This window comes from Streptomyces sp. NPDC085932, assembly GCF_044540525.1.
GTDB classification, from domain to species: Bacteria; Actinomycetota; Actinomycetes; order Streptomycetales; family Streptomycetaceae; genus Streptomyces; species Streptomyces levis.
In genome coordinates this window covers 1,472,289-1,517,659 of sequence record NZ_JBITSJ010000002.1, presented here as the reverse complement: position 1 = coordinate 1,517,659, position 45,371 = coordinate 1,472,289, and the positions used below count along the sequence as shown (strand labels likewise).

At 71.7% G+C, this 45,371-nt stretch carries 45 protein-coding genes, 1 rRNA gene and 1 pseudogene (1 of these 47 only partly in view); 23 read left to right on the top strand and 24 right to left on the bottom strand.

What is annotated here, in order from left to right; translation table 11 throughout:
- Positions 1-92: ribosomal RNA gene (locus tag ACIGAQ_RS16015) — 16S ribosomal RNA — on the bottom strand; the annotation flags it as partial.
- A gap of 529 nt (positions 93-621) precedes the next feature.
- Positions 622-1,263 (bottom strand): DNA-3-methyladenine glycosylase, encoded by a 642-nt coding sequence (locus ACIGAQ_RS16010; RefSeq protein WP_311689215.1) that lies wholly within the window; start codon positions 1,261-1,263, stop codon positions 622-624.
- 145 nt (positions 1,264-1,408) lie between these two features.
- Here ACIGAQ_RS16010 and ACIGAQ_RS16005 point away from each other — a divergent pair, with 145 nt between their 5' ends.
- From ACIGAQ_RS16005 to ACIGAQ_RS15995, 3 genes are all read left to right on the top strand, one after another.
- The gene (locus ACIGAQ_RS16005) at positions 1,409-2,191 is read left to right on the top strand and encodes a sporulation protein (protein ID WP_311689217.1); all 783 of its coding nucleotides are present in this window, start codon (positions 1,409-1,411) and stop codon (positions 2,189-2,191) included.
- 53 nt (positions 2,192-2,244) lie between these two features.
- Positions 2,245-2,784 (top strand): YbhB/YbcL family Raf kinase inhibitor-like protein, encoded by a 540-nt coding sequence (locus ACIGAQ_RS16000; RefSeq protein WP_399783090.1) that lies wholly within the window; start codon positions 2,245-2,247, stop codon positions 2,782-2,784.
- A gap of 211 nt (positions 2,785-2,995) precedes the next feature.
- Positions 2,996-3,502, top strand: a complete 507-nt coding sequence (locus ACIGAQ_RS15995) for an HNH endonuclease (protein WP_311689221.1) — start codon at positions 2,996-2,998, stop codon at positions 3,500-3,502.
- A gap of 82 nt (positions 3,503-3,584) precedes the next feature.
- On the opposite strand, the gene ACIGAQ_RS15990 is transcribed toward ACIGAQ_RS15995, so the two are convergent.
- From ACIGAQ_RS15990 to ACIGAQ_RS15980, 3 genes are all read right to left on the bottom strand, one after another.
- A complete protein-coding gene (locus ACIGAQ_RS15990) occupies positions 3,585-4,544 on the bottom strand; it encodes an SPFH domain-containing protein (protein WP_114251211.1) in 960 nt (319 codons plus the stop codon).
- Between the two features lie 132 nt (positions 4,545-4,676).
- Positions 4,677-5,108 carry an NfeD family protein gene (locus ACIGAQ_RS15985; protein ID WP_399783085.1) on the bottom strand — a complete coding sequence of 144 codons (432 nt, stop codon included), beginning with the start codon at positions 5,106-5,108 and terminating at the stop codon, positions 4,677-4,679.
- 94 nt (positions 5,109-5,202) lie between these two features.
- Positions 5,203-6,000 carry an ABC transporter ATP-binding protein gene (locus tag ACIGAQ_RS15980; RefSeq protein WP_094056514.1) on the bottom strand — a complete coding sequence of 266 codons (798 nt, stop codon included), beginning with the start codon at positions 5,998-6,000 and terminating at the stop codon, positions 5,203-5,205.
- A 161-nt stretch (positions 6,001-6,161) separates the two neighbouring features.
- On the opposite strand from ACIGAQ_RS15980, the gene ACIGAQ_RS15975 reads away from it, so the two are divergent.
- Entirely contained in the window at positions 6,162-6,947 is a 786-nt protein-coding gene (locus tag ACIGAQ_RS15975; RefSeq protein ID WP_362281910.1) for a hypothetical protein, read from the top strand.
- Between the two features lie 198 nt (positions 6,948-7,145).
- On the opposite strand, the gene ACIGAQ_RS15970 is transcribed toward ACIGAQ_RS15975, so the two are convergent.
- The 3 genes from ACIGAQ_RS15970 to ACIGAQ_RS15960 all read right to left on the bottom strand — a co-directional run bounded on the left by ACIGAQ_RS15970 (position 7,146) and on the right by ACIGAQ_RS15960 (position 9,324).
- On the bottom strand, positions 7,146-7,388 hold the full coding sequence (locus ACIGAQ_RS15970) for a chaplin (RefSeq protein WP_094056512.1): 243 nt from the start codon (positions 7,386-7,388) through the stop codon (positions 7,146-7,148).
- Between the two features lie 156 nt (positions 7,389-7,544).
- Complete coding sequence (locus ACIGAQ_RS15965) at positions 7,545-8,186, bottom strand: response regulator transcription factor (RefSeq protein ID WP_031118965.1); 642 nt, start codon at positions 8,184-8,186, stop codon at positions 7,545-7,547.
- Entirely contained in the window at positions 8,179-9,324 is a 1,146-nt protein-coding gene (locus tag ACIGAQ_RS15960) for a GAF domain-containing sensor histidine kinase (RefSeq protein ID WP_311689229.1), read from the bottom strand. Before ACIGAQ_RS15960 ends, ACIGAQ_RS15965 begins: the two co-directional genes overlap by 8 nt.
- Positions 9,325-9,600: 276 nt before the next feature.
- Here ACIGAQ_RS15960 and ACIGAQ_RS15955 point away from each other — a divergent pair, with 276 nt between their 5' ends.
- From ACIGAQ_RS15955 to ACIGAQ_RS15945, 3 genes are all read left to right on the top strand, one after another.
- Positions 9,601-10,299 carry an SDR family NAD(P)-dependent oxidoreductase gene (locus tag ACIGAQ_RS15955; protein WP_399783079.1) on the top strand — a complete coding sequence of 233 codons (699 nt, stop codon included), beginning with the start codon at positions 9,601-9,603 and terminating at the stop codon, positions 10,297-10,299.
- Positions 10,296-11,339, top strand: a complete 1,044-nt coding sequence (locus tag ACIGAQ_RS15950) for an S-adenosylmethionine:tRNA ribosyltransferase-isomerase (protein ID WP_399783076.1) — start codon at positions 10,296-10,298, stop codon at positions 11,337-11,339. The genes ACIGAQ_RS15955 and ACIGAQ_RS15950 overlap by 4 nt, the downstream gene beginning before the upstream one ends.
- Before the next feature lie 345 nt (positions 11,340-11,684).
- On the top strand, positions 11,685-12,401 hold the full coding sequence (locus ACIGAQ_RS15945) for a transglycosylase SLT domain-containing protein (protein WP_399783073.1): 717 nt from the start codon (positions 11,685-11,687) through the stop codon (positions 12,399-12,401).
- A gap of 92 nt (positions 12,402-12,493) precedes the next feature.
- On the opposite strand, the gene ACIGAQ_RS15940 is transcribed toward ACIGAQ_RS15945, so the two are convergent.
- On the bottom strand, positions 12,494-15,034 hold the full coding sequence (locus tag ACIGAQ_RS15940; protein ID WP_362281919.1) for an FHA domain-containing protein: 2,541 nt from the start codon (positions 15,032-15,034) through the stop codon (positions 12,494-12,496).
- A gap of 241 nt (positions 15,035-15,275) precedes the next feature.
- On the opposite strand from ACIGAQ_RS15940, the gene ACIGAQ_RS15935 reads away from it, so the two are divergent.
- Complete coding sequence (locus tag ACIGAQ_RS15935) at positions 15,276-17,501, top strand: streptophobe family protein (RefSeq protein WP_399783070.1); 2,226 nt, start codon at positions 15,276-15,278, stop codon at positions 17,499-17,501.
- Between the two features lie 204 nt (positions 17,502-17,705).
- Complete coding sequence (gene serB, locus ACIGAQ_RS15930; protein WP_311683911.1) at positions 17,706-18,944, top strand: phosphoserine phosphatase SerB; 1,239 nt, start codon at positions 17,706-17,708, stop codon at positions 18,942-18,944.
- Between the two features lie 216 nt (positions 18,945-19,160).
- On the opposite strand, the gene ACIGAQ_RS15925 is transcribed toward serB, so the two are convergent.
- From ACIGAQ_RS15925 to ACIGAQ_RS15910, 4 genes are all read right to left on the bottom strand, one after another.
- Entirely contained in the window at positions 19,161-19,679 is a 519-nt protein-coding gene (locus ACIGAQ_RS15925; RefSeq protein ID WP_311683910.1) for a histidine phosphatase family protein, read from the bottom strand.
- A 65-nt stretch (positions 19,680-19,744) separates the two neighbouring features.
- Positions 19,745-19,951: a hypothetical protein gene (locus tag ACIGAQ_RS15920; RefSeq protein ID WP_362281927.1), complete on the bottom strand. Its 207-nt coding sequence runs from the start codon at positions 19,949-19,951 to the stop codon at positions 19,745-19,747.
- 166 nt (positions 19,952-20,117) lie between these two features.
- The gene (locus tag ACIGAQ_RS15915; protein ID WP_094056502.1) at positions 20,118-20,234 is read right to left on the bottom strand and encodes an SGM_5486 family transporter-associated protein; all 117 of its coding nucleotides are present in this window, start codon (positions 20,232-20,234) and stop codon (positions 20,118-20,120) included.
- Between the two features lie 91 nt (positions 20,235-20,325).
- Entirely contained in the window at positions 20,326-21,747 is a 1,422-nt protein-coding gene (locus ACIGAQ_RS15910; protein ID WP_399783065.1) for a CynX/NimT family MFS transporter, read from the bottom strand.
- A gap of 80 nt (positions 21,748-21,827) precedes the next feature.
- Between ACIGAQ_RS15910 and ACIGAQ_RS15905 the strand changes: the two genes are divergently transcribed.
- On the top strand, positions 21,828-22,520 hold the full coding sequence (locus ACIGAQ_RS15905) for a FadR/GntR family transcriptional regulator (RefSeq protein WP_311683903.1): 693 nt from the start codon (positions 21,828-21,830) through the stop codon (positions 22,518-22,520).
- Here the strand turns inward: ACIGAQ_RS15905 and ACIGAQ_RS15900 are convergent.
- From ACIGAQ_RS15900 to fabG, 3 genes are all read right to left on the bottom strand, one after another.
- Complete coding sequence (locus ACIGAQ_RS15900) at positions 22,498-22,848, bottom strand: hypothetical protein (protein ID WP_399783061.1); 351 nt, start codon at positions 22,846-22,848, stop codon at positions 22,498-22,500. The genes ACIGAQ_RS15905 and ACIGAQ_RS15900 overlap by 23 nt on opposite strands.
- Positions 22,849-23,020: 172 nt before the next feature.
- The gene (gene fabI / locus ACIGAQ_RS15895; protein ID WP_094056498.1) at positions 23,021-23,788 is read right to left on the bottom strand and encodes an enoyl-ACP reductase FabI; all 768 of its coding nucleotides are present in this window, start codon (positions 23,786-23,788) and stop codon (positions 23,021-23,023) included.
- A gap of 5 nt (positions 23,789-23,793) precedes the next feature.
- Entirely contained in the window at positions 23,794-24,513 is a 720-nt protein-coding gene (gene fabG / locus ACIGAQ_RS15890) for a 3-oxoacyl-[acyl-carrier-protein] reductase (RefSeq protein ID WP_311683899.1), read from the bottom strand.
- Positions 24,514-24,794: 281 nt separating this feature from the next.
- Between fabG and ACIGAQ_RS15885 the strand changes: the two genes are divergently transcribed.
- Genes ACIGAQ_RS15885 through tyrS form a run of 3 tightly spaced genes read left to right on the top strand, consistent with a single transcriptional unit; the run spans position 24,795 to position 29,021 of the window.
- Positions 24,795-26,318, top strand: coding sequence for a TldD/PmbA family protein (locus ACIGAQ_RS15885; RefSeq protein ID WP_399783057.1), 1,524 nt, complete (start codon positions 24,795-24,797; stop codon positions 26,316-26,318).
- Positions 26,315-27,709, top strand: a complete 1,395-nt coding sequence (locus ACIGAQ_RS15880) for a metallopeptidase TldD-related protein (RefSeq protein WP_399783054.1) — start codon at positions 26,315-26,317, stop codon at positions 27,707-27,709. Before ACIGAQ_RS15885 ends, ACIGAQ_RS15880 begins: the two co-directional genes overlap by 4 nt.
- A 43-nt stretch (positions 27,710-27,752) precedes the next feature.
- Positions 27,753-29,021 (top strand): tyrosine--tRNA ligase, encoded by a 1,269-nt coding sequence (gene tyrS / locus ACIGAQ_RS15875; RefSeq protein ID WP_311683893.1) that lies wholly within the window; start codon positions 27,753-27,755, stop codon positions 29,019-29,021.
- Between the two features lie 61 nt (positions 29,022-29,082).
- On the opposite strand, the gene ACIGAQ_RS15870 is transcribed toward tyrS, so the two are convergent.
- Positions 29,083-29,355 carry a GlsB/YeaQ/YmgE family stress response membrane protein gene (locus ACIGAQ_RS15870; RefSeq protein WP_311683891.1) on the bottom strand — a complete coding sequence of 91 codons (273 nt, stop codon included), beginning with the start codon at positions 29,353-29,355 and terminating at the stop codon, positions 29,083-29,085.
- Positions 29,356-29,597: 242 nt separating this feature from the next.
- Between ACIGAQ_RS15870 and ACIGAQ_RS15865 the strand changes: the two genes are divergently transcribed.
- Together ACIGAQ_RS15865 and ACIGAQ_RS15860 are read left to right on the top strand one after the other, a co-directional pair.
- Complete coding sequence (locus tag ACIGAQ_RS15865; RefSeq protein ID WP_362281946.1) at positions 29,598-29,993, top strand: DUF3099 domain-containing protein; 396 nt, start codon at positions 29,598-29,600, stop codon at positions 29,991-29,993.
- Positions 29,994-30,220: 227 nt separating this feature from the next.
- Positions 30,221-30,433, top strand: coding sequence for a hypothetical protein (locus ACIGAQ_RS15860; protein ID WP_311683887.1), 213 nt, complete (start codon positions 30,221-30,223; stop codon positions 30,431-30,433).
- A gap of 17 nt (positions 30,434-30,450) precedes the next feature.
- Here the strand turns inward: ACIGAQ_RS15860 and moaA are convergent, their stop codons facing one another.
- The 3 genes from moaA to ACIGAQ_RS15845 form a co-directional block, all read right to left on the bottom strand.
- Positions 30,451-31,440, bottom strand: a complete 990-nt coding sequence (moaA, locus tag ACIGAQ_RS15855; RefSeq protein WP_399783049.1) for a GTP 3',8-cyclase MoaA — start codon at positions 31,438-31,440, stop codon at positions 30,451-30,453.
- Between the two features lie 171 nt (positions 31,441-31,611).
- Positions 31,612-33,237: a cation acetate symporter gene (locus tag ACIGAQ_RS15850; protein ID WP_311683883.1), complete on the bottom strand. Its 1,626-nt coding sequence runs from the start codon at positions 33,235-33,237 to the stop codon at positions 31,612-31,614.
- Positions 33,234-33,590 (bottom strand): DUF485 domain-containing protein, encoded by a 357-nt coding sequence (locus ACIGAQ_RS15845; RefSeq protein WP_311683881.1) that lies wholly within the window; start codon positions 33,588-33,590, stop codon positions 33,234-33,236. The genes ACIGAQ_RS15850 and ACIGAQ_RS15845 overlap by 4 nt, the downstream gene beginning before the upstream one ends.
- 253 nt (positions 33,591-33,843) lie before the next feature.
- Here ACIGAQ_RS15845 and ACIGAQ_RS15840 point away from each other — a divergent pair, with 253 nt between their 5' ends.
- The 3 genes from ACIGAQ_RS15840 to ACIGAQ_RS15830 all read left to right on the top strand — a co-directional run bounded on the left by ACIGAQ_RS15840 (position 33,844) and on the right by ACIGAQ_RS15830 (position 38,083).
- Complete coding sequence (locus ACIGAQ_RS15840; RefSeq protein WP_362281953.1) at positions 33,844-35,373, top strand: S8 family serine peptidase; 1,530 nt, start codon at positions 33,844-33,846, stop codon at positions 35,371-35,373.
- Positions 35,374-35,432: 59 nt separating this feature from the next.
- On the top strand, positions 35,433-36,953 hold the full coding sequence (locus tag ACIGAQ_RS15835) for a S8 family peptidase (protein WP_399783045.1): 1,521 nt from the start codon (positions 35,433-35,435) through the stop codon (positions 36,951-36,953).
- A gap of 125 nt (positions 36,954-37,078) precedes the next feature.
- Positions 37,079-38,083: a CopD family protein gene (locus tag ACIGAQ_RS15830; protein WP_399783042.1), complete on the top strand. Its 1,005-nt coding sequence runs from the start codon at positions 37,079-37,081 to the stop codon at positions 38,081-38,083.
- A gap of 27 nt (positions 38,084-38,110) precedes the next feature.
- Here ACIGAQ_RS15830 and ACIGAQ_RS15825 read toward each other — a convergent pair whose 3' ends face one another.
- Both ACIGAQ_RS15825 and ACIGAQ_RS15820 read right to left on the bottom strand, forming a co-directional pair.
- Positions 38,111-38,791 carry a lysoplasmalogenase gene (locus tag ACIGAQ_RS15825; protein ID WP_399783039.1) on the bottom strand — a complete coding sequence of 227 codons (681 nt, stop codon included), beginning with the start codon at positions 38,789-38,791 and terminating at the stop codon, positions 38,111-38,113.
- Positions 38,788-39,614: pseudogene (locus ACIGAQ_RS15820) on the bottom strand (sterol desaturase family protein). The gene ACIGAQ_RS15825 and the pseudogene ACIGAQ_RS15820 overlap by 4 nt, the downstream one beginning before the upstream one ends.
- A gap of 231 nt (positions 39,615-39,845) precedes the next feature.
- Here ACIGAQ_RS15820 and ACIGAQ_RS15815 point away from each other — a divergent pair.
- From ACIGAQ_RS15815 to ACIGAQ_RS15795, 5 genes are all read left to right on the top strand, one after another.
- Complete coding sequence (locus ACIGAQ_RS15815; RefSeq protein ID WP_362281962.1) at positions 39,846-40,838, top strand: DEDDh family exonuclease; 993 nt, start codon at positions 39,846-39,848, stop codon at positions 40,836-40,838.
- A gap of 101 nt (positions 40,839-40,939) precedes the next feature.
- Positions 40,940-41,173: a hypothetical protein gene (locus tag ACIGAQ_RS15810; protein ID WP_094056481.1), complete on the top strand. Its 234-nt coding sequence runs from the start codon at positions 40,940-40,942 to the stop codon at positions 41,171-41,173.
- Between the two features lie 49 nt (positions 41,174-41,222).
- The gene (locus tag ACIGAQ_RS15805) at positions 41,223-42,017 is read left to right on the top strand and encodes an SURF1 family protein (protein WP_399783035.1); all 795 of its coding nucleotides are present in this window, start codon (positions 41,223-41,225) and stop codon (positions 42,015-42,017) included.
- Between the two features lie 153 nt (positions 42,018-42,170).
- Complete coding sequence (locus ACIGAQ_RS15800) at positions 42,171-43,964, top strand: glycoside hydrolase family 15 protein (protein WP_311683865.1); 1,794 nt, start codon at positions 42,171-42,173, stop codon at positions 43,962-43,964.
- 4 nt (positions 43,965-43,968) lie between these two features.
- Positions 43,969-44,724, top strand: a complete 756-nt coding sequence (locus ACIGAQ_RS15795) for an SDR family oxidoreductase (protein ID WP_399783032.1) — start codon at positions 43,969-43,971, stop codon at positions 44,722-44,724.
- Between the two features lie 10 nt (positions 44,725-44,734).
- Here the strand turns inward: ACIGAQ_RS15795 and amaP are convergent, their stop codons facing one another.
- Positions 44,735-45,313, bottom strand: coding sequence for an alkaline shock response membrane anchor protein AmaP (gene amaP, locus ACIGAQ_RS15790; RefSeq protein WP_399783029.1), 579 nt, complete (start codon positions 45,311-45,313; stop codon positions 44,735-44,737).
- A 5-nt stretch (positions 45,314-45,318) separates the two neighbouring features.
- A protein-coding gene (locus ACIGAQ_RS15785; RefSeq protein ID WP_399783026.1) for a DUF6286 domain-containing protein crosses the window boundary here: on the bottom strand, positions 45,319-45,371 show its final stretch. The gene runs 682 nt beyond the window's last position; 53 of the gene's 735 nt are visible here — the last part of the coding sequence; the start codon falls outside the window, past its right edge; its stop codon occupies positions 45,319-45,321.

Sequence of the window (45,371 nt, the reverse complement as noted above, 5' to 3'; positions counted from 1 at the left end):
CTAATCCCCACCGAAGTGGTTCATCGTTCGACTTGCATGTGTTAAGCACGCCGCCAGCGTTCGTCCTGAGCCAGGATCAAACTCTCCGTGAATGTTTTCCCGTAATCGGGATGAACACCACGAGAGCGGAACAGTCAGGCGGAATAAGCCCGACCGTTCACAGCGTCCTCGCTGTGTTTTTTCAAAGGAACCTCGACCATCGGTTGACCCGATGGACGGGGTATCAACATATCTGGCGTTGACTTTTGGCACGCTGTTGAGTTCTCAAGGAACGGTCGCTTCCTTTGTACTCACCCTCTCGGGCTTTCCTCCGGGCGCTTCCCTTCGGTCTTGCGTTTCCGACTCTATCAGATCCTTTTCCGATCCGATTCCCTGTCGGTGGGAATTGCCTTCCGGCCCGGGCTTTCGCCCGTCGGCCTTTCGACATTCACTACGTTAGCGGATTCGCCGTCCAACTCATAATCGAGTCCTTCGACATCGAATTCAGGCATACGGACACGCCGAATTCGCCCCTGCTGAGGGGGAGTAGCTAGGTAGTGGTTTGGCCGCTTCCGGCTGCTGGCGAAACGCCGTACCCGGTTCAAGCGGCTCGGGCTACATTACGCATCCCGCCGGGGCGAGTCAACTTCGGCGGCGCCTCGGGACATGAGCCCGATACGGGCTGACGGTCGGGTCGTTGGCGACCCAGAAGCGCCAGGGGTGCACGGCACCCTCGCCGGAGACGCCGGTGCGAGGACCGTTGAGTACCTGGTCGGAGGGCACGGGGGTGCCGGTCAGCATGCGGAGGGGGGTGTCGCCGGAGGTACACGCGTCCGTGCCGTCGAGGGAGCGGTCCACGTTCAGGGCCGTGGCGAGACGGGCGGGGCCTTTGGCCAGTTCCTTGTCATTGCGGGCCGAGAGTCGACGGGTGCGGGCCAGCTCGGCGCCCTCGATGATCTCGCCCGCGCGCAGCAGGACCGCGCTCGCCTTCCCTTCGGGACCGCACACGAGGTTCATGCAGAACCACATGCCGTAGGTGAAGTAGACGTACACGTGTCCGGGCGGGCCGAACATCACCTCGTTGCGGGCGGTGCGACCGCGATAGGCGTGGGAGCCGGGGTCGTCCGCGCCGTCGTAGGCCTCGACCTCGGTGAGGCGGAGGGCGATCGGACCGTCCGGGGTGGTGCGGACCAGGATGCGGCCGAGGAGGTCGGGGGCGACATCGAGGACGGGCCGGTCGAAGAACTCCCTGGGCAGGGGCGTACGGTCGGGGGTCGCGATCATGCCGTCCGAGGGTACTGGAGACCCCTGGTGCCGTGGGGTGGCCACAGGGCGGCGGCCTTGCCAGGGTGAGGAAGTGGAACCGGCCACGGCCGGATCGCGTTAACAGGGATCAGGGATCCACCCGTAGTGGGCGAGAGGGAGAGACATGGCGTTCAAGAAGCTGCTCGCGAGCCTGGGGGCCGGCGGGGCTTCGGTCGAGACGGTGCTGCACGAGGTCAACGTCGTGCCGGGCGGTGTCGTCCAGGGTGAGGTGCGGATCCAGGGCGGGTCCGTGAACCAGCAGATCGAGGGGCTCTCGGTCGGGCTGCAGGCCAAGGTCGAGGTGGAGAGCGGCGACCAGGAGTACAAGCAGGACATCGAGTTCACGAAGTCGCGGCTGGGCGGTGCGTTCGAGCTGCAGGCGAACGCGGTGCACGCGGTGCAGTTCGGGCTGGAGATCCCGTGGGAGACCCCGATCACGATGATCGACGGTCAGGCGCTGCGCGGCATGAACATCGGGGTGTCCACGGAGCTGGAGATCGCGCGGGCGGTGGACTCCAGTGACCTGGACCCGGTCAACGTGCATCCGCTGCCGGCGCAGAAGGCGATCCTGGACGCCTTCATCCAGCTGGGCTTCCGGTTCAAGAACGCGGACATGGAGCGGGGTGTCATCCGGGGTACGCGGCAGAAGCTGCCGTTCTACCAGGAGATCGAGTTCTTCCCGCCGCAGCAGTACCGCGGGCTGCACCAGGTCGAGCTGAGCTTCGTGGCCGACGAGCGGGCCATGGACGTGGTGCTGGAGATGGACAAGAAGCCGGGGCTGTTCAGCGAGGGCAGCGACACCTTCCGGTCGTTCCAGGTCGGGCTCGACGACTACCGGGGCACGGACTGGACGGCGTACCTCAACCAGTGGCTCTCCGAGGTGGGCAGCAAGCGCAACTGGTTCTAGGAGAGGGCCTAGGCTCGGGACCGACTGCAGGAATTCGATCAGGAGGTACCGAGGTGACCGAGCTCAAGCGGCGGCCGCTCCCCCACGACTTCCACCCGCCCGTGCCCTCGTTCACGGTGACGAGTGAGGACGTCCAGGAAGGGGCGACGCTCAAGGACGCTCAGGTCTACGCGGCCGGCAACACCTCGCCGCAGCTGCGGTGGGAGGGCTTCCCGCCCGAGACCAAGAGCTTCGCCGTGACCTGCTACGACCCGGACGCGCCCACGGGCAGCGGGTTCTGGCACTGGGTGCTGTTCGACATCCCGGCTTCGGTGACGGAGCTGCCGGTGGGAGCGGGCAGCGGCAAGTTCGAGGGGCTGCCGGAGGGCGCGGTCCACGCGCGGAACGACTACGGCAGCCGGGACTTCGGCGGGGCCGCGCCGCCTGCCGGGGACGGGCCGCACCGGTACGTGTTCACCGTGTACGCCGTGGACCAGGAGAAGCTCGGCCCGGACGCGGACGCGTCGCCGGCCTTCGTGGGCTTCAACCTGCGGTTCCACACGATCGGCCGCGCTCAGCTGATCGGCGAGTACGAGGTGCCTGCCGAGGGCTGAGCCGGTCGCCCGCGCGATCCCGGAGTTCATGGAACGTTTGCCCGCTCCTGGTCTTGGAATTGATCAGGAGCGGGCATTTTTGTTGCCGGGGGTCGCGGGGGTCACCCCGCGTGGGAGCAGCAGATATTGCGTTGTCCATCTCGGCGTGCCCGGCCAGAGTTGATCCCAGCCCGCCAGGGGGTGGGCCGGTGCACACGGGAGGTGGGCTGGTATGCGGGACACGCTGGTACTCAACGCGAGCTTCGAGCCGCTGTCGACGGTGACGCTGAACCGAGCCGTCGTTCTGGTGCTTCAGGACAAGGCTGTCGTCGAACAGGCCCACCCCGAGCTGCGTATGCGGGGAGCCGCGGTCGACATACCGGCGCCCCGCGTGATCAGGCTCTGCCAGTACGTACGGGTGCCGTTCCGAAGACGAGCGCCGTGGTCGAGGCGGGGGGTGCTCGTGCGCGACCGGCACCGGTGCGCGTACTGCGGGAGGCGGGCGACGACCGTGGACCACGTGGTGCCGCGGTCGCAGGGTGGTCAGGACACGTGGCTGAACACGGTGGCCTCGTGTGCCGAGGACAATCACCGCAAGGCGAACCGGACGCCGGACGAGGCGGGGATGCCGCTGCTGCGGCAGCCGTTCGAGCCGACCCCGGCGGACGCGATGCTGCTGGCGCTGGGGCAGGACGACTTCGACGCGCTGCCGGAGTGGCTGGCCCAGCCCGCTGCCTAGCGGTCAGGTGCGAAGGGCCCGCTTCCTGGGAAGCGGGCCCTTCGCATGTGCCGGATGGTGTCCTGACGGTCGGTCGGGTCCGTCAGTCGATGGACGGCTTCTCGCGGCGCTCCTGGGCGGGGACCTGTGCTCCGCTCGCGCCGCCGTTGCCGCCCGAACCTCCGCCGATGCCGCCGAAGTTGCCCATCGCGCCGGAGAGGCCCTTGAGGGCGTCGCCGATCTCGCTGGGGACGATCCAGAGCTTGTTGGCGTCGCCCTCGGCGATCTTCGGGAGCATCTGGAGGTACTGGTAGGAGAGGAGCTTCTGGTCCGGGTCGCCGGCGTGGATGGCCTCGAAGACCGTGCGGACGGCCTGGGCCTCGCCCTCGGCGCGCAGGGCGGCGGCCTTGGCCTCACCTTCGGCGCGCAAGATCTGGGACTGCTTCTCACCTTCGGCGCGCAGGATCTCGGACTGCCGGACACCCTCGGCCTGGAGGATCGCGGCGCGCTTGTCACGGTCGGCGCGCATCTGCTTCTCCATCGAGTCCTGGATGGAGGTGGGCGGTTCGATCGCCTTGAGTTCGACGCGGTTGACGCGGATGCCCCACTTGCCGGTGGCCTCGTCGAGGACGCCGCGCAGGGCCGCGTTGATCTCCTCGCGGGAGGTCAGGGTCCGCTCCAGATCCATGCCGCCGATGATGTTGCGCAGTGTGGTGACGGTGAGCTGCTCGATCGCCTGGATGTAGCTGGCGACTTCGTAGGTGGCGGCCCGTGCGTCGGTCACCTGGTAGTAGATGACGGTGTCGATGTTGACGACCAGGTTGTCCTGGGTGATCACCGGTTGCGGCGGGAAGGGCACGACCTGCTCGCGCAGGTCGATGCGGTTGCGGATGGTGTCGATGAACGGGACGACGATGTTGAGCCCCGCGTTGAGCGTCCGCGTGTAGCGGCCGAAGCGCTCGACGATGGCCGCGCTGGCCTGTGGGATGACTTGGATCGTCTTGATCAGGGCGATGAAGACCAACACCACCAGAATGATCAGGACGATGATGACCGGTTCCATCGTCGTTCCCCGTGTCCCTTCTCCGCTTCGGCGCCTTCGGCAGATCTTATGGTTGTCGAAGATCTTGCTGGTCGAGTCTGACAGACCGTCGCGTAGCTGGCGAGGAGTTCGCTCCAGTTACGTCGTGCGAGGTCACATGACGATCGCGGTGGCTCCCTCGATGTCCACGACGTCCACTTCCTGGCCCACGTCGTAGGCGCGGTCGGTGTCGAGGGCGCGGGCCGACCAGACCTCTCCGGCGAGCTTGATCCGGCCGCCGGAGGCGTCGACGCGTTCCAGGACGACGGCTTGTCTGCCCTTCAACGCGTCCACGCCGGTGGCGAGTTGGGGCCGCTGGGAGCGGTGCCGGTTCGCGATGGGCCGTACGACGGCGATGCCCGCGGTCGAGATCACGGCGAAGACGACGACCTGGGCGACGGCTCCGCCGCCGAAGACGCCGGTGACCACCGCCGCGGCGATGGCTCCCACCGCGAGCATGCCCAGTTCCGGCATCGCGGTGATCACGAGCGCGATGCCGAGCGCCGTCGCGCCGATCAGCCACCACAGCCATGCGTCGATGTCCACGTGGTCATCGTAGGACCGGGGTGCCTGTCACCGACAGGGCGTCCAGCGGGTAAATGCCCTTCTTACCCTGGGATTTGTGCGGCGCGCGGGCGGTTCAGGACAGCGGGAGGCCCTGGGCGGTCCAGCGCTCGCCCACCTGTTCGACGACGAGCGGGAGGCCGAAGCAGAGGGAGAGGTTGCGGGAGGTCAGTTCGAGCTCCAGCGGGCCGGCGGCGAGGACCTTGCCCTGGCGGATCATGAGGACGTGGGTGAAGCCCGGCGGGATCTCCTCGACGTGGTGGGTGACCATGAGCATCGAGGGGGCGATGGGGTCGCGGGCGAGGCGGCCGAGGCGGCGGACGAGGTCCTCGCGGCCGCCGAGGTCGAGGCCGGCGGCGGGCTCGTCGAGCAGGAGCAGCTCGGGGTCGGTCATCAGGGCGCGGGCGATGAGGGTGCGCTTGCGCTCGCCCTCGGAGAGGGTGCCGAACTTGCGGTCCAGGTAGTCGCTCATGCCGAGGCGGTCGAGGAAGGCGCGGGCGCGCTGCTCGTCGATCTCCTCGTAGTCCTCGTGCCAGGTGGCGGTCATGCCGTACGCGGCGGTCAGGACCGTCTCCAGGACCGTCTGGCGCTTGGGGAGCTTCTCGGTCATGGCGATGCCGGCCATGCCGATGCGGGGGCGCAGTTCGAAGACGTCGGTGCCGGGGCGGCCGAGGGTCTCGCCGAGGATCGTGGTCGTGCCCGAGCTGGGGTAGAGGTAGGTGGAAGCGAGGTTGAGGAGGGTGGTCTTGCCGGCGCCGTTCGGGCCGAGGATGACCCAGCGCTCGCCCTCCTTGACCGACCAGGAGACCTGGTCCACCAGAGCCCGGCCCTCGCGGACCACGGATACGTCCTGAAGCTCCAGAACATCGCTCATGAGCGCGTTGTCTCCCCTTGCAGTGTGGCCGGTCTCGGCTGTCGCGTACGCCTGTGGCTCGGTCCGCCGCGCCGGTGGGCGCAGCCCTCCATGAAATCTACGCCACTGGTCGGCCCGGGCATTCCCTCGGTCCGGTCCTTGCGGGGTCCTAGGGTGGGAGCATGCTCACGGAACCGCGCGCCGGACGTCTCGCAGCTTGGGGAAATGCCCTTTTGGCCGGACTTGTCTCGCCGGATGACGCCGTGCTCGCCATCGTCGGCGAGGACGCGGTGCATCGGGTGGAGGGGCTGCCCGGCGAGCCGGGCCAGGTCGGGCTGACGCTCGCCCTGGGGCGGTTGCGCACGCTCGGGGTGACCGGCCTGCGGGTGGCGCTGCCTGCCCCGGGGCATCCGCTGGGACTGAGCGGGCCGCCGGAGTTCAACGCGCGGGCGCTGGAGGCCGAGGAGGCCGTGGTCTGTCATGGGGCCGCGCTCGGGCTGGTGCCGGACGTGTACGAGGCCGGGCCGGAGGGCGTGCAGGTCGAGGTGGTGTGGCATGTGCTGCCCGTGCGGGAGGCGCCGCCGGCGGATGTGCCGTCGCTGGGTGAGGCGGAGCGGGAGCTCGCGGAGGCCCTGCGGGAGGCGACCGAGGTGCTGACGCGGCTGGATGTGGCCGGGTCGGGGCCGGTGGCGGAGGCGGCGGTCGACGCGTACCGGGCGCGGGCCGAGCGGGGGCGGGAGGTGCTGGCGCCGGGGTATCCGCCGCGGGCGGTGCGCGTGCTGGAGCTGGCGCAGCGGGTGGGGGCGTTGATCGGGGTCGCCACGGAGCGGGGGCACGGAGGTGCGGTGAGTTCGTCCGAGATCGCCGCGCGGCGGGAGGCGTTGCGGCCGGTGGAGCGGACGGCTCGGCGGGCGCAGGTCGCGGCGTACAACTCCGTGGTGGAGGAGCGGGAACGGGGGGTGCGGTGACGGGTGGCCCGGTGGTAGCGGTGTCGGTGCCGACGTCACGGCGTCGCACAGCCCGGCGCTGCGGGGTACTGCCTGCGCCCACCCGTGCCGCCCCGGCGGCACGACTGCCCGCAGGCTCCGCCGCAGAGACCACTGAACGGCCTCCCGGGTGGGGCCGGGAGGCCGGGATTGTCTCCGGCTCGGGGGCGGAGACGGGTGTCAGTGGTTGACGGCGAGGTTGCCGAAGGCCGGGTTCAGGACGCCCACGACGTTCACGCTGTTGCCGGAGACGTTCACCGGGACGTGCACCGGGGCCTGGATGACGTTGCCCGAGCCGACACCCGGGGAGCCCGCGGCCTGGCCGTCGGCGTGCGCGCTGGTGGCGGAGGCCATGCCCGCGCCCGCGGCCAGCAGGCCACCGGTCACCATCGTCACGGCCGCTGCCTTCTTCAGGTTCTTCACTTCTGAGCCCTCCTTGCGATTGCCGCGGCAGGCGCCGCAGCACGCACTGGAGAACGGCGGAGATCCAGGGAGGATGCGCCATATGGGGGACGTTCCCACGACAGTATGAATCTCGGTCCGGAACGCAACCTTCCGTGTTGCCGTGGGGTGAGCGTGTCAGCCCGTCACACCATGGCGAACGGCCCACAGGGCGGCCTGGGTCCGGTCGGCCAGGTCGAGTTTCATCAGGATGTTCGAGACGTGCGTCTTGACGGTCTTCTCGGAGAGGACGAGCGCGCGGGCGATCTCCCGGTTGGAACGGCCGTCCGCTATCAGGCCGAGCACCTCGCGCTCCCGCTCGGTGAGTGAACCGCCCCTGCCGGGACCGGAGTTGGCCTCCTCCTGGGAGAGCAGGGCGCCGGCGACCTCCGGCTGGAGCAGGATGTGCCCGGCGTGGACGGAGCGGATGGCCCCGGCGAGGGCGTCGGGGTCGACGTCCTTGTAGACGTACCCGGCGGCGCCCGCACGCAGGGCCGGAACCACCGTGCGCTGTTCGGTGAAGCTGGTGACGACCAGCACGCGCGCGGGGTTGTCGAGCTCGCGGAGTCTGCGCAGGGCGTCCACGCCGTCCATGCCGGGCATCTTGACGTCCATGAGGATGACGTCGGGCCGCAACTCCTCGGCGCGGTCGACGCCTTCGGCGCCGTCGGCCGCCTCGCCGACGACCTCGATGTCGTCCTGCACTTCCAGGAACGTGCGCAGGCCCCGGCGGACGACCTGGTGGTCGTCGACGAGCAGGACCTTGATCGCGTCAGCCACCGGGGACCTCCATCTCGATCGTGGTGCCCTTGCCGGGCGCCGATTCCACGGTCAGCGAGCCGCCGGCGCCGCTCGCCCGGTCCCGCATCGAGACCAGTCCGAGGTGGCGTCCGGCGCGGCGGACCGCCTGCGGGTCGAAGCCGCTGCCGTCGTCCGTGACCCGCAGGACGGCGCCGCCGCCGCGGCGCTCCAGGGTCACGTCGACGTGGTCGGCGCCGGAGTGGCGCAGGGCGTTGTGCAGGGCCTCCTGGGCGACGCGCAGGACGGCCTCCTCCTGGGAGGCGGGCAGGGCCTTCACACCGTGGCCGGTGAAGGTCACGCGGGCGCTGTGCGCGCGGTCGAGGACCTGGATCTGCGTGCGCAGGGTGGCGACCAGGCCGTCCTCGTCGAGAGCGGCCGGGCGCAACTCGACCACGGCGGCGCGCAGTTCGTCGGCGGCCTCGGCGGCCAGGGCCGCCACCTGCTGCAGCTCGCCCTTGGCGCGGGAGGGGTCGCGGTCCACCAGCCGGGCCGCGGCCTGGGCCGTCAGGCGCAGTGAGAACAGCTTCTGGCTGACCGCGTCGTGCAGTTCGTGGGCCAGGCGTGAGCGTTCCTCGGCGATGGTCAGTTCGCGGCTGCGCTCGTAGAGGCGGGCGTTGGTGAGGGCGATCGCGGCGTGCTGGGCGAGGATGCCGAGCAGTTCCTCGTCGTCCTGGGTGAAGCCACAGCTGCCCTCGGGCTTCGTGCAGTTCTTGTTCGCCAGGAACAGGGCCCCGATCACCTCGTCGCCGTCGCGGATGGGCAGGCCCAGGAAGTCGACGAGGTCGGGGTGGGCCTTGGGCCAGCCTTCGAAGCGGGGGTCCTTGCGGACGTCGGCGAGGCGCTCGGCCCGGGCCTCGTGGAGCATCGCGGCGAGGATGCCGTGCTGGCGCGGGAGGGGGCCGATGGCCTTCCACTGCTCCTCGCTGACGCCGTCGACGACGAACTGGGCGAAGCCGCCGTGGTCGTCGGGGACGCCGAGCGCCGCGTACTGCGCGTCGAGCAGTTCGCGTGCGGAGGCGACGATCGTCTTGAGGACGTCGCGCACCTCCAGGTGCCTGCTCATGGCCAGCAACGCGGAGCTCACCGCGGCGAGGCCGGACCGGGGGCCGTGGCTCATGTCCTCACGGTACCGGCGGGCTGTGACAGCGCGGATCGGCCCGTGGCCGCGCATGCCCGGTCCGTGGACCTAGGTCGCGGGGCGGAGGCGCCGGGCGGGTGGCGTAGGACCGGGGCCGGGCGGCCGGGGCCGGGCCGATGGCCGGCCTAGGGCCCGGGACGGTGGGCCGGTGGCGTAGGGCGAAGGGCCCCGGCGGGTTGCGGCCCGGGCCCGAGGCGGTGGAGGCGGGGCCGTTTCTACCGTGAGGGCACTTCGGTCACGACGAGGGAGCTGATCATGCCTGTTGCGATCATCACCGGTGCGTCCAAGGGCCTGGGCCGGGCGCTCGCCGAGGGCCTGGCCCGGCGGGGCTGGGACCTGGTGCTCGACGCGAGAGGTGCGCAGGCCCTGGCCGGCACGGCCGAGGCCGTGTCCGCGCACGGGGTGCGGGTGAGGGCCCTGCCGGGGGACGTCACGGACGCCGCTCACCGGTCGGAGCTGGTCGAGGCGGCGTGGCGGCTGGGTGGGCTCGACCTGCTGGTGCACAACGCGAGCGCGCTGGGCATCGAGCCGCTGGTCCGGCTGGAGGAACTGCCCCTGCCGGGGCTGCGACGGGCGCTGGAGGTGAACCTGGTGGCCTGCCTGGGTCTGGTCCAGGAGGGACTGGCACTGCTGAGGGCCTCCGCGGCGGGCGCGGTCGTCGTGGTCAGTTCGGACGCGGCGGCGGAGGCGTACGAGACCTGGGGCGGCTACGGGGCGTCGAAGGCGGCCCTGGACCAGTTGGCGGCGGTGCTCGCCGTGGAGGAGCCGGGGCTGCGGGTCTGGGCGGTGGACCCCGGGGACATGGCCACGGACCTCTACGCGGCGGCCGTACCGGAGGACCAGGAGCCGCGGCCCGCGCCCGAGACGGTGGTGCCGGGGTTCCTGCGGCTGCTGGACGAGCGGCCGGCGAGCGGGCGGTACGCGGCCGCGGCCCTCGTGGACGGCGTCGTATGACGCTGGAGGTGCGGGTGCCCCGCGAGCTGTCGGCCCGGGTGCCCGCCGAGCAGCGGGGGCCCGGGCTGGACCGGGACGCCGTACGGCTGCTGGTCTCGCGGGGTGTCGAGGTGGCCCATCACACGTTCGTGGAGCTGCCGGGGCTGTTGCGGGCCGGGGACCTGCTCGTGGTCAACACCTCGGCCACGCTGGCGGCGGCCGTCGACGGGTGGACCGGGCACGCGCGCGTGGTGGTGCACTTCTCCACGCGCGGGGACGACGGCCGCTGGGCGGTGGAGCTGCGGGAGCCCGACGGGTTCGGCACCACGCGCGCGCGTGCGGGCGGGCCCGCGGGGAGGGAGGTGTGCCTGCCCGGGGGTGTGCGGCTGGTGCTGGAGGAGCCGCTGAGCCGGCGGAGCGAGCGGTTGTGGTGGGCGCGGATCTCCGGGCCCGGGATACCGGGGCTGCTCCGGGAGCACGGGCGGCCCATCCGCTACGCCTACACGGAGCGGGACCAGCCGCTCTCCGTCCACCGGACCGTGTTCGCGCTGCCGTCGGCCGACGGGGCGGGCAGTGCGGAGATGCCGAGTGCGGCCCGGCCCTTCACGGCGCGGCTGGTCGCGGAGCTGGTCAGCCGGGGGGTGCAGTTCGCGCCGGTCACGCTGCACACGGGGGTGGCGTCGGCGGAGGCGCACGAGCCGCCGTATCCGGAGCGGTTCGCGGTGCCGGAGGCCTCGGCGCGGCTGATCAACGCCGCGCGGGCGGGCGGGGGCCGGGTGCTGGCGGTGGGGACGACGGCGGTGCGGGCCGTGGAGTCGGCGGTGGACGCCGCAGGGGTCGTACGCGCGCGTGCGGGATGGACGGACCTGGTCGTCACGCCGGAGCGCGGGGTGCGGGTGGTGGACGGGCTGCTGACCGGGCTGCACGAGCCGGAGGCCTCGCATCTGCTGATGCTGGAGGCGGTGGCGGGCCGGGCGGCGATCGAGCGGGCTTACGAGGCCGCGCTGCAAGGCCGCTACCTGTGGCACGAGTTCGGGGACCTGCACCTCGTCCTGCCCTGAAACGGGCCTCACGCAGAGCATCGCTCGTGCAACGTGTGGTGAGAAGGCGAGGCGGCCGGTGTGAGCCCGCGCATAGGGCGCACGTCACGTACGAAAGTGCATAGGAGACAAAGTCGCCCCTATTGAGCGGCGCCGATAGTCCAATATGCCCCGATTTACCCCTCCCTGATCCACTATCTTCCTTCGTACGTCACACCTTTGCCTCGCGATTTTGCGGCCGCTAAGAATGGCTCTCGTCGCTCAGCGCCGTGGGTTCTCACCCCGCGGCGTTCGTGTCGGAAACACACCGAGTCCAACGCCGGACGCCGAGCGACTCCCGCGCTATTCGAAGAGGTCCACACCAGCATGCCCAAGAACATCTTCAGCCGTGTTCAGAGTCGGAGCCTGACCCGTCACCACAAGATCGCCATGGCGGGCGTCGCCACCCTGGGTGCCGCCGCCATCGGCTTCTCCGCGGTGCCGAGCGGTGCGTCGACCACGACCACGACCGAGGCCGCTCAGCCGGCTGCGGTGGCGTTCAGCACGGAACAGATCAAGGACGTCAAGGCGAGCGTCACCGACCAGATGGCCGGTGCCAGCGTGAAGGCGGAGCAGATAGCCGCCAAGAAGAAGGCCGAGGCCGCTGCCGCCGCCAAGAAGAAGGCCGCCGCCGAGGCCGCGAAGAAGAAGGCCGAGGCCGAGCGCAAGGCCAAGGAGGCCGCGAGCCGCGCCGCCAAGCGCGCCGCCGCCAAGAAGAGCTACCCGAACAACCTCGACGGCTGGATCCGCGAGTCCCTCGACGTCATGAAGAAGCACGGGATCCCCGGCTCCTACGAGGGCATCAAGCGCAACATCATCCGGGAGTCCTCGGGCAACCCGCGGGCGATCAACAACTGGGACATCAACGCCATCAACGGCATCCCGTCCAAGGGCCTGCTGCAGGTCATCCCGCCGACCTTCAAGCACTGGCACGTCCCCGGCACCTCCTGGGACATCTACGACCCGGTAGCCAACATCACCGCCGCCTGCAACTACGCGGCCGACAAGTACGGCTCGATGGACAACGTCGACAGCGCGTACTGAGGCCGGCGCGGGACCTCTGCTTCGCTGAACGCACGCCGAAGGGCGGCACCCTCCTGACGGGGTGCCGCCCTTCGGACGCGGAGCGGGGGTGACTACTTGCGCATGACCTCGGGCTCGTGGCGGCGCAGGAAGCGGGCCACGAAGAAGCCGCAGATCACGCCGAGGGCCAGGAGCGCGCCCATGTCCATGACCCAGGCCCCGACGGTGTGCTCCCACAGCGGGTCGGTGTCCCCGGCCGTCTCGGGCGGGCTGATCTTGTTGAAGTCCAGCGTGGCGCCGGAGGCGGCGACCGCCCAGCGTGACGGCATCAGGAACGAGAACTGGTTGACGCCGATCGAGCCGTGCAGCGCGAACAGGCAGCCGGTGAAGACGACCTGGATGATCGCGAACATCACCAGCAGCGGCATGGTCTTTTCGGCGGTCTTCACCAGCGACGAGATGATCAGGCCGAACATCATCGACGTGAAGCCCAGCGCCATGATCGGCACGGACAGCTCCAGCAGGGTGGCGCTGCCGAAGACGAGCCCCTCCTCGGGGATCTCCCGGCTGGAGAAGCCGATGACGCCGACCAGCAGACCCTGCAGCACGGTGATCATGCCGAGCACGAAGACCTTCGACATCAGGTACGCCGAGCGGGACAGGCCGGTGGCGCGCTCCCGCTCGTAGATGACCCGTTCCTTGATCAGCTCGCGGACCGAGTTCGCCGCGCCGGCGAAGCAGGCGCCGACCGCGAGGATCAGCAGCACCGTCGTCGCCGTGCCGTTCGGGATGATCCGGCCGGTCTGCGGGTTGGCCGGGTTCGGCAGCAGGCCCTTGTCCGCGTCGATGAGCAGGCTCACCGCGCCGAGCACGGCCGGCAGGATCACCATCAGGGCCAGGAAGCCCTTGTCGGACGCGATCACCGAGACGTACCGCCGGACGAGCGTGACGAACTGGGACATCCAGCCCTGCGGCTTCGGCGGCTTCATCGCCTGCATCGGCGGAACCTGTACGGACTGCGGCGCCACCGCGTCCAGGTCCGCGGCGTACATCTGGTAGTGCTGCGAGCCCTTCCAGCGGCCCGCCCAGTCGTAGTCGCGGTAGTTCTCGAAGGCGGAGAAGACGTCGGCCCAGGTGTCGTAGCCGAAGAAGTTCAGCGCCTCCTCCGGCGGGCCGAAGTAGGCCACGGAGCCACCCGGCGCCATCACCAGCAGCTTGTCGCACAGGGCCAGCTCGGCCACCGAGTGCGTGACGACGAGGACCGTGCGGCCGTCGTCGGCGAGGCCGCGCAGCAGCTGCATGACGTCGCGGTCCATGCCCGGGTCGAGGCCGGAGGTCGGCTCGTCCAGGAAGATCAGCGACGGCTTGGTCAGCAGCTCCAGGGCGACCGAGACACGCTTGCGCTGACCGCCGGACAGGGACGTGACCTTCTTGTCCTTGTGGATGTCGAGCTTGAGCTCGCGCAGCACCTCGTCGATACGGGCCTCGCGCTCGGCCCCCGTGGTGTCGGCGGGGAAGCGCAGCTTGGCCGCGTACTTGAGGGCCTTCTTGACGGTCAGCTCCTTGTGCAGGATGTCGTCCTGCGGGACCAGACCGATGCGCTGGCGCAGCTCGGCGAACTGCTTGTACAGGTTCCGGTTGTCGTAGAGCACCTCGCCCTGGTTGGCGGGCCGGTAGCCGGTGAGCGCCTTGAGCAGGGTGGACTTGCCGGAGCCGGACGGGCCGATGACCGCGATCAGCGACTTCTCCGGAACGCCGAAGGAGACGTCCTTGAGGATCTGCTTGCCGCCGTCGACCGTGACGGTCAGGTGGCGGGCGGAGAAGGACACCTCACCGGTGTCGACGAACTCCTCCAGCCGGTCCCCGACGATCCGGAACGTCGAGTGGCCGACGCCGACGATGTCCGTCGGGCCGAGCAGCTGCGAACCGCCCTTGGCGATCGGCTGGCCGTTGACGTACGTGCCGTTGTGCGAACCGAGGTCGCGGATCTCCATGCGCCCGTCGGGCGTGGCGTGGAACTCGGCGTGGTGCCGCGAGACCTGGAGGTCCGAGACGACCAGCTCGTTCTCCAGGGCACGGCCGATGCGCATCACGCGGCCGAGGGAGAACTGGTGGAACGTGGTCGGGCTGCGGTCGCCGTAGACCGGCGGTGCCCCCGCGACACCGCCGGGGCCCTGCTGCTGCGGGATGTGCGCCGCGGGCTGCTGCGACTGCTGCCAGCCGGCCTGCGGGGCCTGCTGCTGCGGCTGCTGGTGCGGCGCCTGCTGGGCGGGAGCCTGCTGCGCCCAGCCCGGGTTCGCACCCTGCGCCGCGTACGGCTGCTGCTGGGGCTGGGCCTGCGGCGTGCCGACGGAGGCCGCGGCCCCGCCGGACAGGTTCAGGCGCGGGCCGTCGGTCGCGTTGCCCAGGTTGACCGCCGAGCCGGGGCCGAGCTCCATCTGATGGATGCGCTGCCCCTGCACGAACGTGCCGTTGGTGCTGCCATGGTCCTCGATGACCCAACTGCGGCCGTTGAAGCTGACCGTGGCGTGACGCCAGGAGACCCTGGCGTCGTCGAAGACGACGTCCCCCTGCGGATCACGTCCGAGGGTGTATGCCCTGGACGGATCGAGCGTCCAGGTACGTCCGTTTGATTCCAGTACGAGTTCCGGCACTCCATGCCCCACTGAGTTGTCCCCCGAGTTACCCCCGACATGGGGAGTCTAGGGATGTCGAACATCGGGGGGAACTATTTCAGGAGCGGCCCCCTGACCGAAAGTCGGGCCTTGTGAAGAGCGGGCGCGGACGGGTCGGCCGATTCCGTTGACGGGGTTGAAAACGGGCCGGAGAGTGGTATTTCGACGCGAGGGGGACATGCGCGGTGTTCCCGCCGCGCAGCGGATCGGGGGGTCTGCCATGGGTGCTGCGACAGGTGCGGAGTCGGCGAGGGACGGTGCGCGCGTGCCGTGGGTGGACGTGCTGATGTCCGCCGTCGCCGCGGTGAGCTGGGCGCTGATCGGGATGGCGGGGACGGCTGCGCTGGGCCTGCGGCTGCTGGAGGCGGACGCGGCGGGCTCGTCGGGGCCGATGACCGCGGCGATGGTGGCGCTCGCGGCGGGCGGGTCGGTCACGCCGTCCGGTGACGTGTCGGCCTTCGGTCTGACGGGCGCGGAGGCGGACACGGCCATCGAGATCACGCCACTGGGGGTGAGCCTGGTCGGGGCGCTGCTGCTGTCGTGGTTCTTCCTGCGGTCCCTGCGCGCGGCGGGAGTTGTGGTCGCACCGGCCGAACTCCTCGCGCGTGCGGGCGCGGTGGTCGCGCTGTTCGTGGCCATGCTGGGCGGGCTGGCCTGGGCGGGACACGATGTCATCACGATCGACGGCGGGTCGCTGGGGCTGGACGACGTGCCCGGTGGAGGCGGAGGCGTCGAGGTCCCGGGGCTCGGGGACATCGGAGGGCTGCTGCCGGACCGGCTCGGTGAGCTGGTCGACGCGCAGGCGGCCGTGGGCTTCACGGTGGACACGGCGCCGACGCTGCTCGGCGGGCTCGGGTGGTCGGCCGGGATCCTGGCCATCGCCCTGCTGGCGTCCCGTCGTACGCCCCTGCCCCCGGGCTGGGAGGCCGTGCACCGGGTCGTGCGGCCCGCCGTCTCCGCGGTGGTGACCGTGCTGCTGGTGGCCGTGGCGGCGGGGATCGCGGCGGCGGCGTACGCGGCGGTCGGCGACGACCATCCACGGCGCATCGCCGGGGCGGCGCTGCTCGGGGCGCCGAACGGGGTGTGGCTGGGCGTCCCGCTGGGTCTGTTCGTGCCGTGGGACGGCCGGGCCACGGGCGAGCTGACCCGGTTCCTGCCGGACCCCTTGGACGACCTGCTCGGCTCCGGCACGGACCGGCCGGTGACGTTGGGGCGCCTGGCCGAGCTGGACGGGCGGGTGTGGCTGCTGGGGGTGGCGGCGGCACTGATGATGCTGCTGGCCGGGGTACTGACGGCGGTGCGGACACCGGTCGGGGCCGGTGGGCCGGGCGTTCCGGATGGGCCGGATGTTCCGGACAGGCCGAGGGCCCCGGGTGCTCTCGCCTTCGCGGGCCGGTGCGCGGTGCGGCTGGGGGCGGCGACGGGGGTCGCCCTGCCGCTGCTGGTCTGGCTCACGGACGTGTCCGTGACCGCGTCGCTGTCCGTCCTCGGCTTCGACGCGTTCGGCGCGGGCATCGACCTGCACGGCCACCTCGGCACGGCCCTGCTGCTGGGCGCGGTGTGGGGTGCGGGGGCCGGAGGTGCGGGGGCCTTGCTGGCCTGGGGCTGCGGGGTGCCGGGGCGGTCGGCCGCCGCACTGGCGCGGGGAGCGGCGGGCACGAGGCGGGGGGTGGGCGCGAGGCGGGCAGCGGGTGACGGGCCGGGGTGGGGGACGGCGTCGGGGCCGGGGTCGGGGGCGGGGGCGGTGGCGGGGGCGGTGGGTGGCTCCATGGGGGCGTACGGCGGGGCGTACGCCGGGGAGAGCGGAGGAGCGTACGCCGGGGACGGCGGGGCGCACGCCGGGGAGAGTGGGGCCTACGCCGGGGACGGCGGGGCCTACGCCGGGGACGGCGGAGGTGTCGGGCAGCAGGCAGGGTTGGAGGACGCCGAAGGGGGAGCTGGGTGGAGGGGAGCGAGGGGAGGCGCCACGCCCCCGGGGTACGACGCCGGGCGTCCCGAAGGACCTGGCGCTGCCGACCGTGAGCCGGCGGCGCACGACGAGGAGTCCGGGCCCTACGCGCCGGGGGCGCCGTACCGTCCGCCGAACCCTGCCACCAACCCCTACCTGCGGCTCCCCGGCGAACGGCGGGAGCCGGAGGACGCCAGGCCGGAGGACGCCAGGCCGGAGGACGCCAGGCGTGAGGGCGATCCGGTTGCCCCCGATGAGAGCGGCTCCGTCACCTCGGCGGACCACTCCTCCGCCCCGGAGGACGACTCCCTCGCGCCGGGTGACGGTGACATCTACGGCGCCCCCACGGTCGTCCGGCCCGTGGGGCCGCCTCCGCGCAGGCCCCGGCAGTCCCCCGGCCCGAGGAACGGGAACGGTCCGCCCGCCCGGCCGGACGAATGGCCTCCTCCCCCGCCGCCCCCTCCCCCACCACCGCGCAAACCCCGCGGCGGTCGGTGAGTCCGGCCCCGCCGGTCGGCGCCATCGGCCCCCGCCCTGGCTCTCCATCCCTGGGCCCCTGCCTCTGCCTCTGCCCCCTGGCCCCCGCGCCCCTGGGCGGCCGCACGCAAGATCCACGCCACCCGCCCGACACCCACTGTTCCCTGTCCGCCAGGCGGACCTCAGGGGCGGTACGAGCCGCCTGCCGGATACGGTGGAACCACCATGAGCGCTTCGCAGACCTCGTCTTCCGATGTCCCGGCCGACGTCCCCGCCGACGTCCCCACTCTGCTGGTCAAGATCTTCGGCAAGGACAGGCCCGGCATCACCGCCGGCCTCTTCGACACCCTTGCCGCCTACTCCGTCGACGTCGTCGACATCGAGCAGGTCGTCACCCGTGGCCGCATGGTGCTGTGCGCGCTCGTGACCGAGCCGCCCTCAGGCCTGGAGGGAGACCTGCGGGCGACCGTCCACAGCTGGGCCGAGTCGATGAAGATGCAGGCGGAGATCATCTCCGGCCTCGGCGACAACCGGCCGCGCGGCCTGGGCCGCTCCCTGGTCACCGTCCTCGGCCACCCGCTCACCGCGGAGGCCACCGCGGCCGTCGCCGCTCGCATCACCAGGACCGGCGGCAACATCGACCGTATCTTCCGGCTCGCCAAGTACCCCGTGACCGCGGTCGAGTTCGCCGTCTCCGGCGTGGAGACCGAGCCGCTGCGCACCGCCCTGGTGACCGACGCGGCGAAGCTCGGCATCGACGTGGCGGTGGTCGCGGCCGGCCTCTACCGGCGCGCGCAGCGCCTGGTCGTCATGGACGTCGACTCGACGCTCATCCAGGACGAGGTCATCGAGCTGTTCGCCGCGCACGCCGGCTGCGAGGACAAGGTCGCCGAGGTGACGGCTGCCGCGATGCGCGGGGAGCTGGACTTCGAGCAGTCCCTGCACGCGCGCGTGGCTTTGCTGGAGGGGCTGGACGCCTCCGTCGTGGACAAGGTGCGCAGCGAGGTGCGTCTGACGCCGGGCGCGCGCACCCTGATCCGCACGCTGAAGCGGCTGGGCTACCAAGTGGGCGTGGTCTCGGGCGGTTTCACGCAGGTCACGGACGACCTGAAGGAGCGGCTCGGGCTGGACTTCGCCCAGGCCAACACGCTGGAGATCGTCGACGGCAGGCTCACGGGCAAGGTGACCGGCGAGATCGTCGACCGCGCGGGGAAGGCGCGGCTGCTGCGCCGGTTCGCCGCCGAGGCGGGGGTTCCTCTGTCGCAGACGGTGGCGATCGGTGACGGCGCGAACGACCTGGACATGCTGAACGCGGCCGGTCTCGGCGTGGCCTTCAACGCCAAGCCGGTGGTGCGCGAGGCCGCGCACGCCGCGGTGAACTTCCCCTTCCTGGACACGGTCCTGTATCTGCTGGGCATCACACGCGAAGAGGTCGAGGCGGCGGACACCGTCGGCACCGCCTGACCCGCCTCGGTCCCCCGGACTGTCTGTACCCCTTGATCCGACCGAACCCGCCGCCCGAACCCGTCCGGGAGGGCCCGGCGCCGGTCAGGCACCGGGTCCGTCGCCGGTGGGGCATCGGGCCCGTCACCGGTCAGGCAGGGCCCGTCACCGGTCAGGCACCGGGCCCGTCACCACGGACGTCACACCGGCCGGGACGGCCCGCTCAGGCGGAGCGGGTCACTCGGCCGGTGCCCAGTAGTCGCGCAGCGTGGCCACGCCCGGCTCCAAACTCTTCCACGAGCCCGTGAACGACAGCACGGCGAAGGCGGCGGCCGGGAAGCCGCGGCGGGCCATCCGCTCACGGGCGTCGCCCTCGGCCGCGCCCGCCAGGACGTCGGCGAGGCCCTGGATGCCCGGGTTGTGGCCGATCATGAGGAGGTCCTGCGCGTCGTCGGGGGTCTCGTTGAGCACGGCGATCAGCTCGCCCGGCGAGGCCTCGTAGATCCGCTCCTCGTAGACGGTTTTCGGCCGCTGCGGGAACTCCTGGACGGCCAGCTTCCAGGTCTCCCGGGTGCGGACCGCCGTGGAGCACAGGGCCAGGTCGAAGGCGATGCCGGTGTCGGCGAGCCTGCGCCCGGCCTCCGCCGCGTCCATACGGCCCCGGTCGGCGAGCGGACGCTCGTGATCGGTCACCTGCGGCCAGTCGGCTTTCGCATGGCGGAAGAGGACAATCCTGCGGGGTTCTGCGACGCTCATGAGATCCAGCTTCGCATGAAACACGCCACAGGGCGCAGGGAGTTGACCACCGGCTCCGGCCGTGCTCAGCGGGCTGTCAGCTGCTGGATCCGCTCGAAGAGGTGGGTGATCGCGGGCTCGCCCGCGGCCGCGTGGGCGTCGGACGGGTGCAGGATCAGCAGGAGCAGGGCGGTGAAGGCGAGCGTGGGCAGGGCGAGGGCCCACCACGGCAGACGGCCGTCCGCACCGGCCCGGGGCGCCGGGTGGGGCCGGGTGTGCACAGGAGCCGACATGTCTGCCTCCGCTCTTCGAGTGGTCGGTGACCCGCCTGGCGTGGTCACATCTCGAAGCTACGGAATCCGCGGGCGCCAACCCATCCGGTGATCCACCCACTTGACCCTGACCCTCACCCCCTAGGGGACAGGGGGGCTAGCCCCACCCCGGGGGTGGGGCGCCGCATCAGGGCGAGGCGATGGACGCGATGACGGCGATGACGATGAAGATCGCGAAGAAGGCTCCGAACACGAGCAGCATCTTCTTCTGACCGTGCTGGGGATTCGGGTCGAGCACTGGCATGGGGCAAGTGTCGCACCCGCGCGGCGCTCCGCGCGCCCCGGGGTCGGGCCCCGACGAGCCCGGCGCGCGCAGGCCGGCGGCGTCCGACGGCTCAGCGGCCCGCCTCGTCCTCCACCGTGCGGTCCCGGCCCGCCAGGACGCCGACCACCATCTGCGGGATCATCAGGGCGCTCATCAGCGCGATCGGCAGTCCCCAGCCTCCGCTGTGCTGGTACAGGACGCCGACCAGGAGCGGTCCGGGGATGGAGATCAGGTAGCCCGTGCTCTGGGCGAACGCCGACAGCTGGGCCACGCCCGGCCCGGTCCTCGCCCGCATGCCGACCATGGTCAGGGCGAGCGGGAAGGCGCAGTTCGCGATGCCGAGCAGCACGGCCCAGGCCCAGGCACCGGCGGCGGGCGCGAGGTACAGCCCGGCGTAGCCGGCGAGGCCGCAGACGCCCAGGGCCAGCACGATCGGGCCCTGGTGCGGCAGCCGCGTGGCCAGGCGGGGTATCACGAAGGCGAGGGGGACGCCCATGACCATGGTGACCGCCAGCAGCAGCCCCGCGGTCCCGGCGGGGACGCCGGCGTCCCGGAAGATCTGCGCCATCCAGCCCATGGTGATGTAGGCGGCGGTGGCCTGGAGGCCGAAGAAGACGGCCAGGGCCCAGGCGGTGCGGCTGCGGGTGATCCGCAGCGGCGGCGTACCCGCGCGTGCCGCATCCGGCCCGGCCGGAACGTCCGCCCGGACGGCCGGAGGCTGTGTCCCGGGGGCCTCGGTGCCCCGCACCGGGCCGGCGTCCTCGGTTCCGGGCTCTGCGGGCCCGTCCCCCGCCCCGGGCCCGGTGCCGCGGCCGCGGACGAACGGCAGCCACGGCAGGACCGCCGCCACGGCCGGCGTCGCCCACAGGGCCAGGCCCGACTGCCAGCTGCCGCCGAGCGCGCCGGTCAGGGGCACGGTGACCGCTGCCGCGAGGGCCGTGCCGAGCGCGAGCGCCATCGAGTACAGGCCGGTCATGGATCCGACGCGGTCGGGGAACCAGTGCTTGACGATGACCGGCATCAGGACGTTGCTGACCGCGATGCCCATGAGCGCGAGGGCGCTGGCGGCCAGGAAGCCGGCCGTGCTGCCGGTGTACGGCCGCAGCAGCAGGCCGGTGGCGATGGCCGCCATGCCGGCGCACACCACCGCGCCCGCGCCGAAACGGCGGGCGAGCCGCGGGGCCGTGACGCCGAACACGGCGAAGCACAGGGGCGGCACGGAGGTGAGCAGTCCGGCCACGCTGCCGCTCATGCCGAGCCCGTCGCGGACCTCCTCCAGGAGGGCGCCGAGGCTGGTGATGGCCGGGCGGAGGTTCAGCGCGGACAGCACGATGCCCGCGACGAGCAGCCGCATCGTCCACGCGCGCGCGGACGCACCGCCCGGTTTCCCGGTGCCTTGCGCGGCAGAGCTGCGCACGGCGGGGGGTGTCGTCGTCCGGGGTGTCGTCCGCGTTGTCGTCCGGGTTTCCTCACGAGCCATGAGGCCCATCATAGAATCATGGGATGATTGACTGTCCAGCCCTGTCCGGCCCCCGGACGCCCTCCGGGCCTCCGTTCGTGCGAAGGTGAGCCATGCCCCTGAGCCATCCCCGACGTTCGGCCCTGTCCGAGCAGGTCATCGCCGCGCTGCGCGCCCAGATCACCTCGGGCGAGTGGCCGGTCGGCTCCCGCATCCCGACGGAGCCGGAGCTGGTCGAGCAGCTCGGTGTCGCCCGCAACACCGTCCGTGAGGCCGTCCGCGCGCTGTCGCACAACGGCCTGCTGGACATCCGCCAGGGCTCGGGCACGTACGTGGTGGCGACGAGCGAGCTGGCGGGCGTGATGCAGCGGCGGTTCGCCGACGCCGATCCCCGGCACATCGCCGAGCTGCGCTCCACGCTGGAGTCCGCGGCCGCCCGGCTGGCCGCCGAGCGGCGCACGGAGAAGGACCTCAAGCAGCTCGACGCGCTGCTGCTGCGGCGCGAGGAGGCCTGGGAGTCCGGTGAGAAGGAGGCGTTCGTGACCGCCGACGCGACCTTCCACCTGGCCGTGGTGTCCGCCTCCCACAACGACGTGATGACGGCCATGTACGCGGACCTGGGCGAGGTGCTGCGCGACTGGCTGCGCGAGGACGTCGGCGAGGAGCTGACGCCGGAGACGCACATGGACCACGGACGGCTGCTCGACGCGATCCGCGCGGGCGACGCGGAACAGGCGGCGGCGGAGGCCGCGCGCTATCCCTTCCTGTGCCGCCTGGGCGGGATCAGCTCCCCTTCCGGTGGCTGATCCACACCTCGCCGACCTCCTTCCAGCAGCGCCCGGTCAGCCGCACGGTCTGTGCGGGCGCCGCCGCCACCGGCGTGCTGTCGGTGTCGAGGTCCCACCAGCGGGCGCACTCGACGTGCAGGCTCACCCGGTCGGTCTCCGGATAGGGGTTGTGGCAGTGCGCGGTCACCGTGGAGCCGGTGACCCGGATACGGCACGCGGCCCCGAACGGATCCGCCCGCTCCTGCTCGCCGGCGGGCACGCGCGCGCGGGGCACCGCCTCGTACGCCAGGGTCATCACGAGAGCGACGGCGAGGGACAGTGAGGCCGTTCGGCGGGACAAGCGCACAAGGGGACCTCCTCGGCCGTGCTGGGGAGGGGCTCGCGTGGTGAACGCGTCTCCCAGACTGCCCAGTTGCCGCCCGGCCCGCCCGGCCGACTGAGCCGAACGGGTGACGCCCCGCTCCCCCGCGCGTGCGGGGAACGGGGCGTCCGGGGCGTACGAGGACGTACGGAGAGGGTCAGGCGCCGATGGCGTGCAGACCGCCGTCCACGTGGATGATCTCGCCGGTGGTCTTCGGGAACCAGTCGCTCAGCAGGGCGACGACGCCGCGGCCGGCCGGCTCCGGGTCCTTCAGGTCCCACTCCAGCGGGGAGCGGGAGTCCCACACGGAGGCCAGCTCGCCGAAGCCCGGGATGGACTTGGCGGCCATGGAGCCGATCGGGCCCGCCGAGATGAGGTTGCAGCGGATGTTCTGCTTGCCCAGGTCACGGGCCATGTAGCGGCTGGTGGCCTCCAGGGCGGCCTTCGCCGGGCCCATCCAGTCGTACTGCGGCCAGGCGAACTGCGCGTCGAAGGTGAGGCCGACGACCGAGCCGCCGTTCTGCATCAGCGGCAGGCAGGCCATGGTGAGCGACTTCAGGGAGTACGCCGAGACGTGCATGGCCGTGGCGACCGACTCGAACGGCGTGTTGAGGAAGTTGCCGCCGAGCGCGTCCTGCGGGGCGAAGCCGATGGAGTGCACGACGCCGTCGAGGCCGCCGAGCTCCTCGCCGACGATGTCGGCCAGGCGCCCGAGGTGCTCGTCGTTCGTCACGTCGAGCTCGATGACTTTGGTGGGCTTGGGCAGCTTCCGGGCGATGCGCTCGGTCAGCGTGGGCCGCGGGAACGCGGTCAGGATGATCTCGGCACCCTGCTCCTGGGCCAGCTTGGCGGTGTGGAAGGCGATGGAGGACTCCATCAGCACACCGGTGATCAGGACGCGCTTGCCCTCGAGAATTCCGCTCATGGTGATCAGTGACCCATTCCCAGTCCGCCGTCAACCGGGATGACGGCTCCAGTGATGTACGAGGCGTCGTCCGAGGCGAGGAACCGCACGGCCGCGGCGATCTCCTCCGGCTGGGCGTACCGGCCGAGCGGCACCTGCGACACGATGCCGGAGCGCTGCTCGTCGGTGAGCACCTTGGTCATGTCGGTGTCGACGAAGCCGGGTGCGACGACGTTGAAGGTGATGTTGCGCGAGCCCAGTTCCCGGGCGAGGGAGCGCGCGAAGCCGACCAGGGCGGCCTTGGAGGCGGCGTAGTTCGCCTGCCCCGCGGAGCCGAGCAGCCCGACGACCGAGGAGATGAGCACGACGCGGCCCTTCTTGGCGCGCAGCATGCCGCGGTTGGCGCGCTTGACGACGCGGAAGGTGCCGGTGAGGTTCGTGTCGACGACCGAGGTGAAGTCCTCCTCGGACATGCGCATCAGGAGCTGGTCCTTGGTGATGCCGGCGTTGGCGACGAGGATCTCGACGGGACCGTGGGTCTCCTCGATCTCCTTGTAGGCCTGCTCCACCTGCTCGGCGTCGGTGATGTCGCACTTGACCGCCAGGCAGCCCAGGTCGGTCAGGGCGGCGGGCGGCTCGCCCGAGCGGTACGTGATGGCGACCTTGTCGCCGGCATCGGCGAAAGCGCGGGCGATGGCGAGGCCGATGCCCCGGTTGCCTCCGGTGACGAGAACCGAGCGGCTCAACGGATCACCCTTTCGGTAGCGGTCTGATACCCCGCCCGGGCGCCTGGACGACAGGCGGCGATGACAGGCGGCTTCCTCGAAAACCTATCGGTCCCGGCACGCCCGCGGACAATCGGGCACCGACAGTGGCGTAGGGGACTCACTGTCGGGTCCCTACAGAAGGCCGCGCCCGTCGGGACGGAAAGTCGTGGCCCGCGCGCGGGATGGGCGACATGATCGGACCAGTCGCCGAGAACGGCAGCCACGGTCAGCTCGACAGAACTCGACAGAAAGAGACGGCGGTGCCTCATACCATCGACGAGGCCTTCACGGCCCTCCCCCTACGCGCCCTCGCCGACGCGGCCCTCGCACGCGCGCGTGCCCTGGGCGCCGAGCACGCGGACTTCCGGTTCGAGCGGGTGCGCAGCGCCTCCTGGCGGTTCCGCGACGGCCGGCCCGCCGGGTCGTCGGACACCACCGACCTCGGGTACGCGGTGCGGGTGGTGCACGGCGGCACCTGGGGCTTCGCGTCCGGCGTCGACCTCAGCATGGACGCAGCCGCCCGGGTCGCCGGGCAGGCGGTGGCCATGGCGAAGCTGTCCGCGCAGGTGATCAAGGCGGCCGGTTCCGACGAGCGTGTGGAGCTGGCCGACGAACCGGTGCACGCCGACAAGACGTGGATCTCCTCGTACGAGGTCGATCCGTTCACCGTGCCGGACGAGGAGAAGGCCGGCCTGATCGCCGAGTGGAGCGCGCGGCTGCTGGCGGCGCGCGGGGTCGACCACGTCGACGCCTCGCTGCTCACCGTCCACGAGAACAAGTTCTACGCCGACACGGCCGGGACCGTCACCACGCAGCAGCGGGTACGGCTGCACCCGGTGTTCAACGCCGTCGCGGTCGACGAGTCCAGCGGCGAGTTCGACTCGATGCGCACCCTCGCCCCGCCCGTCGGACGCGGCTGGGAGTACCTGCGCGGCACCGGCTGGGACTGGGAGGCCGAACTGGAGCGGATCCCGGAGCTGCTCGCCGAGAAGATGCGCGCCCCCAGCGTCGAACCGGGCCTGTACGACCTGGTCGTCGACCCGTCGAACCTGTGGCTGACCATCCACGAGTCCATCGGCCACGCCACCGAACTCGACCGGGCACTCGGCTACGAGGCGGCCTACGCCGGCACCTCCTTCGCCACCTTCGACCAGCTGGGCAAGTTGCGCTACGGCTCGGAGCTGATGAACGTCACCGGCGACCGCACCGCCGAGCACGGCCTGGCCACGATCGGCTACGACGACGAGGGTGTCGAGGGCCAGTCCTGGGACCTGGTCAGGAACGGCACGCTCGTGGGCTACCAGCTGGACCGGCGGATCGCGAAACTGACCGGATTCGACCGGTCCAACGGCTGCGCCTTCGCCGACTCGCCCGGGCACGTGCCGGTGCAGCGCATGGCGAACGTGTCGCTGCGGCCGGACCCGGCCGGGATGTCGACCGAGGACCTGATCGGGGGCGTGGAGCGCGGCATCTACGTCGTCGGCGACCGGTCCTGGTCGATCGACATGCAGCGCTACAACTTCCAGTTCACCGGGCAGCGCTTCTACCGCATCGAGAACGGACGGCTGGCCGGGCAGCTGCGCGACGTGGCCTACCAGGCGACGACCACCGACTTCTGGGGCTCGATGGCCGCGGTGGGCGGCCCCCAGACCTATGTGCTGGGCGGCGCCTTCAACTGCGGCAAGGCCCAGCCGGGCCAGGTCGCCGCCGTGTCGCACGGCTGTCCGTCGGCCCTGTTCAAGGGCGTCAACATTCTGAACACCACGCAGGAGGCCGGTCGATGAGCGGGCGTGTCAGCAAGCCGCACGAGGTCGTGGAGCGCGCCCTCGAACTGTCCCGGGCCGACGGCTGTGTCGTCATCGCCGACGAGCACTCGTCCGCCAATCTGCGCTGGGCGGCCAACGCCCTGACCACCAACGGCGTCACGCGCGGGCGCACCCTCACCGTGGTCGCCACGGTCGACGGCAAGGAGGGCACGGCCTCGGGGGTCGTGTCCCGGTCCGCCGTGACCGCCGACGAGCTGGAGCCCCTGGTGCGGGCCGCGGAGGCCGCCGCCCACGCCGCGGGTCCCGCCGAGGACGCGCAGCCGCTGGTCACGGGCGTGGCCGGGTCGCCGGAGTTCACGCAGGCACCCGCGGAGACCTCCTCGGCGGTGTTCGCCGACTTCGCGCCGGCGCTCGGTGAGGCCTTCGCACGCGCGCGTGCGGGCGGCCGCGAGCTGTACGGCTTCGCCCACCACGAGCTGGTCTCGTCGTACGTGGGCACCTCCACGGGGCTGCGGCTGCGGCACGACCAGCCGAACGGGACGCTGGAGCTGAACGCCAAGTCGCCCGACCGGACCCGGTCCGCCTGGGCCGGGCGCTCCACGCGGGACTTCAAGGACGTCGACCCGGCCGCCATGGACGCCGAGCTCGCCGTACGGCTCGGCTGGGCCGAGCGGCGCGTGGAGCTGCCCGCGGGACGCTACGAGACGCTGCTGCCGCCGACGGCGGTGGCGGACCTGCTGATCTACCAGGTGTGGTCGGCGTCGGGCCGGGACGCGGTCGAGGGCCGCACGGTCTTCTCCAAGCCGGGCGGGGGCACGCGGGTCGGCGAGAAGCTCACCGATCTGCCGCTGACCCTGCGCAGCGACCCGCACGCGCCGGGCCTGCAGACGGCGCCGTTCGTGATCGCGCACTCCTCCGGGGGCGACCAGTCGGTGTTCGACAACGGGCTGCCGCTCACGGCCACCGAGTGGATGCGCGAGGGCGAGCTGCGGCACCTGACGACCAGCCGCCACAGCGCGGGCCTGACCGGGCTGCCCGTGGCGCCGGGCATCGACAACCTGATCCTGGACGGGGGCGAGGACCGCTCCCTGGACGAGATGGTCGCGGCCACCGAGCGGGGGCTGCTGCTGACCTGCCTGTGGTACATCCGCGAGGTCGATCCGGCGACGCTGCTGCTGACGGGCCTGACCCGGGACGGCGTCTACCTGGTCGAGAACGGCGAGGTGACGGGTGAGGTGAACAACTTCCGCTTCAACGAGTCGCCGGTGGGGCTGCTGGGGCGGGCCACCGAGGCCGGGCGGACGGAGAAGACGCTGCCGAGGGAGTGGAGCGACTGGTTCACCAGGGCCGCGATGCCGGCCCTGCGGGTGCCGGATTTCAATATGAGCTCTGTCAGCCAGGGCGTATAACCTCGTACCTGATTACGAGCCCAATCGAGGAGACACGAGAACCGTGACGGACATCGTCGACGAGCTGAAGTGGCGCGGGCTGTTCGCCCTGTCCACCGACGAGGACGCTTTGCGCAAGGCGCTCGCGGACGGTCCCGTCACGTTCTATTGCGGTTTCGACCCGACCGCGCCGTCGCTGCACGTGGGGCACCTGGTGCAGGTGCTCACCGTGCGCCGGCTCCAGCAGGCCGGTCACCGGCCGCTGGCCCTGGTCGGCGGTGCCACGGGCCTGATCGGCGACCCCCGCCCGACCGCGGAGCGCACGCTGAACGACCCGGAGACGGTCGGCGGCTGGGTCGACCGGCTGCGCGCCCAGATCGAGCCGTTCCTGGACTTCGAGGGCGACAACGCGGCCGTCATGGTCAACAACCTCGACTGGACGCGGGACCTCTCCGCGATCGAGTTCCTGAGGGACATCGGCAAGCACTTCCGCGTCAACAAGATGCTGACGAAGGACTCCGTGGCCCGCCGCCTGGAGTCCTCCGAGGGCATCAGCTACACGGAGTTCAGCTACCAGCTCCTGCAGGGCATGGACTTCCTCCAGCTCTACCGGCGCTACGGCTGCACGCTCCAGCAGGGCGGCAGCGACCAGTGGGGCAACCTCACGGCCGGCCTGGACCTGATCCACCGCCTGGAGCCGGACGCGACCGTGCACGCGCTGGCAACGCCGCTGATGACGAAGGCGGACGGCACCAAGTTCGGCAAGACCGAGGGCGGCGCCGTCTGGCTCGACCCGGAGATGACGACGCCGTACGCGTTCTACCAGTTCTGGCTGAACGTGGACGACCGGGACATCTCGCGGTACATGCGCATCCTGTCCTTCCGCTCGCGTGCGGAGCTGGAGGAGCTGGAGCAGCAGACGGAGGAGCGTCCGCAGGCCCGGGCCGCGCAGCGCGCGCTGGCCGAGGAGCTGACGACGCTGGTGCACGGCGCCGACCAGACGGCCGCCGTGATCGCCGCGTCCAAGGCCCTCTTCGGGCAGGGCGAGCTGGCGGAGCTGGACGAGCGGACGCTGGCCGCGGCCCTGTCCGAGGTGCCGCACATCCAGGTGGCCGAACTCGCTCCGGCCGTCGACCTGTTCGCCGAGGTCGGCCTGGTCGCCAGCAAGTCGGCCGCGCGCCGCACGGTCAAGGAGGGCGGCGCCTACGTGAACAACGTCAAGGTCGCCGGCGAGGACGCCGTCCCCGGCAAGGAGGACCTGCTGCACGGCCGCTGGCTGGTGCTGCGCCGGGGCAAGAAGAACCTGGCCGCCATCGAGGTCACGGGCGGCTGAGTCCGCGCTGGAAGGGGGCGGTCTCCGAAACCGGAGGCCGCCCCCTTCCGCTGTGCGCGGGTCAGGCGCGTCTGCTTCCTCTGGCCGCCGTCCAGGCCCGGTCGCCGAGACCGACGAGGATGACCGCCATCACCAGCTGGAAGACGTGCCGCCACCAGTCGATGCCGGCCGTGGCGTCGACACCGGCGGCCCGGGCGATGGCATTGCCGGCGATACCGCCGATCATGCCCAGGATGACGGTCAGCCACAGCGGCACGTGCTGCTTGCCCGGAATGATCGCCTTCGCGATCAGACCGAGTACCAGTCCTACGATGATCGCCCACAACCAGCCCATCGCTGCCTCCTCGTACGGCTCGACGTGAGCACTACGGCCAGTCTCGGCCCAGCCGTGCTACGCCGCATGCCGACAGCGCCGTACGTGTGAGGGCGCAGGCCGTGCGCACCGGCGGCACCGCCCCCGGTCTCGTAGTGGACGCAGACGCGGCGTAACGTGGGATCTGTCCTGGTCGGTCTCCCCCACCGGCCCGGGGCTGCTACGGGGCGGGGAAGTCCTCTACGGGCGGATGGTGGAATGCGATGCGGAAGCAGCATGGCGGCGGCAACGTCCAGGTTTTCCGGATCACCGGCGCCCGGACGGGGCTGCAGGAGGACGTGCGCGGGCGGCAGCGCAGGTACGTGATCTCGATGTCCGTCCGCACGGTCTCGGTGATCCTTGCGGCGACCTTGTGGAACGTCGAACGGCACGTGGCCGTCGTGGCGTTGGTGCTCGGGCTGGTGCTGCCGTACATCGCGGTGGTGATCGCGAACGCCGGGCGCGAGAACGCGCCGTCTCTGCCGTCGACGTTCGTGGCGCCTCCCGTACGGCCGATGATCGCGCCGCCGGGACCGGAGAGCGGCCGGGCGGAATCCGCCGCGGAAGACGCCGTGTCGGGGGCGGTGCCCGGGGCACGGACCGAATCGCCCGAACGATAGGGGCACCGCCGGGCTTGCGGAACGCGCTCACAAACGGAAGTCACCTTCCCGCCAAGCTCGGGAAAAGCTCAGATCAATCATGTTGTTCCGGTGCCGGGTCCGGGGTTACCCGTGACATACTTCGTACGCGCTCCGCATCCCCCGTCGGAGCGACGGACCGACGCCGGGCAGCTCCCCCCGTGGCTGCTCGGCGTCGCCTTTTCTGTGTGCAGTGGTGGGATGAACCTGTGAGTGACGAGACGCCCGTGTGCTCCGCGAAGGGCTGCCGCGCCGACGCCGTGTGGGTGCTCGCGTGGAACAACCCGAAGATCCACACGCCGGAGCGGCGCAAGACCTGGCTGGCCTGTGAGGAGCACCGCGAGCATCTGTCGCAGTTCCTCGGGGTGCGCGGGTTCCTGAAGGACGTCGTGCTGCTGAAGGAGTGGGAAGCGAGCGCCTAGTCCGCCGCCCTTCTCCCTCAGCCGCCGATGGCGGACATCGGGCGGTCCGGCTGGACGAACGTCGGGTCGTCCAGGCCTGCGCCCGCCTTCTTGCCCCACATCGCCAGGCGCCAGATGCGGGCGATCTCCTCGTCCGGAGCGCCCGAGCGCAGGGCGGCGCGCAGGTCCGTCTCCTCCCGGGCGAACAGGCAGGTGCGTATCTGGCCGTCGGCCGTGAGGCGGGTGCGGTCGCAGGCCGCGCAGAACGGGCGGGTGACGGAGGCGATCACACCGACCACATGCGGGCCGCCGTCGACCAGCCAGCGCTCCGCCGGGGCCGAGCCGCGCTTCTCCTCGCCCTCGGGCGTCAGCTCGAAGCGGGTGCGCAGGGAGGCGAGGATGTCGCCGGCCGTGATCATGCCGTCGCGCTTCCAGCCGTGCTGGGCGTCCAGGGGCATCTGCTCGATGAACCGCAGCTCGTACTCGTGCTCCACCGCCCAGGCGAGGAGGTCGGGGGCCTCGTCCTCGTTGAGCCCCGGCATGAGGACGGAGTTGACCTTGACCGGGGTCAGGCCGGCCTCGCGGGCCGCGTCCAGGCCCTCCAGGACGTCCTTGTGGCGGTCGCGGCGGGTGAGGGTCTTGAAGACGTCCGGCCGGAGCGTGTCCAGGGAGACGTTGACCCGGTCCAGGCCCGCCGCCTTCAGGGCCGCCGCCGTGCGCTTGAGGCCGATGCCGTTGGTGGTGAGGGACATCTGGGGGCGGGGCTCCAGGGCCGCCACGCGCTCGACGATGCCGACCAGGCCGGGGCGCAGCAGGGGCTCGCCGCCGGTGAAGCGGACCTCCTCGATCCCGAGGGACGTGACCGCGATGTCGATCAGACGGACGATCTCGTCGTCGGTCAGCAGATCCGGCTTGGCCAGCCACTGCAGACCCTCCTCGGGCATGCAGTACGTACAGCGCAGATTGCAGCGGTCGGTCAGCGAGACCCTCAGGTCGGTGGCCACTCGGCCGTAGGTGTCGATGAGCACGTGGGCCCCCTCCCTCGACGCGGATCGTGCCCGGAGCACTGGTTCTCCGACACCTGTGAGCCTACGTGACACCGCTGACAACGCCACAGACCCGATCCCACGACGTGGGACGCGGCCGCGCCGCAGGGACCTGGAGGTTCCTACGACGCGGCCGCGGGCGAGGAGTCGTGCTCAGTGGGCGCCGGTGCCGGTCAGGGACCTGACCTCCAGTTCGGCGTACTTCTTGGCGTCGGGCTCCTCCTTGGACAGGACCGTGCCGAGCCAGCCCATGAGGAAGCCGAACGGGATGGAGATGATGCCCGGGTTCTTCAGCGGGAACCAGGCGAAGTCGACGTCGGGGAACATCGCCTTGGGGTCACCGGAGACCACGGGCGAGAACAGCACCAGGCCGACGGCGACGATCAGACCGCCGTAGATCGACCACAGGGCGCCCTGGGTGGTGAACCGCTTCCAGAACAGGCTGTAGAGGATCGTCGGCAGGTTGGCGGAGGCCGCGACGGCAAAGGCGAGGGCGACCAGGCCCGCCACGTTCAGGTCGCGGGCCAGGGCGCCCAGGCCGATGGAGACGATGCCGATGGCGACGGTCGCCCAGCGGGCCGCGCGGACCTCCTCGGCGCCGGAGGCCTGTCCCTTGCGGATGACGTTGGCGTAGATGTCGTGCGCGAAGGAGGACGACGAGGCGAGGGTGAGGCCGGCGACCACGGCGAGGATGGTCGCGAAGGCGACCGCCGAGATCGTGGCGAGCAGGATCGCGCCCCAGGCCGAGTCGACGCCGCCCAGGTGCAGGGCGAGCAGCGGCGCGGCCGTGTTGCCGGACGGGTTCGAGGCGATGATCTCGTCCTGGGAGATCAGCGCGGCGGCGCCGAAGCCGAGGGCGATGGTCATCAGGTAGAAGGCGCCGATGATGCCGATGGCCCAGTTCACCGACTTCCGGGCGGCCTTGGCGTTGGGCACGGTGTAGAAGCGGATCAGGATGTGCGGCAGGCCGGCGGTGCCGAGCACCAGGGCGATGCCCAGGGAGATGAAGTCCAGCTTGGACGTGCCGGTCGCGCCGTACTGGAGGCCGGGCTCCAGGAAGGCGGCGCCCTTGCCGCTGTTCTCGGCGGCCGTGCCGAGCAGGTCGGAGATGTTGAAGTTGAACTTCAGCAGGACCAGGAAGGTGATCAGGAGGGTGCCGCCGATGAGCAGCACGGCCTTGACCATCTGGACCCAGGTGGTGCCCTTCATGCCGCCGATGGAGACGTAGACGATCATCAGCAGGCCGACGAGGGCGACGATGAGGATCTTGCCGGCGTCGGAGGTGATGCCGAGCAGCAGCGAGACGAGGACGCCCGCGCCGGCCATCTGGGCCAGCAGGTAGAAGATCGACACGACGATGGTGGAGGTGCCGGCCGCGGTGCGGACCGGGCGCTGGCGCATGCGGTAGGCGAGGACGTCGCCCATGGTGTAGCGGCCGGAGTTGCGCAGCGGCTCGGCCACCAGGAGCAGGGCGACCAGCCAGGCGACCAGGAAGCCGATGGAGTAGAGGAAGCCGTCGTAGCCGAAGATGGCGATGGCGCCGGCGATGCCCAGGAAGGACGCGGCGGACATGTAGTCGCCGGAGACGGCGAGGCCGTTCTGGAAGGCGCTGAACTGGCGGCCGCCGGCGTAGAAGTCGGCGGCGTCCTTGGTCTGGCGGCCCGCCCAGATGGTGATGCCGAGGGTGGCGAGGACGAACAGCGCGAACAGGGTGATGATCAGCGGGCGGTGCTCGCTGGCCTCGTTCGCGGCGAGCAGGGTCTGCTGTGCGGTGCTCATGCGCCGCCCTCCATCCGGGACTTGATGGCCTCGGCCTTGGGGTCGAGCTTCGCGGCGGCGTGCTTCGAGTACCACCAGGCGATGAGGAACGTGGTGACGAACTGGGCGACGCCGAGGACGAAGGCGACGTTGATGTTGCCGAACAGCTTGGTGCCCATGAAACCGCCGGCGTAGTTCGACAGCAGCACGTACAGCAGGTACCAGGCGATGAAGGCGACGGTCAGCGGGAAGGCGAAGGAGCGGTAGGAGCGGCGCAGTTCACCGAACTCCGCGCTCTCCTGCACCTCGGTGAACTCCTCGGGTGAGGGGAGTTTGTGTTGCTCCTTCGAGGGGGGCGGTGCGTCGGTGGCCACGGAGTCTCCTCGCAATGACGAAAGCGGTGGGTACGGGGACGGAGGCGAGTGTCCTCGCGCTCCTTGTTCAACGTCACGGCGGCACACGGGGAGCGGTTCAACCGCGTCGCGTTCTTTCCGAAGTCGTTTCGGCGAAACGTTGCTGGCCGGCGAGAGGCCGGGATAGCTTCACCCTGCACCACCTCGTCATGTACCTGCCCGAGCACCACCTGTGCCTCGGGCCGGTTTCGTTTCCGGAGGATGTGGAGACCCCATGTCTCACTTGCGTTCCAGACGCCGGCTCGCTCTCGCCGTGCCCGTCGTGCTGTCGCTGACGGCCTCGCTCGGCTTCCTGCCCGCCGCCGCCTCGGCGGCCCCGCAGGCGGAGCCGGCCACCCTGACGGCGGACGCGCCGCGGCTGGCGTACGTCGTCAACACCAAGACCGACCGCCACACGATCGCTTCGGTCAAGAAGGCGATCGGGAAGGCCGGCGGCTCGGTCGTGGCGACGTACGAGCGGATCGGCGTCCTCGTCGTCCACTCCTCGAACCCCGACTTCGCCAAGACCGTCCGCACGGTCCGCGGGGTCCACTCGGCCGGTGCGACGCGCACGGCGCCGCTGGCCGCCGCGGGGACGAAGGAGGAGGGCGCCGCCCGGTACCTGACGGCCGCCGAGGCCGATCGGGTCGAGGCCGCCTCCGCGCAGACGCCCGAGAGCGAGCCCCTCGAAGCGGACCAGTGGGACCTGCGCGCGATCGGCGCCGACAAGGCCGCGAAGATCAACCCGGGCAGCCGCAAGGTGACGGTCGCGGTGATCGACACCGGCGTGGACGACACCCACCCCGACATCGCCCCGAACTTCTCCGCCTCCCAGTCCGCCAACTGCGCCGGCGGCAAGGCCGACACCAGCGAGGGCGCCTGGCGGCCGTACACGCCCGAGGACTACCACGGCACGCACGTCGCCGGCTCCATAGCCGCCGCCCGCAACGGGACCGGCGTCGCCGGCGTCGCTCCCGGTGTGAAGGTGTCCAGCATCAACGTGACCGACCGGGCGAACGGCCTCTTCTACCCGGAGAGCGTCGTCTGCGCGTTCGTGTTCGCCGCCGACCACGGCGTCGAGATCACGAACAACAGCTACTACGTCGACCCGTGGCTGTACAACTGCATGGACGACCCGGACCAGCGCGCCGTCGTCACCGCGGTCAACCGGGCGCAGCTGTACGCGCAGAAGAAGGGCACGCTGCACGTCGCCGCGGCGGGCAACTCCAACCACGACCTGGACGCGGACGCGATCGTCGACGACTCCAGCCCGAACGACACCACGCCCGTCGAGCGCACCATCGACCCGCACGAGTGCTTCGACATCCCGACCCAGCTGCCGGGTGTCGTCACGGTCAGCGCGACCGGCGTCCAGAACGTCAAGTCGTACTACTCGACGTACGGCAAGGGCGTCGTCGACGTCGCCGCGCCCGGTGGTGACCGCCGCTACCAGATCCCGGACACGCCCTCCAAGGACGGCCGCATCCTGTCCACGATGCCGAACGGCGCGTGGGCCTTCCTGCAGGGCACCTCCATGGCCTCGCCGCACGCCTCCGGCGTCGCCGCGCTGCTGAAGTCCAAGTACCCGTGGGCCTCGCCGGCCCAGCTCCAGGCGCTGCTGAAGGCGCAGGCCGACGAGACGGCCTGCCCCACGTCCTACGACCAGGACGGCGACGGCACGCAGGACGCGGTGTGCGAGGGCGGCGAGCGCGTCAACGGCTTCTACGGCCACGGCATCGTCAACGCGCTGCGCGCGGTCAAGTGAGCCGCGCCTTCCCGACCTTCCGCACCGTCGCCCCGTACCGCGAACGAACTGGAGACACCATGACTGCGCCGCACGCGCGCTACCGCCGCGCCGTCGCGATCCCGGCCGGAATGGCAATGGCCACGGCCCTCGCGTTCCTGCCGAACGTCACGGCCTCGGCCGCCGAGGACGCCCCGGCGGCGGTCTCGGCCGATGCCACCCCGCTCAGCTACGTCGTCAACGTCAAGCCGGGTCACGGCACGTCGGCGCACGTGAAGAAGGCCGTCGGCAAGGCCGGCGGGACGATCGTGACGTCGTACGACCAGATCGGCGTCATCGTCGTCCACTCCTCGAACCCCGACTTCGCCAAGACCATCCGCACGGTGCGCGGCGTGCAGTCGGCCGGTGCCACCCGCACGGCGCCGCTGCCCGCGGCGTCGACGGGCGACCTGGGCGCGCCGAAGGTGCTGAGCGCGGCCGAGGTCGCGCGGGCCGAGGCGGCGGCCGGTCAGGACCCGCTGGAGTCGCTGCAGTGGGACCTGCCCGCCATCAAGGCGGACAAGGCGCACGAGAAGTCGCTGGGCAGCGACAAGGTCACGGTCGCCGTGATCGACACCGGCGTGGACGACACGCACCCCGACATCGCGCCCAACTTCGACCGCAAGGCGTCGGTCAACTGCGTGACGGGCAAGCCGGACACGTCCGACGGGGCCTGGCGGCCGAGCGCGGCGGAGAGCCCGCACGGCACGCACGTCGCCGGTGAGATCGCCGCCGCCAAGAACGGCGTCGGCATGACGGGTGTCGCGCCCGGCGTGAAGGTCTCGGGCATCAAGGTGTCCACCACGGCCGGCTTCTTCTACACCGAGGCCGTGGTCTGCGGCTTCGTGTGGGCGGCCGAGCACGGGGTCGACGTGACGAACAACAGCTATTACACCGACCCCTGGTACTTCAACTGCAAGGACGACCCGGACCAGAAGGCGCTGGTGGAGGCCGTCACGCGCGCCTCGCGGTACGCGGAGAAGAAGGGCGCGGTCAACGTCGCGGCGGCGGGCAACGAGAACTACGACCTCGCCTCCGACTCGATCACCGACCCCTCCTCCCCGAACGACACCACGCCGGGCGAGCGGGTCGTCGACCCCTCGAAGTGCCTCGACATACCCACCCAGCTGCCGGGTGTCGTCACGGTCGCGGCGACGGGCGCGAAGGGCATCAAGTCGTCCTTCTCCAACTACGGCTTGGGCGTGGCCGACATCGCCGCGCCGGGCGGCGACTCCACGGCCTACCAGGCGCCGGCGCCGCCGGCCACCAGCGGGCTGATCCTGGGCACGCTGCCGGGCGGCAAGTGGGGTTACATGGCCGGTACGTCGATGGCGTCCCCGCACGTCGCGGGCGTCGCCGCGCTCATCAAGTCGACGCACCCGTACGCCTCCCCGGCCCTGGTGAAGGCCCTGCTGTACGCGCAGGCCGACGCCAAGGCGTGCACGGACCCGTACGACATCGACGCCGACGGCAAGGTCGACGCGGTGTGCGAGGGCCCGAAGAACCGCAACGGCTTCTACGGCTGGGGCATCGCGGACGCGCTGGACGCGGTGACCAAGTAGGGCGGACGGAACGGCGGTCCGGGCCGGGCGGGTACACCCGCCCGGCCCGCTTCGTCCCCCGGGCCCGCCGAGCGGGCGCCGCTTCCGACTTGCCCGGCCCTGTGGAGGTTGGTGAAGATCCTGGGGTGACCTTGACAAGATCTGCACCCGGGGCGGCCGGGACGACAGGGCGTGGTGGCGCCGGACGGGCCGTCGCCGTCCTGGTGCTCGTGGCGCTGGCCGCGCTCATACCGCTGCTGGGCCCGTCCGCCGCGCTGCACGGCACCGGGGAGGCCGAGGCGCCCGGCGCCGGGGGGATAGCCCTGCTGCGCACGGTGCTGTTCGCGGCGCTGTGCGTACCCGTCGGCGAGGTGTTCGTGAACCGGCTGGCGCGGTGGGTGCCGGGGGCGCCGGCCGCTCCCCCGGACGCGCTGCGCAGCTGGTCGCCCTGGGCGGCCGCCGCCGGTTTCCTGGCCGCCCTCGGGCTCGCCTCGGTCGTCGCCACGGGCAATCTGGTGCCGGGCGGCCCTGCGGACATCGACGTCGGCGGCCTCTACGCCTCCCGGGACGGCAAGCTGGCCCTGCTGGAGGTCAACGCCTTCCTCGTGGCGGGTCTGTGTGCGGTGTCCCGGCGCCCGGCCACACAGGTGCTGCCGCTGGCCGCGGTGATCGTCGCCGAGGCCCTGCGCGCCCACCCCACGACCGAGCACGGCCCGCTGACCGGCTCCGGTCTGACGCTCGTGCACCTGACCTGCGCGGCCCTGTGGGTGGGCGGTCTGCTGCACGCCCTGCGGGTGCTGCGGCTGCGGCGCGATCCGGCGGGCGCGGCCCTGCTGGGCCTCTACGCGCGCGTGGCGGCGGTGCTGCTCGCCGCCATCACCGCCACGGGCGTGTGCAGTTCGCTGCGCCGGATGCCGCCCGGGACGATCCTGGAACAGCTGACGGAGACGGCGTACGGGCGGGTCCTGCTCGCCAAGGTGCTGCTCGTGGCCGCCGTGGCCGTGCTCGCCCTGTGGGCCCGGCGACGGCTGCACCGGGCGGCCGACCCGCTGACCGCCTGCACTCCGGCCCGGGCCGAGGTGGCCGTGCTCGGCCTGGTGGTCGCGGTGTCCGGCCTGCTGACGGCGCTGCCGGTACCCATCCGCTGGTAGACCCGGCCCTCTCGCCCCCGGCCGGTCTCAGACCACCCTCATCTCGCCGTACGTCACGGTCGGCGCGCGGCGCGCGTTGAGCGCCCCGAGTGCGCCGCCGGCCAGCAGGGCCTGCGCGGCGACGTAGGTGAGCATGACCCGGAAGTCGGGCCGGGGCGGCTGCGGCCACTCGGCCACGCCTGTCGCGATGAGGGTGTCGGAGAGCAGGAAGAGCGCCCCGCCGAGGCCGGTGCAGAGGCCGAGGCGGGTACCGGCCGCGCAGGCCATCGCCGTGAGCAGGAGGCTGTACCCGGCGACGGGCACGCGCAGTTCCGCGGGCAGGTCCGGCCACAGCAGCGCGACGGTCCCGAGCAGGGCGACGGCGTACCCGAGGGCCAGGAGGCCCGCACGCGCGCGGGGAACGGCGTACCGGCTGCCGTACGTGCGGAAGAGCACGAGGTAGCAGACGTGCCCGGCGGCGAAGGAGGCCAGGCCGGCGAGGAAGGCCGGCTGGGCGTCGGACAGCGGCAGCACGTCCCCGCCCCAGCCGAACAGCAGGGCGGCCAGGAGCGGCCGGGGTGCCCGGCGCAGCGCGGCCCAGAGGGCCAGCAGCGGCATCAGCAGCGGCTTGGCGAGGGCGTGGCCGGTGCCGGAACCGGCCGCCAGGCAGACGAGGTCGACGACGGCGGCGAGGGCGAAGGCGGCCAGGACGAGGCGCGTGCGGTTCACGCCGGTGGGGTCTTCCCGGCGGGCGCGGTCCCGACGACCGGCTCCTGCCCTTGCGCGGTCCCGGACGGGAGGAGAGCCGTGGTGGAGCCGCCGGCCGGCGCCGCCGCCCGGGCCGGGCCCCACCCCGGTCCCCGGAACACCCGCCCCGTCCGTTCGCTCCAATTGCGCGCCGCCCTAGGGTCCTTGGCGATCGACACGTACTCGTGGGTCGCCACCTTCAGCAGGTCGTACATGTCGATGTTCTTCGTCAGCCCGTAGCGGGGCCGCTCGGTCTCCGCGACGAACGAGCCGAACAGCCGGTCCCAGACGATGAGGATGCCGCCGAAGTTGCGGTCCAGGTAGTGGCCGAGGAGCAGAACGCGAGTGCGGCCGGGTGCACGCCGAGGAGGATGAGCGGCACGTAGAAGGGCCACACGGTCAGGGACGTCCAGGGCTGGCGCAGCGCGGTGGTGAGGTTGAACTTCCGGCTGGAGTGGTGGACGACATGACAGGCCCACAGGATGCGGATGACGTGGTGGCCGCGGTGGGACCAGTAGGAGAAGAAGTCCTGCCCGAGCAGCATCAGCGGGATCGTCCACCACAGCACGGGCACGCGCAGCGGCGTCAGTTCGTACAGGGCCGTGCAGACGGCCAGGATCGGGATCTTCCACAGGAAGTCGAAGGCGAGACTGCCGAGCCCCATGCCGACGCTCGTCGCGGCGTCCTTCGCCTCGTACCCCGCGGCGTCCTCGTCGGGGTGGAGGCGGCAGCTCACCATCTCGACCACGGTGAGCAGCACGAAGGCGGGTATCGACCACAGCACGACATCGGGCAGGTTCGGCATGCAAGCACCGTAGGACCGCCCAAGACGGCCCCATCAGACGTTGTTACCGACAAGTACGACCGACGGTACGCGCTTGCTTCTCGGCGATCTCCGCCAAACCGGCCCCGGTCGAGCAGACGTACGCCTCGCGAACGGACAAGCCGGACAAGCCGCCTGAGGGGGCATCGGAAAGGGCGCGGGTCCGCACCTGGCGGACGGCGGTGTCAGTCCCGGCCCGTATCCTCGTGAACCATGCTCGAAGACCTGACGACCGCAGCGTTCTCCGCCACGGCGTGGCCGGCCGCGTATCCCCAGGGATACGCGGTCGTTGACGTGGAGACCACGGGCCTGGCCCGGGACGACCGCATCATCTCCGCGGCCGTCTACCGGGTGGACGCGCGCGGCGAGGTCGAGGACCACTGGTACACGACGGTCAACCCGGAGCGCGACCCGGGCCCGGTCTGGATCCACGGGCTGACGAGCGAGGCACTGGAGGGCGCGCCCCTGTTCCAGGACATCGCCGAGGAGTTCACGGCCCGGCTGACGGGACGGGTCCTCGTCGCGCACAACGCCGTCTTCGACTGGCAGATGATCGCCCGGGAGTACGCGCGGGCCGAGCGCGAGGCGCCGGTGCGCCAGCGGCTGTGCACCATCGCCCTCTCCAAGGAGCTCGGGCTGCCGCTGCCCAACCACAAGCTGGAGTCCCTCGCGGCGCATTTCGGCGTCGTGCAGCAGCGGGCCCACCACGCGCTGGACGACGCGCGCGTGCTGGCGGAGGCGTTCCGCCCCAGCCTGCGGGCCGCGGCGGCGCACAACCTGCGGCTGCCGTTGCACGAGTGCCGGCCGCTGACGGAGTGGTCGGACCGTCCCGCCACGCCCCGCATCGGACAGCAGGCGGGCTACGGCGGCTACCGGCCGACCAGTTGGCGCCCCTCGCGCAAGCGCCCCGCCTGCCCCTACCCCAACCCGGGGCGCTACGAGCCGGGCGGACGGCTCAAGCAGGGCATGCGGGTCGCCTTCTCGGGTGACACCTCGACCGAGCGGGAGCTGCTGGAGGACCGCGCGACCGAGGCCGGGCTGCACGTGGCGACGAGCCTGTCCCGGCTGACGAGCCTGCTCGTCACGAACGACCCGGACTCGGGCACGTCCAAGGTCGTCAAGGCCCGCCAGTTCGGCACGCCGGTCGTGGACGAGGCGGCCTTCGGGCAGCTCCTCGCGGACGTGGAGCCGGCGTCCGAGGGGTGAGCGCGGACGGGGCGCGGGGCGACCGTACGGACGGGTGATTGCCGGGCGACTCGCCCGGCGGCCGCTCGCCCGGGCCCGGGTCACGGCCCACCCTGTGGCCCATGGCGACCTGTGAGGTTTGTGGCAATCAGTACGGAATGACCTTCGAGGTGCACGCGCAGGGCGCGGTGCACGTCTTCGACTGCTTCGCCTGCGCGATCCACCGCATGGCCCCCATCTGCGAGCACTGCCGGGTGCAGATCATCGGGCAGGGCGTGGAGGTCGAGGGCCACTGGTACTGCGGCGCCCACTGCGCCCGCGCGGAGGGAAAGGCGGGGATCGTCGACAAGGTCTGAACCCGTACCCACCTGAATGCACCCCACGACCGAGTTGTACGGTCGTGGGGTGTACCGCTTCCTGATGTCCCGGCAGTGGGTGATCCTCACGTTGATCGCCCTGCTCCTCATCCCCACGATGATCAGGCTGGGCATCTGGCAGATGCACCGCTACGAGGAGCGCACCGCCCGGAACCAGCTGGTCACCGACGCGCTGGCCGCCGATCCGGTGCCGGTGGAGAAGCTGACCGCGCCCGGGCACACCGTGACCAGCGCCGAGCGCTACCGGACCGTGACCGCCGAGGGCCGCTTCGACGCCGAGGACGAGGTCGTCGTCCGCCGCCGCACCAGCTCCGACGACGAGGTCGGCTACCACGTGCTGACGCCGTTCGTCCTGCACGACGGCAAGGTGCTGCTGGTCAACCGGGGCTGGGTCCCCTCCGGCCCGACCCAGACGGCGTTCCCGAAGGTCCCCGCCCCGCCCGCCGGCGAGGTCACCGTCCGGGGGCGGCTGATGCCCAGCGAGACGACGGCGGCCAGCGGCATCAAGAACCTCAGCGACCTGCCGGACCGGCAGATCATGCTGATCAACAGCGAGCAGGAGGCCCGCCGCCTGGACGCCGCGGTGCTCGGCGGCTACATCGCCCTGACGGCGCCCGGGCCCGAGGGCGACACGCCCGAGCTGCTGGGCAACCCCGGCAAGGAGGACGCGGCGCTGAACTACGCGTACGCCGTCCAGTGGTGGCTGTTCGCCGCGGCGGTGCCGGTCGGCTGGGTGATCCTGGCCCGCCGCGAGGCCCGGGACCGGGCACAGGCGGCGGCCGAGAAGCAGGACTCCAGCGAGGCGGAACCGGCGGCGGTCTGACCGCGCCCGGCCGCGACAGCCGCGGCGCCCGTCTGCCAGGGCGCCGGATCCGGGGCCGTCCGCCCGGGCCTCGGCGCCCTGGCCGTCCATCGAAAGTCACTCCCCCGGCCCTTGCCCTGATTGCCACGCCGAGTTGCCGGGAACCCGCACTCCGTGCACCCCAGCATCGAGGACTACGCGATCATCGGCGACGAACAGACCGCGGCCCTGGTCGGCACGGACGGATCGGTGGACTGGCTGTGCCTGCCCCGTTTCGACTCGGCCGCCTGCTTCGCGAAACTGCTCGGTGACGAGGACAACGGCCACTGGCGCATCGCCCCCGTGGGGGCGGACCGGTGCACCCGGCGCGCCTACCGCCGGGACACCCTCGTCCTGGACACCGAGTGGGAGACCGGACAGGGGGCGGTCCGGGTCACCGACCTGATGCCCCAGCGCGACGAGGCACCCGATCTCGTGCGCATCGTCGAGGGCCTGGACGGGGAGGTGACGCTGCACAGCGTCCTGAAACTGCGCTTCGACTACGGCTCGATCGTCCCGTGGATGCGCCGCTCGGACGGCCACCGGGTCGCCGTCGCCGGCCCGGACTCCACCTGGCTGCGCAGCGAACCGGCGGTGACCAGCTGGGGCGAGGACTTCGGCACCCACGCGGAGTTCACCGTGAAGAAGGGGGAGAAGGTCGCGTTCGTCCTGACCTGGCACCCCTCCCACGAACCGCGCCCGCCGCTCGTCGACCCGTTCGAGTCGCTGCGCCACAGCGTGGAGGACTGGCAGGCCTGGGCGGCACGCTGCCGCTACGACGGGCCGTACCGGGACGAGGTCGTCCGCTCCCTGATCACCCTCAAGGCGCTCACCTACGCCCCGACCGGCGGCATCGTCGCCGCCGCCACGACCTCGCTGCCCGAGGAGCCGGGCGGTGTGCGCAACTGGGACTACCGCTTCTGCTGGCTGCGCGACTCCACCCTCACCCTGGGCGCGCTGCTGGCTGCGGGCTACCAGGAGGAGGCCGAGGCCTGGCGGAACTGGCTGCTGCGCGCGGTCGCGGGCGACCCGGCCGACCTGCAGATCATGTACGGCCTGGCGGGCGAGCGGCGGCTGCCCGAGTTCGAGCTGCCCTGGCTGTCCGGCTTCGACGAGTCCACCCCCGTCCGCATCGGCAACGACGCCGTCAACCAGCTCCAGCTGGACGTCTACGGCGAGGTCATGGACTCCCTGTCGCTGGCCCGCGAGTCGGGCCTGTCGCCCCAGCCGGACGTGTGGGCGCTGCAGACGGCCCTGATGGACTTCCTGCGGACGAACTGGCGGCAGCCCGACGAGGGGCTGTGGGAGGTGCGCGGCGGCCGGCGCCAGTTCGTGCACTCCAAGGTGATGGTGTGGGTGGCCGCCGACCGTGCCGTGCGCACCCTGGAGAGCCATCCGGAGCTGCACGGCGACCTGGACGCCTGGCGCGAACTGCGCGACGAGGTGCACCGCGAGGTGTGCGAGAAGGGCTACGACGCCGAGCGCAACACCTTCACCCAGTCCTACGGGTCGCGGGAACTGGACGCCGCGCTGCTGCTCATCCCGCGCGTCGGCTTCCTGCCGCCGGACGACCCGCGGGTGATCGGCACGATCGACGCCGTCCGCGAGGAGCTGGACCACGGCGGTCTGCTGCGGCGCTACAGCACCACCGACTCGGAGGTCCCGGACGTCGACGGGCTGCCCGGCAGCGAGGGCACCTTCCTGGTGTGCTCGTTCTGGCTCGCGGACGCCCTGTTCATGACGGGCCGCACCAAGGAGGCCCGCGAGCTGTTCGAACGGCTGGTGGGGCTGGCCAACGACGTCGGCCTGCTGTCCGAGGAGTACGACCCCGTGGCCGGCCGGCAGCTCGGCAACTTCCCGCAGGCGTTCAGCCACATCGGCCTGGTGAACACCGCCCTCGCCCTGTTCGGGGCGGACGGGGCAGGATAGGGCCATGGATCTTGGACTGAAGGACCGGGTGTACGTCGTCACCGGGGCCACGCGCGGCCTCGGCAACGCCTCCGCGCGCGAGCTCGTCGCCGACGGGGCGAAGGTGGTCGTCTCGGGGCGGGACGAGAAGAGCGCCGCCGAGGCGGCCGCCGCGCTGGGCCCGAACGCGGTCGGGGTGGGCGTCGACAACGCCGACCCCGACGCGGCGGCCGTGCTGATCGCGGCCGCGCGGGAGCACTTCGGGCGCCTCGACGGTGTCCTCGTCAGTGTGGGCGGCCCGCCCGCCGGGTTCGTCGCCGACAACACCGACGAGCAGTGGCAGACGGCGTTCGAGTCGGTGTTCCTCGGCGCGGTGCGGCTGGCGCGCGCCGCGGCGGCCGAGCTGGAGGCCGGGGGCGTCATCGGGTTCGTGCTGTCCGGGTCGGTGTACGAGCCCATTCCGGGCCTGACCATCTCCAACGGGCTGCGACCGGGCCTGGCCGGGTTCGCCAAGTCGCTCTCCGACGAGCTCGGGCCGCGCGGCATCCGGGTGGTCGGCGTGCTGCCCGGGCGGATCGACACCGACCGGGTGCGCGAGCTGGACTCGCTGTCGGCCGACCCCGAGGCGACCCGGGCGGCTTCGGAGTCGCGGATCCCGCTGCGCCGGTACGGGGCGCCCGAGGAGTTCGGACGGGTCGCCGCATTCCTGCTGTCGCCGGCCGCGTCCTATCTGACCGGGGTCATGGTGCCGGTGGACGGCGGGGCACGGCACGGGTTCTGAGCGCTCCGGGTCAGCTGACCCGTTCGGCGCCGTGCTTGACCGCGCGCAGTCTCACCTCGGCCGGGAGGAACGCGAGCCCCGCCGACGTCCTGGCGTGGCGCAGAGCACCGGTCGTGAAGTCGGTCAAGGCGGTTCCCGGGTCCACGTGCGGCTCCAGCGCGAGGCGGACGTGGGCCTCGGGGGCGGTGCGGCGGCCCGTCAGATGAGCCCGGGACCGGTCGACGCCGTCGATCCGCTCCGCCTCCTGGGTGAGGACCTGCTCCAGGGCCCGGCCCCGCACCAGCGCGCCCTCGCCGTCACCGGTGTCGACCAGGACCTCGGCGAGGCGGCGCCTGCGCAGGACCGCGACCAGCCACCACAGGGCGAGCAGCAGCAGGACCGCGAGCGCGGCGATGACGACCGGCCACCACCAGCCGGAGTCCCGCCAGCGGGTGCGTTCGGCCTCACTGAGCAGGACGTCGTGCCTGCTGTCGTGGATCCACCAGGAGGGCGCCGGCGCGCCGAGACCGACGGCCAGGACCGATCCGCCCAGCACCAGCAGCACCAGGCCCACGAGCCCGAGAAAGACACGGTTGACGTTTCTGAGCATGGCCGTCACCCCTTCCGGCCCGGGCGCCGTACCCGCACCGACAGCGAGGGCGGCCGGG

Coding starts and splice junctions, on each gene's coding strand:
- ACIGAQ_RS16010 (WP_311689215.1), bottom strand. CDS start 1,263: ATGATCGCGACCCCCGACCGTACGCCCCTGCCCAGGGAGTTCTTCGAC.
- ACIGAQ_RS16005 (WP_311689217.1), top strand. CDS start 1,409: ATGGCGTTCAAGAAGCTGCTCGCGAGCCTGGGGGCCGGCGGGGCTTCG.
- ACIGAQ_RS15995 (WP_311689221.1), top strand. CDS start 2,996: ATGCGGGACACGCTGGTACTCAACGCGAGCTTCGAGCCGCTGTCGACG.
- ACIGAQ_RS15990 (WP_114251211.1), bottom strand. CDS start 4,544: ATGGAACCGGTCATCATCGTCCTGATCATTCTGGTGGTGTTGGTCTTC.
- ACIGAQ_RS15980 (WP_094056514.1), bottom strand. CDS start 6,000: ATGAGCGATGTTCTGGAGCTTCAGGACGTATCCGTGGTCCGCGAGGGC.
- ACIGAQ_RS15975 (WP_362281910.1), top strand. CDS start 6,162: ATGCTCACGGAACCGCGCGCCGGACGTCTCGCAGCTTGGGGAAATGCC.
- ACIGAQ_RS15960 (WP_311689229.1), bottom strand. CDS start 9,324: ATGAGCCACGGCCCCCGGTCCGGCCTCGCCGCGGTGAGCTCCGCGTTG.
- ACIGAQ_RS15955 (WP_399783079.1), top strand. CDS start 9,601: ATGCCTGTTGCGATCATCACCGGTGCGTCCAAGGGCCTGGGCCGGGCG.
- ACIGAQ_RS15950 (WP_399783076.1), top strand. CDS start 10,296: ATGACGCTGGAGGTGCGGGTGCCCCGCGAGCTGTCGGCCCGGGTGCCC.
- ACIGAQ_RS15945 (WP_399783073.1), top strand. CDS start 11,685: ATGCCCAAGAACATCTTCAGCCGTGTTCAGAGTCGGAGCCTGACCCGT.
- ACIGAQ_RS15935 (WP_399783070.1), top strand. CDS start 15,276: ATGGGTGCTGCGACAGGTGCGGAGTCGGCGAGGGACGGTGCGCGCGTG.
- serB (WP_311683911.1), top strand. CDS start 17,706: ATGAGCGCTTCGCAGACCTCGTCTTCCGATGTCCCGGCCGACGTCCCC.
- ACIGAQ_RS15925 (WP_311683910.1), bottom strand. CDS start 19,679: ATGAGCGTCGCAGAACCCCGCAGGATTGTCCTCTTCCGCCATGCGAAA.
- ACIGAQ_RS15920 (WP_362281927.1), bottom strand. CDS start 19,951: ATGTCGGCTCCTGTGCACACCCGGCCCCACCCGGCGCCCCGGGCCGGT.
- ACIGAQ_RS15915 (WP_094056502.1), bottom strand. CDS start 20,234: ATGCCAGTGCTCGACCCGAATCCCCAGCACGGTCAGAAGAAGATGCTG.
- ACIGAQ_RS15910 (WP_399783065.1), bottom strand. CDS start 21,747: ATGATGGGCCTCATGGCTCGTGAGGAAACCCGGACGACAACGCGGACG.
- ACIGAQ_RS15905 (WP_311683903.1), top strand. CDS start 21,828: ATGCCCCTGAGCCATCCCCGACGTTCGGCCCTGTCCGAGCAGGTCATC.
- fabI (WP_094056498.1), bottom strand. CDS start 23,788: ATGAGCGGAATTCTCGAGGGCAAGCGCGTCCTGATCACCGGTGTGCTG.
- ACIGAQ_RS15880 (WP_399783054.1), top strand. CDS start 26,315: ATGAGCGGGCGTGTCAGCAAGCCGCACGAGGTCGTGGAGCGCGCCCTC.
- ACIGAQ_RS15870 (WP_311683891.1), bottom strand. CDS start 29,355: ATGGGCTGGTTGTGGGCGATCATCGTAGGACTGGTACTCGGTCTGATC.
- ACIGAQ_RS15865 (WP_362281946.1), top strand. CDS start 29,598: ATGCGGAAGCAGCATGGCGGCGGCAACGTCCAGGTTTTCCGGATCACC.
- ACIGAQ_RS15850 (WP_311683883.1), bottom strand. CDS start 33,237: ATGAGCACCGCACAGCAGACCCTGCTCGCCGCGAACGAGGCCAGCGAG.
- ACIGAQ_RS15840 (WP_362281953.1), top strand. CDS start 33,844: ATGTCTCACTTGCGTTCCAGACGCCGGCTCGCTCTCGCCGTGCCCGTC.
- ACIGAQ_RS15835 (WP_399783045.1), top strand. CDS start 35,433: ATGACTGCGCCGCACGCGCGCTACCGCCGCGCCGTCGCGATCCCGGCC.
- ACIGAQ_RS15815 (WP_362281962.1), top strand. CDS start 39,846: ATGCTCGAAGACCTGACGACCGCAGCGTTCTCCGCCACGGCGTGGCCG.
- ACIGAQ_RS15810 (WP_094056481.1), top strand. CDS start 40,940: ATGGCGACCTGTGAGGTTTGTGGCAATCAGTACGGAATGACCTTCGAG.
- ACIGAQ_RS15795 (WP_399783032.1), top strand. CDS start 43,969: ATGGATCTTGGACTGAAGGACCGGGTGTACGTCGTCACCGGGGCCACG.
- amaP (WP_399783029.1), bottom strand. CDS start 45,313: ATGCTCAGAAACGTCAACCGTGTCTTTCTCGGGCTCGTGGGCCTGGTG.